Source organism: Streptosporangium sp. H16, from assembly GCF_051918855.1.
Lineage (GTDB): Bacteria > Actinomycetota > Actinomycetes > Streptosporangiales > Streptosporangiaceae > Streptosporangium.
In genome coordinates this window covers 564,373-618,394 of sequence record NZ_JBPXMD010000002.1, presented here as the reverse complement: position 1 = coordinate 618,394, position 54,022 = coordinate 564,373, and the positions used below count along the sequence as shown (strand labels likewise).

49 protein-coding genes are annotated in these 54,022 nt (G+C 71.0%); 24 read left to right on the top strand and 25 right to left on the bottom strand.

The genetic code is table 11. From position 1 onward, the window contains the following. Positions 1–274 precede the first annotated feature (274 nt). The 3 genes from ACTOQ2_RS05760 (at position 275) to ACTOQ2_RS05750 (ending at position 2,299) form a co-directional block, all read left to right on the top strand. Complete coding sequence (locus tag ACTOQ2_RS05760; protein WP_440098674.1) at positions 275–1,174, top strand: polysaccharide deacetylase family protein; 900 nt, start codon at positions 275–277, stop codon at positions 1,172–1,174. Positions 1,175–1,328: 154 nt separating this feature from the next. After that, positions 1,329–1,850: an RNA polymerase sigma factor gene (locus ACTOQ2_RS05755; RefSeq protein ID WP_440098673.1), complete on the top strand. Its 522-nt coding sequence runs from the start codon at positions 1,329–1,331 to the stop codon at positions 1,848–1,850. Continuing rightward, a complete protein-coding gene (locus ACTOQ2_RS05750; RefSeq protein ID WP_440098672.1) occupies positions 1,847–2,299 on the top strand; it encodes a hypothetical protein in 453 nt (150 codons plus the stop codon). Before ACTOQ2_RS05755 ends, ACTOQ2_RS05750 begins: the two co-directional genes overlap by 4 nt. Positions 2,300–2,373: 74 nt before the next feature. Here the strand turns inward: ACTOQ2_RS05750 and ACTOQ2_RS05745 are convergent, their stop codons facing one another. Next, positions 2,374–3,012, bottom strand: coding sequence for a superoxide dismutase family protein (locus ACTOQ2_RS05745; protein WP_440098671.1), 639 nt, complete (start codon positions 3,010–3,012; stop codon positions 2,374–2,376). Positions 3,013–3,132: 120 nt separating this feature from the next. On the opposite strand from ACTOQ2_RS05745, the gene ACTOQ2_RS05740 reads away from it, so the two are divergent. Then, complete coding sequence (locus ACTOQ2_RS05740) at positions 3,133–3,324, top strand: hypothetical protein (RefSeq protein ID WP_440098670.1); 192 nt, start codon at positions 3,133–3,135, stop codon at positions 3,322–3,324. Between the two features lie 111 nt (positions 3,325–3,435). Here ACTOQ2_RS05740 and typA read toward each other — a convergent pair whose 3' ends face one another. Then, positions 3,436–5,289, bottom strand: a complete 1,854-nt coding sequence (gene typA / locus ACTOQ2_RS05735) for a translational GTPase TypA (RefSeq protein ID WP_362693557.1) — start codon at positions 5,287–5,289, stop codon at positions 3,436–3,438. Between the two features lie 260 nt (positions 5,290–5,549). On the opposite strand from typA, the gene ACTOQ2_RS05730 reads away from it, so the two are divergent. The 3 genes from ACTOQ2_RS05730 (at position 5,550) to ACTOQ2_RS05720 (ending at position 9,733) form a co-directional block, all read left to right on the top strand. Then, positions 5,550–6,308: an alpha/beta hydrolase gene (locus ACTOQ2_RS05730; RefSeq protein WP_440098669.1), complete on the top strand. Its 759-nt coding sequence runs from the start codon at positions 5,550–5,552 to the stop codon at positions 6,306–6,308. A 75-nt stretch (positions 6,309–6,383) separates the two neighbouring features. Next, positions 6,384–8,426 carry a phosphate acetyltransferase gene (pta, locus tag ACTOQ2_RS05725; RefSeq protein WP_440068997.1) on the top strand — a complete coding sequence of 681 codons (2,043 nt, stop codon included), beginning with the start codon at positions 6,384–6,386 and terminating at the stop codon, positions 8,424–8,426. Continuing rightward, a complete protein-coding gene (locus tag ACTOQ2_RS05720; protein WP_440098668.1) occupies positions 8,423–9,733 on the top strand; it encodes an acetate/propionate family kinase in 1,311 nt (436 codons plus the stop codon). The genes pta and ACTOQ2_RS05720 overlap by 4 nt, the downstream gene beginning before the upstream one ends. Positions 9,734–9,950: 217 nt before the next feature. Here the strand turns inward: ACTOQ2_RS05720 and ACTOQ2_RS05715 are convergent, their stop codons facing one another. Beyond that, positions 9,951–11,384 carry an aldehyde dehydrogenase gene (locus tag ACTOQ2_RS05715; protein WP_440098667.1) on the bottom strand — a complete coding sequence of 478 codons (1,434 nt, stop codon included), beginning with the start codon at positions 11,382–11,384 and terminating at the stop codon, positions 9,951–9,953. A 515-nt stretch (positions 11,385–11,899) separates the two neighbouring features. On the opposite strand from ACTOQ2_RS05715, the gene ACTOQ2_RS05710 reads away from it, so the two are divergent. Next, positions 11,900–12,811 (top strand): coiled-coil domain-containing protein, encoded by a 912-nt coding sequence (locus ACTOQ2_RS05710; protein ID WP_440098666.1) that lies wholly within the window; start codon positions 11,900–11,902, stop codon positions 12,809–12,811. 94 nt (positions 12,812–12,905) lie between these two features. Here the strand turns inward: ACTOQ2_RS05710 and ACTOQ2_RS05705 are convergent, their stop codons facing one another. Together ACTOQ2_RS05705 and ACTOQ2_RS05700 are read right to left on the bottom strand one after the other, a co-directional pair. Continuing rightward, on the bottom strand, positions 12,906–13,316 hold the full coding sequence (locus ACTOQ2_RS05705; protein ID WP_440098665.1) for a type II toxin-antitoxin system VapC family toxin: 411 nt from the start codon (positions 13,314–13,316) through the stop codon (positions 12,906–12,908). Further along, positions 13,316–13,552, bottom strand: a complete 237-nt coding sequence (locus ACTOQ2_RS05700; protein WP_440098664.1) for a hypothetical protein — start codon at positions 13,550–13,552, stop codon at positions 13,316–13,318. The genes ACTOQ2_RS05705 and ACTOQ2_RS05700 overlap by 1 nt, the downstream gene beginning before the upstream one ends. A gap of 489 nt (positions 13,553–14,041) precedes the next feature. Here ACTOQ2_RS05700 and ACTOQ2_RS05695 point away from each other — a divergent pair, with 489 nt between their 5' ends. Continuing rightward, positions 14,042–14,272, top strand: coding sequence for a hypothetical protein (locus ACTOQ2_RS05695; RefSeq protein ID WP_440098662.1), 231 nt, complete (start codon positions 14,042–14,044; stop codon positions 14,270–14,272). Positions 14,273–14,642: 370 nt separating this feature from the next. On the opposite strand, the gene ACTOQ2_RS05690 is transcribed toward ACTOQ2_RS05695, so the two are convergent. After that, on the bottom strand, positions 14,643–16,115 hold the full coding sequence (locus ACTOQ2_RS05690) for a hypothetical protein (protein ID WP_440098661.1): 1,473 nt from the start codon (positions 16,113–16,115) through the stop codon (positions 14,643–14,645). A gap of 269 nt (positions 16,116–16,384) precedes the next feature. Continuing rightward, on the bottom strand, positions 16,385–18,016 hold the full coding sequence (locus ACTOQ2_RS05685; protein WP_440098660.1) for a hypothetical protein: 1,632 nt from the start codon (positions 18,014–18,016) through the stop codon (positions 16,385–16,387). Between the two features lie 90 nt (positions 18,017–18,106). Between ACTOQ2_RS05685 and ACTOQ2_RS05680 the strand changes: the two genes are divergently transcribed. Beyond that, complete coding sequence (locus ACTOQ2_RS05680; RefSeq protein WP_440098659.1) at positions 18,107–18,727, top strand: DinB family protein; 621 nt, start codon at positions 18,107–18,109, stop codon at positions 18,725–18,727. 88 nt (positions 18,728–18,815) lie between these two features. Continuing rightward, positions 18,816–19,556: a hypothetical protein gene (locus ACTOQ2_RS05675; protein WP_440098658.1), complete on the top strand. Its 741-nt coding sequence runs from the start codon at positions 18,816–18,818 to the stop codon at positions 19,554–19,556. A 187-nt stretch (positions 19,557–19,743) separates the two neighbouring features. Here ACTOQ2_RS05675 and ACTOQ2_RS05670 read toward each other — a convergent pair whose 3' ends face one another. Both ACTOQ2_RS05670 and ACTOQ2_RS05665 read right to left on the bottom strand, forming a co-directional pair. Beyond that, entirely contained in the window at positions 19,744–21,018 is a 1,275-nt protein-coding gene (locus tag ACTOQ2_RS05670) for a glycosyltransferase (RefSeq protein WP_440098657.1), read from the bottom strand. Further along, a complete protein-coding gene (locus ACTOQ2_RS05665; protein ID WP_440098682.1) occupies positions 21,015–23,231 on the bottom strand; it encodes a GH92 family glycosyl hydrolase in 2,217 nt (738 codons plus the stop codon). Before ACTOQ2_RS05665 ends, ACTOQ2_RS05670 begins: the two co-directional genes overlap by 4 nt. Positions 23,232–23,501: 270 nt before the next feature. On the opposite strand from ACTOQ2_RS05665, the gene ACTOQ2_RS05660 reads away from it, so the two are divergent. Continuing rightward, complete coding sequence (locus tag ACTOQ2_RS05660) at positions 23,502–24,455, top strand: RNA polymerase sigma factor (protein WP_440098656.1); 954 nt, start codon at positions 23,502–23,504, stop codon at positions 24,453–24,455. A 200-nt stretch (positions 24,456–24,655) separates the two neighbouring features. After that, entirely contained in the window at positions 24,656–25,495 is an 840-nt protein-coding gene (locus ACTOQ2_RS05655; protein ID WP_440098655.1) for a GNAT family N-acetyltransferase, read from the top strand. A gap of 157 nt (positions 25,496–25,652) precedes the next feature. On the opposite strand, the gene ACTOQ2_RS05650 is transcribed toward ACTOQ2_RS05655, so the two are convergent. The 3 genes from ACTOQ2_RS05650 to ACTOQ2_RS05640 form a co-directional block, all read right to left on the bottom strand. Continuing rightward, the gene (locus tag ACTOQ2_RS05650) at positions 25,653–26,654 is read right to left on the bottom strand and encodes a sigma-70 family RNA polymerase sigma factor (protein WP_440072324.1); all 1,002 of its coding nucleotides are present in this window, start codon (positions 26,652–26,654) and stop codon (positions 25,653–25,655) included. Positions 26,655–26,722: 68 nt separating this feature from the next. Further along, on the bottom strand, positions 26,723–27,772 hold the full coding sequence (locus ACTOQ2_RS05645; RefSeq protein WP_440098654.1) for a phosphotransferase: 1,050 nt from the start codon (positions 27,770–27,772) through the stop codon (positions 26,723–26,725). A gap of 311 nt (positions 27,773–28,083) precedes the next feature. After that, the gene (locus ACTOQ2_RS05640; protein WP_440098653.1) at positions 28,084–28,938 is read right to left on the bottom strand and encodes a helix-turn-helix domain-containing protein; all 855 of its coding nucleotides are present in this window, start codon (positions 28,936–28,938) and stop codon (positions 28,084–28,086) included. A 152-nt stretch (positions 28,939–29,090) separates the two neighbouring features. Here ACTOQ2_RS05640 and ACTOQ2_RS05635 point away from each other — a divergent pair, with 152 nt between their 5' ends. Then, positions 29,091–29,696: an NADPH-dependent FMN reductase gene (locus ACTOQ2_RS05635; RefSeq protein ID WP_440098652.1), complete on the top strand. Its 606-nt coding sequence runs from the start codon at positions 29,091–29,093 to the stop codon at positions 29,694–29,696. Between the two features lie 201 nt (positions 29,697–29,897). Here ACTOQ2_RS05635 and erm read toward each other — a convergent pair whose 3' ends face one another. The 3 genes from erm to ACTOQ2_RS05620 all read right to left on the bottom strand — a co-directional run bounded on the left by erm (position 29,898) and on the right by ACTOQ2_RS05620 (position 33,341). Next, positions 29,898–30,737 (bottom strand): ErmE/ErmH/ErmO/ErmR family 23S rRNA (adenine(2058)-N(6))-methyltransferase, encoded by an 840-nt coding sequence (gene erm, locus ACTOQ2_RS05630; protein WP_440098651.1) that lies wholly within the window; start codon positions 30,735–30,737, stop codon positions 29,898–29,900. A 394-nt stretch (positions 30,738–31,131) separates the two neighbouring features. Then, positions 31,132–31,818, bottom strand: a complete 687-nt coding sequence (locus ACTOQ2_RS05625; protein WP_440098650.1) for a GAP family protein — start codon at positions 31,816–31,818, stop codon at positions 31,132–31,134. Positions 31,819–32,015: 197 nt separating this feature from the next. Continuing rightward, entirely contained in the window at positions 32,016–33,341 is a 1,326-nt protein-coding gene (locus tag ACTOQ2_RS05620) for a GH1 family beta-glucosidase (protein WP_440098649.1), read from the bottom strand. Between the two features lie 70 nt (positions 33,342–33,411). On the opposite strand from ACTOQ2_RS05620, the gene ACTOQ2_RS05615 reads away from it, so the two are divergent. After that, positions 33,412–34,068 (top strand): TetR family transcriptional regulator, encoded by a 657-nt coding sequence (locus ACTOQ2_RS05615; protein WP_440098648.1) that lies wholly within the window; start codon positions 33,412–33,414, stop codon positions 34,066–34,068. 95 nt (positions 34,069–34,163) lie between these two features. On the opposite strand, the gene ACTOQ2_RS05610 is transcribed toward ACTOQ2_RS05615, so the two are convergent. Next, complete coding sequence (locus tag ACTOQ2_RS05610) at positions 34,164–35,102, bottom strand: aldo/keto reductase (protein ID WP_440098646.1); 939 nt, start codon at positions 35,100–35,102, stop codon at positions 34,164–34,166. Positions 35,103–35,203: 101 nt separating this feature from the next. Between ACTOQ2_RS05610 and ACTOQ2_RS05605 the strand changes: the two genes are divergently transcribed. Together ACTOQ2_RS05605 and ACTOQ2_RS05600 are read left to right on the top strand one after the other, a co-directional pair. Beyond that, the gene (locus ACTOQ2_RS05605; protein WP_440072335.1) at positions 35,204–35,566 is read left to right on the top strand and encodes a MerR family transcriptional regulator; all 363 of its coding nucleotides are present in this window, start codon (positions 35,204–35,206) and stop codon (positions 35,564–35,566) included. A gap of 141 nt (positions 35,567–35,707) precedes the next feature. After that, entirely contained in the window at positions 35,708–37,174 is a 1,467-nt protein-coding gene (locus ACTOQ2_RS05600) for a peptidoglycan D,D-transpeptidase FtsI family protein (RefSeq protein WP_440098645.1), read from the top strand. A gap of 58 nt (positions 37,175–37,232) precedes the next feature. Here the strand turns inward: ACTOQ2_RS05600 and ACTOQ2_RS05595 are convergent, their stop codons facing one another. Beyond that, a complete protein-coding gene (locus ACTOQ2_RS05595) occupies positions 37,233–39,110 on the bottom strand; it encodes an ABC transporter ATP-binding protein (RefSeq protein WP_440098644.1) in 1,878 nt (625 codons plus the stop codon). 175 nt (positions 39,111–39,285) lie between these two features. Here ACTOQ2_RS05595 and ACTOQ2_RS05590 point away from each other — a divergent pair, with 175 nt between their 5' ends. The 4 genes from ACTOQ2_RS05590 (at position 39,286) to ACTOQ2_RS05575 (ending at position 44,983) form a co-directional block, all read left to right on the top strand. After that, complete coding sequence (locus ACTOQ2_RS05590) at positions 39,286–41,793, top strand: tetratricopeptide repeat protein (protein ID WP_440098643.1); 2,508 nt, start codon at positions 39,286–39,288, stop codon at positions 41,791–41,793. A gap of 638 nt (positions 41,794–42,431) precedes the next feature. Further along, a complete protein-coding gene (locus ACTOQ2_RS05585) occupies positions 42,432–43,208 on the top strand; it encodes an AMP-binding protein (RefSeq protein ID WP_440098642.1) in 777 nt (258 codons plus the stop codon). Between the two features lie 116 nt (positions 43,209–43,324). Further along, a complete protein-coding gene (locus ACTOQ2_RS05580; RefSeq protein ID WP_440098640.1) occupies positions 43,325–44,107 on the top strand; it encodes an SDR family NAD(P)-dependent oxidoreductase in 783 nt (260 codons plus the stop codon). A gap of 159 nt (positions 44,108–44,266) precedes the next feature. Further along, positions 44,267–44,983 (top strand): hypothetical protein, encoded by a 717-nt coding sequence (locus tag ACTOQ2_RS05575; RefSeq protein ID WP_440098639.1) that lies wholly within the window; start codon positions 44,267–44,269, stop codon positions 44,981–44,983. A gap of 55 nt (positions 44,984–45,038) precedes the next feature. Here the strand turns inward: ACTOQ2_RS05575 and ACTOQ2_RS05570 are convergent, their stop codons facing one another. Then, positions 45,039–46,025 (bottom strand): ArsR family transcriptional regulator, encoded by a 987-nt coding sequence (locus ACTOQ2_RS05570; RefSeq protein WP_440098638.1) that lies wholly within the window; start codon positions 46,023–46,025, stop codon positions 45,039–45,041. A 66-nt stretch (positions 46,026–46,091) separates the two neighbouring features. On the opposite strand from ACTOQ2_RS05570, the gene ACTOQ2_RS05565 reads away from it, so the two are divergent. From ACTOQ2_RS05565 to ACTOQ2_RS05555, 3 genes are all read left to right on the top strand, one after another. After that, on the top strand, positions 46,092–47,303 hold the full coding sequence (locus tag ACTOQ2_RS05565; protein ID WP_440098637.1) for an MFS transporter: 1,212 nt from the start codon (positions 46,092–46,094) through the stop codon (positions 47,301–47,303). Between the two features lie 174 nt (positions 47,304–47,477). After that, complete coding sequence (locus ACTOQ2_RS05560) at positions 47,478–48,122, top strand: type II toxin-antitoxin system antitoxin SocA domain-containing protein (protein ID WP_440098636.1); 645 nt, start codon at positions 47,478–47,480, stop codon at positions 48,120–48,122. Next, on the top strand, positions 48,119–48,490 hold the full coding sequence (locus tag ACTOQ2_RS05555; RefSeq protein ID WP_440098635.1) for a type II toxin-antitoxin system PemK/MazF family toxin: 372 nt from the start codon (positions 48,119–48,121) through the stop codon (positions 48,488–48,490). Before ACTOQ2_RS05560 ends, ACTOQ2_RS05555 begins: the two co-directional genes overlap by 4 nt. Positions 48,491–48,743: 253 nt before the next feature. Here ACTOQ2_RS05555 and ACTOQ2_RS05550 read toward each other — a convergent pair whose 3' ends face one another. The 7 genes from ACTOQ2_RS05550 to pcaC all read right to left on the bottom strand — a co-directional run bounded on the left by ACTOQ2_RS05550 (position 48,744) and on the right by pcaC (position 53,999). Further along, on the bottom strand, positions 48,744–49,295 hold the full coding sequence (locus tag ACTOQ2_RS05550; protein WP_440098634.1) for a DUF1707 SHOCT-like domain-containing protein: 552 nt from the start codon (positions 49,293–49,295) through the stop codon (positions 48,744–48,746). 35 nt (positions 49,296–49,330) lie between these two features. After that, positions 49,331–50,134 (bottom strand): ABC transporter permease, encoded by an 804-nt coding sequence (locus ACTOQ2_RS05545; protein ID WP_440098633.1) that lies wholly within the window; start codon positions 50,132–50,134, stop codon positions 49,331–49,333. Beyond that, on the bottom strand, positions 50,131–51,108 hold the full coding sequence (locus ACTOQ2_RS05540) for an ATP-binding cassette domain-containing protein (protein WP_440098631.1): 978 nt from the start codon (positions 51,106–51,108) through the stop codon (positions 50,131–50,133). Before ACTOQ2_RS05540 ends, ACTOQ2_RS05545 begins: the two co-directional genes overlap by 4 nt. 148 nt (positions 51,109–51,256) lie before the next feature. Next, complete coding sequence (locus ACTOQ2_RS05535) at positions 51,257–51,805, bottom strand: EXLDI protein (protein ID WP_440098629.1); 549 nt, start codon at positions 51,803–51,805, stop codon at positions 51,257–51,259. A 177-nt stretch (positions 51,806–51,982) separates the two neighbouring features. Beyond that, positions 51,983–52,624 carry an MBL fold metallo-hydrolase gene (locus tag ACTOQ2_RS05530; RefSeq protein ID WP_440098628.1) on the bottom strand — a complete coding sequence of 214 codons (642 nt, stop codon included), beginning with the start codon at positions 52,622–52,624 and terminating at the stop codon, positions 51,983–51,985. A gap of 114 nt (positions 52,625–52,738) precedes the next feature. Further along, positions 52,739–53,545 carry an IclR family transcriptional regulator gene (locus ACTOQ2_RS05525; RefSeq protein ID WP_440098627.1) on the bottom strand — a complete coding sequence of 269 codons (807 nt, stop codon included), beginning with the start codon at positions 53,543–53,545 and terminating at the stop codon, positions 52,739–52,741. Next, positions 53,529–53,999 (bottom strand): 4-carboxymuconolactone decarboxylase, encoded by a 471-nt coding sequence (pcaC, locus tag ACTOQ2_RS05520; protein ID WP_440098626.1) that lies wholly within the window; start codon positions 53,997–53,999, stop codon positions 53,529–53,531. The genes ACTOQ2_RS05525 and pcaC overlap by 17 nt, the downstream gene beginning before the upstream one ends. Between the last annotated feature and the right edge of the window lie 23 nt (positions 54,000–54,022).

Sequence of the window (54,022 nt, the reverse complement as noted above, 5' to 3'; positions counted from 1 at the left end):
GAGGCGTCACAGCCCGGTATATCGCCTGGCATGGCCTATCGCAGCAGATGTACAAATCCGAGGTTAAACAACAAGCTTAGAGAGACACCACCGACTCCCCGTCTTCGAGGGGCGCCACTGATCGCCTGCCTGCCTTGGGAGCTTTAAGGCTTTAACTGGCCGCATCGGATGAGACATGGCCACCAGGGCGCGCATCTCGCCGGATGTGGCGTGAAGTGGCGCGTCGGTACGGGCAATCGGCCGTTGATGTCCCATCCTGGTGGAATACCCGGTCATGATCTTGCGGGGGGACCCGGCCGGGCCGCTCGCCGCCCCCGCGGCGCTTTCGGGGGGAAGCATGCGGGTGTGGCGGGTGTGGGTCGTGCCGGTGGCGTCGCTGTTCGCGATCTGGGGCTGCACCTCCCCGATCGCCCTGGTGGGATCGGTGGAACCGGCGACCGTGACGCCCGCCGTCCTCGCGCGGCCCGCCCCCGCCCCTGCCGTCTCCCCCGGGCTCGGACCCGGCGCGATACGGTCGCACTGGGCGCGGGACGACCTTCCCGTCTCCCCCCGGGCGCGCCGGATCGACTGCGAGCGGATCAGGTGCGTGGCGCTGACCTTCGACGACGGGCCGGGGGCCTACACCGAGCCGTTGCTCGACATCCTCGCCGGGTACGGGGCCAGGGCGACCTTCTTCGTCGTCGGGCGCATGGCCTTCGGGGACGGAGAGAGCACCCTTCGCAGGATGGTGGCCGAGGGGCACGAGCTGGGCAACCACACCTGGGACCACCCGCAGCTGCCCCTGCTGTCACAGTCCGCGATCAGGGAGGAACTGGGCCGTACCCAGTGGCTCGTCAAGCGGGCGACCGGGGTCACGATGATCCTCATGCGCCCGCCGTACGGGCTGACCGACTCCAGGGTCGCCGCCGAGAGCCGCCAGCTGGGGCTCGCCCAGATCCTGTGGAACGTCGACACGCTCGACTGGCGTGACCAGGACCCCTCGATCGTCGCCCGGCGCGCGACCGAGGCCGGGCCGGGTTCCATCGTGCTGATGCACGACATCCACCGTTCCACGGTCCAGGCCGTTCCCCGGCTGCTGGACGAGTTCGCCGCCAGGGGCTACCGGTTCGTGACGCTGTCCGAGCTGTACGGTGGGCGTCCCGCGCCGGGGAGGAAGTACTACGGCGGCCCTTGACGGACGCGCAGGGCCCGCTCCCGTTCCCGCGCCTGGCCGGAGGACCTGGCGGAGAACCCGGCTGAGGGGCCGGTGGGGCCCGCTCGGAGGACCGGCGGAAGAGGCGTGAACCTGCCGGGCCCGTTTCCCGACTGTCCTGGGCGAGGAGGACAGGGTGACTGACGAACTGCTGGTGGTCCGGTGTCGGCTCGGTGAGCGCGAGGCGTTCGCCGAGCTGGTGAGGACCTGGCACGATCCGGTGTGGAACTATGTGCGGCGCATGCTGGGGCCCTCGCGGGCCGACGACGTGACCCAGGAGGTCTGGGTGGCCGTGGTGCGCGGGCTGCCGCGCCTGAAGGAGCCGGGCAGGTTCGCGCCCTGGCTGTTCACGATCGCCAGGCGCGCGGTGGCCGACCGGCTCCGCGAGGAGTACGCCAGGCCCGAGGTCCCGGCGGAGGAGGAACGGGTGTCCGCCGACCCCGCCGACACCCTCGTGGACCGCGCCGGCCTGCTCGCGGGCCTGTCGGCGCTGCCGGTCAGGGAACGGGAGGTCCTCGTGCTGTTCTACCTGCAGGACCTCTCCCTGGAGGACTGCGCGCAGATCTGCGCCGTCCCCGCCGGCACGGTCAAGTCGCGTCTGTCCCGCGCGCGGCGCATGCTGCGCGACCAGCTCACGGAGAGGGGATACCAGGCATGAACCCCGATGACATGATCGACAGGCTGTCGGGCACGCTGTCGCTGCGCCGCCGGATCGGCAACGTCGTGGCACTGCTCGGCGGCCTGGGCGGGGCGCTGTTCACCGGCCTGCTGTGGGCCACCGAGCCCGCCCTGCCGGGCCGTACGCACCTGGCCTTCGGCGCGCTGGTCGCGCTCGGCCTGACCTGGGCCGGTTACGGGACCTGGGCGCTGACCCGGAGGACGCCGCTGTTCGCTCTCGACCGGGTGATCGCCGCCTGGCTGGCGGTGGCCGCGACGGGCCTGCTGACGGCGGGGACGGCCGCGGTCGCGGTCGCGAGGGGCACCTGGGCGGGTGCGGCGGGGGTGGTCGTCGCCGTGACGCTGGCCGTGCTCGCGGTGGCCGTCCTGCTCAGGGCCCGTGCCGACCGCGCCGCCCTGCTGCGGCGCAAGCGTGAACTCGGCGGCTGAGAGTGGTTGGGAGGCGGCTGGAGGCGGGACGAGGGGAGTCCCGCCCGGCCGCTCCCTGAGGGGACCGGAGCCCCCTACTTCCTGGTGATCACACCGCAGGCGACGCGCCCGCCGGAGTCTCCGGCCTTGAGGGTCTCCGCGTCCGGGCCGGTGCCGCCGGGGTGGCGGTAGCGGTCGGGGATGTTGGAGTGGTTGTCCGGCAGGGCGTGGACGACGATGGAACTGCCGTCGGCGTCGAAGAGCTGCCCCACCTGGAAGCGGTCGGTCACGACGGTCGTCTCGCCGGTGCCGTCGGCGGCGACGAGGAGGTTGGGCAGGTCGCCGGAGTGCCCGGTGTGCTTGACCGGCGGGATGGTGAAGTGCGCGCCCGCGCTGGCGAAGGGGCTGCGGGTGACCGGGTCGATCGCCCTGGGGTCGCAGACGCCCTTCATGTGGACGTGGAAGCCGTGGTAGCCGGGGCGCAGGCCGCGGACGGCGACCGCGAGCCTGGACTTGTCGTCGGGCTGCTGGTCGATGCGCAGGGAGCCGATGTTCCTTCCGGCCGTGTCCTTGATGACGGCCTCGGCCGACGCCTGGGGCGCCGGCGACGACGTCCCTGAAATCCCCGAAATCCCTGATATCTGCGATATCGCCTGGGCGGCCGGGACGGTGCCGGCTCCGGCCGTCACCGTCCCGAGCGAGACGGCCAGGGCGAGACAGGTTCTGTGAAGCATGAGAGATCCCCCCGTACGAGTCCTGGGCTCCCCGTGGTGACGGGGAGCGGCCAGTACAGGGTTCCTACCCCAGGTGGAGGCGGGTACCGGGGGCACCACGCCGTCCCACCGGGCAAAACCGTGCCGTGCGAGGCCGCCCGGCGCGAGGCCGGGCCTGGCGAAGAGACCGGGCCGGACGAAACCGTGCCGTACGAAACCGTGCCGTACGAAGGCGTGCCGGAAGAGGTCGTCTCGCGCGAGGCCGGACCGGACGAGCCGGACGAGCCGGACGAGCCGGACGAGCCGGACGAGCCGGACGAAGAGACCGTATGAAACGAGCCGGAAGCAGAGACCGTACGGAACGAGCCGGACGAAGAGGTCGTACGAAACGAGACCGTCCCGCCGGGTGTGCCCGGCGGGACGGGTGGAGCGGTGCTGCGGGCGTCAGTTGGTCCGCTTGGCGCGGGCGGTGGTCCGGGCGCGGGTCGAGGCGTCGAGGACGACCTTGCGGATGCGCACGTTCTCCGGCGTGATCTCCACGCACTCGTCCTCGCGGATGAACTCCAGCGCCTGCTCCAGCGAGAGCTGGCGCGGCGGGATCAGCGTCTCCGTCGTGTCGCTCGTCGAGGAGCGCATGTTGGTGAGCTTCTTCTCCTTGGTGATGTTCACGTCCATGTCGTCGGAGCGCGAGTTCTCACCAACGATCATGCCCTCGTAGACCTCGGTGGTCGGCTGGACGAACAGGACGCCGCGCTCCTGCAGGTTCAGCATGGCGAACGGGGTCACCGGGCCCGGCCGGTCGGCGACCAGCGAGCCGTTGTTGCGGGTGCGCAGCTCGCCGAACCACGGCTCGTAGTCCTCGAACACGTGGTTCACGATGCCGGTGCCGCGGGTCTCGGTCAGGAACTCGGTCCGGAAGCCGATCAGGCCGCGGGCCGGGACCACGAACTCCATGCGGATCCAGCCGGTGCCGTGGTTGGTCATGTGCTCCATGCGGCCCTTGCGGACGGCGAGCAGCTGGGTGATCGCCCCCAGGTACTCCTCGGGGCAGTCGATGGTCACCCGCTCGACCGGCTCGTGCACCTTGCCGTCGATGACCTTGGTGACGACCTGCGGCTTGCCGACGGTCAGCTCGTAGCCCTCGCGGCGCATCTGCTCGACCAGGATGGCCAGCGCCAGCTCGCCACGGCCCTGCACCTCCCACGCGTCGGGACGGTCGGTCGGCAGGACGCGCAGCGACACGTTGCCGACGAGCTCCTTGTCGAGCCGGTCCTTGACCATGCGGGCGGTGACCTTGGAGCCCTTGACCCTGCCGACCAGCGGCGAGGTGTTGGTGCCGACGGTCATGGAGATCGCGGGCTCGTCGACCGTGATGAGGGGCAGCGGGCGCGGGTCCTCGGGGTCGGCGAGGGTCTCGCCGATCATGATGTCCGGGATGCCGGCGATCGCGATGATGTCGCCGGGCCCCGCCTCCTCGGCGGGCTTGCGCTCCAGCGCGTCGGTCATCAGCAGCTCGGTGATCTTCACCCGCTGGATGCTGCCGTCGGTGCGGCACCAGGCGACCTGCTGGCCCTTCTTGATGGTGCCCTGGTGGACGCGGCAGAGCGCGATCCGGCCCAGGTAGGACGAGGCGTCCAGGTTGGTGACGTGCGCCTGCAGCGGGGCCGTCGGGTCGTACACCGGGGCCGGGATCGTGTTCTTGATGACCTCGAACAGCGGCTCCAGGTCCTCGGAGTCCGGCATCCCGGCGTCCTCGGGACGGTTGAGCGAGGCGCGTCCGGCCTTGGCCGAGGCGTAGACGATCGGGAAGTCGATCTGCTCCTCGGTGGCGTCCAGGTCGATGAAGAGCTCGTAGACCTCGTCCACGACCTCCTTGATCCGGGCGTCGGGGCGGTCGACCTTGTTGATGCACAGGATGACCGGCATCTTCGCGGCGAACGCCTTGCGCAGCACGAACCGGGTCTGCGGCAGCGGCCCCTCGGAGGCGTCGACCAGCAGCACGACCCCGTCGACCATGGACAGGCCCCGCTCGACCTCACCGCCGAAGTCGGCGTGGCCGGGGGTGTCGATGATGTTGAGCGTCATGCCGCCGTGCTTGACGGCGGTGTTCTTCGCGAGAATGGTGATCCCCTTCTCGCGTTCGAGGTCGTTGGAGTCCATGACACGGTCGTCCACGTCCTGGTTGACGCGGAAGGCGCCCGACTGCCAGAGCATGGCATCCACGAGAGTGGTCTTGCCGTGGTCGACGTGCGCGATGATCGCGATGTTCCGCAGGTCGTCGCGGCTGTTCAAAGGCATGATGGAGTCTCACTCTGTGATCGTGGAGGCTGGCCGCGGACTGTGCGGCCTTCCCATTTTAGTTGATCCGGACAATCGCTCTCACGCCTCCGGCAGATGAAGTGCGCCAATTCACCCTCCGGACACCTTCGCGACCCCCCTGCGGGGGCCCGTGGCGTGTACGGCGGACCGGGCCGCGCGGGGGCGGCGGGCGGGGTGCGGCCGGGTCCCCGGCACTCCCTAAGCTCGGATCCATGCCTCTCGCACCGTCGTTTCCCGTAATGCTGAAAACTCGGGACAACCTGCGGATAGACGCCGCCCACACCCCCTCGCGCGGCGCCGACGACCTCGGGATCGTCCTGGCCCACGGTTTCACCGGATCGCTCAGGGAACGCGCCACGCGCCGCATCGCCCACGTGCTCAGCGGGTTCGGCGGGGTGGTGGCGTTCGACTTCAGGGGACACGGCCGCTCGGGAGGCCGGTCGACCGTGGGAGACCTGGAGATCCTCGACGTGGACGCGGCGGTACGGCACGCGCGGACGATCGGCTACCGGAGGGTCGTGACCGTCGGGTTCTCCATGGGCGGGGCGGTGGCCGTGCGGCACGCGGGGGTGCTGGGCGGTCCGGACGCGGTGGTGTCGGTGAGCGCCCCCGCGCGCTGGTACTACCGGGGGACCAGGCCGATGCGCCAGGTGCACTGGGCGATCGAGAGGCCGATGGGGCGGCTGGCCGCGCGGCTGGGCAAGCGCACCCGGATCATGAAGGGCGTGTGGGACCCGCTGCCGCTGGCGCCGTACGAGGCGGCCGCGAAGATCTCGCCGGTGCCGCTCCTGGTCGTGCACGGCGACGCCGACCGGTTCTTCCCCCTCGAGCACGCGTACCAGATCTACGAGGCCGCGAACGAGCCGAAGGAACTGTGGATCGAGTCCGGCTTCGGCCACGCGGAGTCGGCGGCCACCCCGGATCTGGTCCGTCGCATCGGGAGATGGGCCGCGGCCCGTTCCGGTCCCCCGGAAGATGTCTATCCTCGGGAAGATTGACCGTATGCCTCGTGAAGATTGACCTGATGGCGATGCCGATGTGACGGCGACGGGCAGCGGCGAGGAAAGGGACACATGCGGAGCATCTACGTTGCGGGTCTTGGCCGGGGAGACGGCAGGCAGATCGTCGAGCTCGGCTTGATGGAGCTGCTGACCGGGCGGGCCGATCGTACGGGGGTCTTCCGGCCGATCACCGGCGGCGGCGAGGACCGGGTCCTGGAACTGCTCAAGGCCAGATACCGCCCCGCGGCCGCGGCGACCGGGGTGACCGCCGAGGACGCCGCGGAGATCTACGCCGAGCGGGGCGCCGAGGAGCTCATCGGCCGCCTGGTCGCCCGCTTCCACACGCTGGAGCGCGAGTGCGACGCCCTGCTGGTGCTCGGCAGTTCCTTCGACACCGACGACCTGCCGCGTGAGCTGGCCTTCAACGCCCGCCTGGCCGCCGAGTTCGGCGCCCCGGTGATCGTGGTGGTGGGCGCGCACGGCGACGACGCCGAGGAGATCGCGACGGAGATGCGCACCGGCCACCAGGTCTTCTCCGACCTGGGCTGCACGGTGCTCGCGGTGATCGCCAACCGGGTGCCCGAGGGCACGGTCATCGAGTGCGACCTGCCGGTGCCCTGCTACGCCGTGCCCGAGCACCCGTCGCTGTCGGCGCCGACCGTCGGGCAGGTCATGCGGGCGGTGGACGCCGAGCTGATCCAGGGCGAGGACGGCCTGCTGCGCGACGTGCTCGGGTTCGTGTTCGGCGGCGCCACGCTCCCGGTGTTCCTGGAGCACCTCGTCGACGGCGCGCTCGTGATCACACCGGGTGACCGCGCGGACCTGCTGCTGGTCTCGCTGGCCGTCGAGGCGGCCGGTACGGCGAGACCGGCCGGGGTCGTCCTCACGGTGGGGGAGAGGCCCAGCGAGGCCGTACGGGAGCTCACAGCCCGTCTGGCGCCCGGCGTGCCGGTGCTCGCGGCCGAGGCGGACAGCTTCACCGTGGCGACCACCCTGGCCGGGCTGGAGGGAAGGCTCACCGTCGACAACCCGCGCAAGATCGAGACGGCCCTCGGCCACTTCCAGGCGCACGTAGACGCGGCCGGTCTGGCCGACAGGATCGAGCTGACCCGCTCCGGGCGGGTCACCCCGATGATGTTCGAGCACACCCTGCTGGAGCGGGCGCGGGCCGACCGGCGGCACATCGTGCTGCCGGAGGGCGAGGAGGACCGTATCCTGCGGGCGGCCGACATCCTCCTGCGGCGCGGCATCGTCGACATCACCCTCCTCGGCAGGGAGGACGTGGTGCGGCGGCGGATCGGCGACCTCGGCCTCGACCTGTCGGGCGCGACCGTCGCCGACCCGCTCACCTCGCCGCTGCGGGAGTCGTTCGCCGAGGAGTACGCCAAGCTGAGGGCGCACAAGGGGATGACCTTCGAATCGGCCCTGGACGTGGTCTCCGACGTCAACTTCTTCGGCACGATGATGCTGCACCGGGGCCTGGTGCACGGCATGGTCTCCGGGGCCGCGCACACCACGGCCGCCACGATCCTGCCGGCCTTCCAGATCATCAAGACGGTTCCCGACACCTCGATCGTCTCCTCGGTGTTCTTCATGTGCCTGGCCGACCGGGTCCTCGTCTACGGAGACTGCGCGATCAACCCCGACCCCGACGCCGAGATGCTCGCCGACATCGCGATCTCCTCGGCCCGTACGGCGAAGCGGTTCGGCGTCGAACCGAGGATCGCGATGCTGTCCTACTCCACCGGCGAGTCGGGCACCGGCGCCGACGTCGACAAGGTCCGCGCCGCCACCGCCCTGGTCGCCGAGCGGGCGCCCGACCTGCTGGTCGAGGGACCCATCCAGTACGACGCGGCGGTGGACGCCAGGGTCGCGGCCGCCAAGCTGCCCGGGTCACAGGTCGCCGGCCGGGCGACCGTGCTGATCTTCCCCGACCTGAACACCGGCAACAACACCTACAAGGCCGTGCAGCGCTCGGCCGGTGCCGTCGCGGTCGGGCCGGTCCTGCAGGGGCTGCGCAGGCCGGTCAACGACCTGTCGCGCGGAGCCCTGGTCACCGACATCGTGAGTACCGTCGCCATCACCGCCGTACAGGCGCAGGAGGTCACCCCTTGAGCGAGCGAGGCGCGCGGACGGCCGGAGCCTCCGGACGGAGTGGCGACGAGAGCGGGGAGGGCGACTCGGGGCACCGCCCCGGCTCGGGCCGGGAGGGCTCGAACGGCCCGGACGATCCGAACGGCTCGATCGGCCCGAACCGGGACGGGGAGCCGGGCAGGGAGGGCCTTCCCGGACGGGTGCTCGTTCTCAACTCCGGGTCCTCCTCGCTGAAGTACCGGCTCCTGTCCGGCGCCGAGCGGCTGGCCTCGGGAACGGTGGAGCGCATCGGCGAGCCCGGCTCCCCGGTGCCCGACCACCGGGCGGCACTGGAGACCGTCGCGGCCCGGCTGGCCGCCGACGGCCTGGGGCTCGACTCCCCCGAGCTCACCGCGATCGGGCACCGGGTGGTGCACGGAGGCACCGCTTTCACCCGGCCCACGCTGATCACCGACGAGGTGGTCAGGGGGATCGAGGCGCTCGTCCCGCTCGCGCCCCTGCACAATCCCGCCAACCTGGCGGGCATCGAGGTCGCCCGGAGGCTCCGCCCCGACCTGCCGCAGGTCGCCGTCTTCGACACCGCCTTCCACGCCACGATCCCCCCGGCCGCCTCGACGTACGCGATCGACCGCGAGGTGGCCGCCCGGCTGGGGGTGCGGCGCTACGGCTTCCACGGCACCTCACACGCGTACGTCTCCCGCGAGGCCGCCCTCCTCGCGGGCGGGCCCGAGGCCAACGTGATCGTCCTGCACCTCGGCAACGGGGCCAGCGCCTCGGCGGTGTCCGCCGGGCGGTGCGTGGACACGTCCATGGGCATGACCCCGCTGGAGGGCCTCGTCATGGGGACCCGCAGCGGCGACCTGGACCCGGCGGTGGTCCTCTACCTGGCGCGTACGGGAGGCATGTCCCTCGACGAGATCGACGCGCTGCTCAACCGCCGCAGCGGCATGCTCGGTCTCTGCGGCGACAACGACATGCGCACGGTGACGGAACGGCTGGCCGGGGGCGACCCGGACGCCGAGCTGGCCATGTCGGTCTACTGCCACCGGCTCCGCAAGTACGTCGGCGCCTACTACGCCGTCCTCGGCACGGTCGACGTCATCGCCTTCACCGGCGGCGTCGGGGAGAACTCCGCCCTGGTCAGGGAGAGGACGCTGGCCGGTCTCGGGGCGCTCGGCATCACCGTGGACCCGGTACGCAACGCGCGGGGCGACACGCTGATCTCCGCCGACGGCGGGGCCGTGAGGATCGCGGTGATTCCGACGGACGAGGAGTTCGAGATCGCCCGGCAAACTCTTTCCGTCGTTTCCCGAACCAATCGCGGATAAAAGACGTCTACCACGACAGCGGATGAATGAGATCCGCCGGGAGAAGTCCACGGGACCCGAATCATCGCTCGGCGACCGCCGTGGGACATACTTCTTGTGGTCGGACGGTCGCCCAGCGTCGCGGGGGTGCGCTGGGCGGTCCGTCCGGCGGTGTGCCTGTACGGCTCGTCACGAGCCGTACAGGCACACCTGAAGCTCGACCCGCTCGCGGGGCGCCTCAGCCCAGGCGGGCGATCGACTTGTACTCCAGGTAGGACGACAGTCCCTCCGGGCCCAGCTCGCGGCCGAGGCCGCTGCCCTTGAAACCGCCGAAGGGCGAGCTGTTCTCGATCATGAAGAGGTTGACGCCGTAGGTGCCGGCGCGCACCTGGCGGGCGACGTCCATGCCGTGCTCGGTGTCGGCGGTCCACACCGTCCCGGCCAGGCCGTAGTCGCTGTCGTTGGCGATCCGGATCGCGTCCTTCTCGTCCTCGTACGGGATCACCGCCAGGACCGGCCCGAAGATCTCCTCACGGGCGATGCGCATCTCGTTGGTGGCTCCCGCGAAGACGGTCGGGGCCACGTACCAGCCGCGGTCGTGGGGGCGCTCCAGGCCGCCGACGACAGGCTTGGCGCCCTCGTCGATACCGATCCTGATGTAGCCCTCGACCCGCTCCTGCTGCCGCTTGGCGACCATCGGGCCGATGCCGGTCGCCGGGTCGGACGGGTCGCCGACCTGCATGCCCCGTACCATCGCCGAGACCGCGTCCACGACCTCGTCGTAGCGGTTGCGCGAGGCCAGGATGCGGGTCTGGGCGACGCAGGCCTGGCCGTTGTTCATCAGCGAGGCGATCGACAGGAAGCCCATCGCGGAGGGCAGGTCGCAGTCGTCCAGGATGATCGCCGCGGACTTGCCGCCCAGCTCCAGGGTGCACCGCTTGAGCTGCTCGCCGCAGATCGCCGCGATGCGCCGCCCGGCGGCGGTGGAACCGGTGAAGGCGACCTTGTCCACGTCCGGGTGGGAGATCAGGTACTCGCTCGTCTCGCGCCCGGCGGCGACGATGTTGACGACGCCGTCGGGGATGCCCGCCTCCTTGACCATCTCGGCCAGCAGGTAGGAGTCGAGCGGGGTCTCGGGCGCGGGCTTGACCACGACCGTGCACCCCGCGACGAGGGCGGGGGCCAGCTTGATCATGATGACGAACTGCGGGACGTTCCACGGGACCACGGCGGCGACCACGCCCACCGGCTCGCGGCGGACGGTCACGGTGCCGAAGGTGCCGGGGCGCTCCTCCTCGACGGGGAAGGTCTTGCCCAGTTCGGCGTAGTACTGGAGCATGCCGAGCGGCTGCGGGGCCTGCGCCAACTGGGAGAAGGTGATCGGAGAGCCCATCTCCAGGGTGATGAGCTCGGCCATCTCGCCCTGGCGGGCCGCGTAGAGCTCGGCGAGCCTGCCGACGACGGCCGCGCGCTCGGCCATCGTCATACGGGGCCACGGGCCGTGGTCGAACGCCTGGCGGGCGGCTGCCACCGCCCGGTCCATGTCGGCGGGGGTGCCGTCGGGAACCCGGCCGACGACCTCCTCGGTATGGGGGGAGACGACGTCGATGATGCCGGTCCCGGCGGGGGCCACCCAGTCGCCTCCGATGAAGAGCGTGTCGTGCTGGCGCATGATGTGTTGCCTCCTGGTGGGCGGGCCAGAGTCGCGATTCTCGGACGGTTTCATCCGCTTTCATTCGCGGGGAAGGGCGCCACGCGCCCCACCGCTGTTTGAGACCGAATCATGTTCTGTCGCTGATGACAAGGGTGGCCGGCGTCTTCGTGTCCCGATCCGAGACGTCTTCGCGCCTTGGACGGAGATACCCCCGTGTCGTGGGCTGAGACGTCTTCACGTCTTGAGGTGAGATGCCTTCGCGCCTTGGGCTGAGACGTCTTCGCGCCTTGAGCTGAGACGCCCTCGTGCCGTGAGCCCCAGATGTCTTCGGCCCGCGAGTGGAGTGGTGCGTTCTGTGCGAGGATTCTCCGGAGTGACAGGAGTGACATGTCTCGCAGTAGTTGGTTAAATCACCCTAAAGGGGTTGATAGTTCACCAATGGTGCGCGAGTTCCTTCGTTCCGGTGGCGAGCTTCAAGATCGTCTTCTATAGTTTCGCTCCGTCCATGAGGGGGCTCCGGAGGTGAGCGAAGCGTGAGGCCGACTCGCGCAGCCGCATTGGCTGCCGCACTCACCGTGCTACTCCTGTCGCCCGCCGTCGCCGGAGCCGCCCCCCTGCGGGCCGTCAAACCCAGTCCCGAGGCCGAGCTCAAGAAGCTGACCCAAGAGGCCGCCGCGATCAACAAGAGTTACCGCGGCCAGGTGCAGAGCCTGGAGGAGACCCGGGTCCAGGCCAGCAAGGCCACCTCCAACGCCAAGAGCCTCAGGCGCGCCCTGGCCAACGCCGAGACCGACGTCGTGCGCTTCGCCCAGACCGCCTACATGGGCGGCGCCCTCGACGACGGCAACCTGCTGAGCTTCCAGGGCGACGCCAACCTGGCCCTCGGCCAGGCCGCGACCATGTCCTACCTGGCCAGCCGTCGCGCCACCCAGCTCAACCGGGTCAAGGACCTCATCAAGAAGGCCAAGGCCGCGGAGAGGTCCGCCGACACGAAGATCGTCAAACTCAAGAAGGACATCGCCGACCTCAAGCGGCAGCGGGTCAGGATCGAGAAGCTCCTGGCCAAGTACGGCTTCCAGACCCCCTCGGGCAGCGGCGGCCTGACCCCCCGCACGATCACCATGCGCAACCTCGTGCTGCAGAACTTCCCCATGCCGTACGGCTACGGCTGCCTGCGCCCCGGCGACCCCGGCGACCACGGCAGCGGCCGGGCCTGCGACTTCATGCTGAGCTCCGGCGGCAGCGTCCCCGCGGAGGACGCCCTGGACCGCGGCAACCGTCTCGCCCAGTGGGCCATCGACAACGGCAACCGCCTCGGGGTCATGTACATCATCTGGCAGCAGAAGTACTACGACGTCCGCACCGGCGCCGGATGGAAGATGATGTCCAACCGAGGCGGCAACACCGCCAACCACATCGACCACGTCCACATCTCGATGTTCTGACGTGATCGGTCTCACCGACACCGTCGAGCCGTCGGTGAGACCGCGAATGTGGCCCCATGGTCGGTGAGGTGCGCGTCATGAATCCTGCGCTGGCTTACGGCAGCAGTGTGAAGTGCCCGCCTCGCACGTTCCGCACCGCTCCGAAGTGACGGTGGTCGATGGTGGCGATCTCTTGGACGCCCAGTCTTTCCGCGACTGCGATCACGGCGGCGTCCACCGCCCCCAGAGGGAAATTCGCGTATTTCACGACCAGGACTTTCACCCTGGCGATGTCAACGGTGGTCAGTGGCTCCATGACCAACTCGCCGTCCACGATGGACTGAAGGAAGTCGGCCTCCGCGGCCGGCCCTACTCGTGACTCCAGCAGCCAGCAGACTTCCGCCAGCACCGGTCCAGGCAGGACCAGCGGGCCCGGATGGGTTTCTAGGAGATCAAGGCAGCGGTCGTGATCCTGGTCTTTCCGGTTCATCGCCGCGTACAGGGGGCCGGTGTCACAGATGAGCACTAGCCGGTCCGGAACCTGTCACGAAGGATCTCCTCCGAGCGTTGAGCGCTGTCCGGCTCGTCGGTGATGATTCCGGCGAACGACAATCGACGCCGTTGACCCTGTGCTTCGGCGACGGGGGCGGGTTCGTTCTCGACGAGTTGCAGAGCGACGGCACGCAAAGCGCGGACCTGGCCCAGCGTCAAGCGGTCAACCAGGCGGTGCAGGTCGTCGTACTCCTCGGGTGCCGCACTCATACCGGCGAGTTTACGCCGACATAGAGATCATCAGTGGTCGGAGGGGCTTTTCGAGACCGTTGCCTCGTGGCTGCTGGGCTTGTGACCGGGCCGTTGGAGGAAAGTGGCTGAATCGCTCCGGAAAAGTCGGGGCGGTTCGATTCGGCTCGTGGCCGAGGGACTGGTAGCCGTAAGGGCTTCCCCCGCACTCGCCCTTCAGAATGCGCAGCAGGGCGTACAGGAAGGGCTCGGCACCGAACTCCTCGATTTCGCGTGGCCGTGGATCGGAGAGGCCGTCTTCCGGCGCTGGACGCTGCCGACACGAGGAATCTTACTGACGCGGATGTCGGCAACAGGGCTGGACGGACCTCCGGCAGTCGTGCCAGCGCGTGGAGGAACACCTCCCGGTCGAGCCGGAACGGGCCGAACGGCGGTGGAGGGTCATCGCCGTAGACGCCGTCGGGTAGCTCGCCCGACGTGTGGCGAAGCCGCCGATTGCCGCTGAAGGCCATGTACATCCACACGTCGGCGGCCAGCGGCACCGCCGCCTCCGTGCCGGACGGCCATGTCTCCCCGGTCTGCGGGTACCGCGGAACCAAGGCGATGTCCGCGACCGCTCCCGGCGGCCCGTACGACAGGGCGAAGCCCGGCGCGTACACACCGCGGGCCTCTGCCTCCTCCACGCCGATCTCCTCCCACCGCTGCCACGACGGTCCGAAGGGTTCCGGGTTCACCGCGTAGGTCCCACGCTCCATGAGTACGAGAAGCAGTTCGTAGCCGTGCTTCTGATGGGCGTGGGCGGGGAGCGCGACCTGCGACACGGGTAAGGTCAGCGAGGCGTCACAGCCCGCACACGTGAACACGATCATGCGCCTCCCGGGTCCCGGTGATTGGATCATCTTGACTCAGAGTCGATCTTGAGGGAATCGCTCGACGCCGATTCGGCGACAGGCCACGCCGCATCTCACGAGGAATGAGGAATGCCGTACGGCAGCCGATACGGCGACACCGCCTTACACGATCATTCTCCACCGACCCGGATCCACCGTCTGAGCAGGGCGAGATGTCGTTGACGAGGCGTCTGCCCTTCTTGCGGAACAAAAGGTGCGAGCTAGAAGTCGCGCCACTCGTCGAACAGGTCGGCAGCCTCGGGATCCGGGATGCCGGCGCGTCGCGCCAGGTCGAAGAAGGCGTCCCCGGCCTCTTCCCGCCGAAGCGTGTCGATGATCTCGTGGCGTTCTTCGATCCTGTTGAGTTTCTCGACGAGGGTCCGCAGGATCGGCCGGGCCGCAGTCGCCGTGGCCGGATCGTCGGCGGGCAGATGGTCGATGGCGCGGAAGGCGGACGCGTAGGCCCTGCACGCGGCGGCGCCCGCTCGTTCGTCGTCATCGACCCAGTCACGCAGCGGGTTGTCGACATTGGCCGCCAGCCAGGCGTCGGACTTGGCGCCCTGGACGGCCACGTGCACGGGCGTGCCCTTGTAGCGGGCTTTGAGAAGTTTGACCTGGCTGCGCCGGATCCCGTCGATGCCCAGACGACGCAGGGACGCGGCGGCGGATGGCAGGAAGGGTGCGTCGATGCCGTAGGCGTCGGTGAGCCGCAGGGTGTGCAGCCGCGGGAAGCCACTCAGGTCGGAGGCGTCCAGCAGCCGGCCGTACGGCCGGTTCCACCGCAGGTGCAGCGACTCCAGGCCGGTGAGGGCTTCCAGCGCGGCCAGTGACAGGTCACCCGCCGTCTGAAGGTCGAGATCGCGAATTCCATGCAGGCCGCTCGGGACGGTGCCGACCGACGAGGTCACGGTCAGCCGGATCCACCGGCCGTCCTCGGCCGCCTCGACGACCTCGGGCGGTTCACCTGTCAGGTGCAGGGCCATCAGCCCGGGTGGCAGGCGCAGGTGTCGTAGCCCGGTGCCGGAAATCGTCAGCGTGGTGAGGCGCGTCGTGCTCAGATCGACGGTGCTCGGTGGGTCGCCCCAGGTGAGCTGGTCGATGAGAGGGCGGTTGGTGAGAGCCTCGACGAGGCCGCGATCGGGGCCGGAGAATCCCAGGGCGGTCAGGCAGGGCAGCGGGTCCAGGGCCGACCAGCGAACCTGGGAGAGGTGGGCCGGAAGGTCGAGGTTCCACATCGTGGCGTACAGGGTCTGCGGTCCGTCGCCGAGATCGACCACGACCGGGTCGGGGGTGGGGCTGTCGTAGGCGGCCTTGGCGTCCGCGGGCATCTGCAGGTCCCATCGCCGCTGACAGACGATGGACAACGATAGGTTCTCCCAGACGCCGTAGGCATTGGTCTCCTGGGGAACGCCGGGCAGGACCGGCATCCGCCCGAGCCAGCGGAGATCTGGTGGCGGGGGAACGGAGCGGTCGACCCTGAGGGCGTCTGGTCTTCCCGGCCACTTCCGCCAGTTGTGGTGGGCGAGGACGAGAGGGCCGGCCGAGGTGAGGTCGTCCAGCGTGGGCATCACCTCGGAGTACCGGTCGAGCATGCACACCGTCACCCAGCCGTCGGCGCTGATCCCGCCCACCTGGCACGCACCGTAGCCGCCCAGCGGAAGGGGCATGGCCGCGACGTCTCCGACCTTCATCATGGCCGGGAAGGTAGCAACCGCCTATGACAAGATCACATTTCATCGGTCGGGCTGCTCGCTTCCGCCGCCAGGCTCCTCGTGGAGGTGAGGCCGTGAAGAAAGGAGCTGATGAGGTGGGTACTTCCGGCGAGGGTGGGATGAGAATCGGGGAGATGAGTACGCGAGCTGGGGAACGTCCACGTTCTACGTGCTGCTCGGGGGGTTGATCACGGACCGGCGTGTCCGAACGTCCGGACGGTACGTCAGCTGCCGACGTCGTCGCCCGACCGTTACGCGCGGGAGGGGCGGGGGTGTGCGGCAGCGGCGTCGAGCAGTTCCGGGAGCGTGCCCTCGAACGCCGGTAGCAGTTCCAGCAGTGCCGGCCAGAACCCCGCCGGCGCCGACCGCGCGGCCGTGTCGAACAGCTGAGCGCAGTGATCGAGGAATTCGTCGCCGTGCTTGCCCTCGGACGAGGGCGCGGAGGTGGGCAGCGTGGAGGCGTACTGGAGGATTTGCCTGGCGGGGCGGCTCCTCGCCAGCAGTTCTTCGTCGGTGAGGACTCGCGCGGCGCGGATTCGTTGGAGGAGTCCCCAGGAGTTGTGGATGTGGTGCAGTGCGGTCACGGCGGTGCGCGCGGCCGCCGGGCTCTGGCCGGCGAGTATGGGGAGCAGGTCGGCGGGTAGCGCCTGGGCGAGTGTCTCGGGGAAGCCCTCACGGGCGGCCAGGGCGCACAGGAGATGCGGCGGCAACGCCGAATCGTGGTGAGCGTCGACGAGTTCGCGCCAGGGGGGCGAACCGTTCTCATCGAGTACGGATGTCAGCAACGCTTCGCTCTCGATCGGGTCGGCGCATGCCCGAAGCGCGCCGACCAGGTCCGATGCCGCCACCGGAGGCGATGAGCCGGCCGCGAGCAGCCGGCGCAGCGTCACGTCGTATGCGGCTGAACGCTCGTTGGCCCGGTCCAGCAGGGGATTCAGCCCGTGTGCCCACGCCCGTGTCGCAGGCGTGCACGCCTGCGTGTTGTAGGCCCAGCGGGCGAAGAGCGTGCGAGGGGGTATTCCGGCCGAGACGAACCGGTCCAGGACCATGGAGGTGAGGTGCCCCCGGGTTCGCCGCGGGTGGAGGTCGCGTCTTTCCATGTGGGCCAGCAGCGGGTCGGGGAGGTCTGCGATCACATCGGCCAGCACCGCGTCGGGCGCATGAGCCAGGATTCGCAGATCTGCCTGCTCCGACGGCAGCGGGCCCGGCGTCCTCCCGACCCGGCGGAGCAGGTTCGAGAACGTCCCCGGGTGGGACGGCAACGCCGCGGCGGCTGCCGGCCAGGTGGACCGGTCGGTGCCGAGCCGATGTCGCAGCAGCCCTCCCACGCACTCCCAGAAGGTCCGTGCCGCCTGGTGATGATTGTGGTCATAGCCGTCGACGGCCCGGACCAGCAGGTCCAGACGCGGCGTGGTGAGGATCATTTCCTCCACCGTCCCATCCGAGAGCACATGACGCAGGAACGAGGGGCGCGTCTCACCGATGCGGGTCAGGGCGGCCTGCCACGTCCACCGCGGAACGGGTTGCCGCCGGGCCACGAGCCGACCGGCGACGAGGGAATCCCATGGTGTGAGCAGGGCGCCGGCCAGCGCGTCGGGGCAGTCGGGCCGCGCGATCAGGGCACGGCGCTGCACGCGGCCAAAGGGCTCCCGCCGATGCTCGGCGGCCAGCACCGTCCAGTCCGGTCGCCTCATCGTGGAGAGGACGACATCACCGTCGAGCACCGTGGCGGCGGACCGTAACCGCTCGCTGAGCCCGTCGGCCGGCGCGGTCACGGCCGGTGGTCCGATCACGTCGAGTCCCGCGGCCCGTAGCTCCGCCTGCGCGACACTCCGCACATCCGGGGAGAGCAGCCGCAGCATCCGGGGGCCGATGTTCGCCATGTTCTGATTCTTTCGCAATTCAGGTCAGAAAGTGACCTCTATCCGGCCTAACGTGGGTCCTGACCGACGGAACAACGGAAGGCGAAGACCGTGAGCGAGACCACGAGCGTTGACGAGCTGACCACCCGCGACATCACCGACGCGCCCGTCGCCACCGAGACGCCCGCCGATACCGGCGCGCCCGCCGCCGGCGTGCCCGCTGTCACCGGTGAGCGCGCCGACCTGCTGGCGATGCTGGCCAAGCACCGGCACTTCCTGCGCTTCACCACCCGTGACCTCACCGACGAGCAGGCCGGGCTGCGGACCACCGCCAGCGAGCTGTGCCTGGGCGGGCTGATCAAGCACGTCACGGCGGTCGAGCGGAGCTGGGTGGACTTCATCCTTGAAGGCCCGTCGGCGATGGGCGACTTCGCCGCCATGACCGAGGCCGACTGGGCCCGCAGGGCCGACGAGTTCCGGCTGCTGCCCGGCGAGACACTGGCCGGTGTGCTGGCCGACTACGCCGAGGTGGCTCGCCGGACCGACGAGCTGGTCGTCACCCTGCCCGGGCTGGACGCCGCCCAGCCGCTGCCGGAGGCCCCGTGGTTCGAGCCCGGCGCGTGGTGGTCGGCCCGCAGGGTGCTGATGCACATCATCGCCGAAACCGCCCAGCACGCCGGCCACGCCGACATCATCCGCGAATCCCTTGACGGCGCCAGAAGCATGGGCTGACACCTCGGATCGAACGTCTTGGGAAGGCGGGGGCGAGCCGGCTGAACCACCTGGGGGAAAAGTGCGTTTATGGGGCATGAGACTACGAATGACCCTGCTTGTCGCACTGTTGTCGCTGGCCGCGGCCTGTGGAGGAGCGGAAGCGGATATGTCGGCGACCCCGGCCGATGACGGGCCGGCGAAGCCGGTCGCCCTGTGGGGGGCCGAAGGCGGGTTCGTGACCGCGACCACGAACGTGCTGCGTCCGCCGAGGGTGGTGCTGTACGGCGACGGGCTGGTGATCGTTGACGCGCGCAGGCAGGTGAAGATCACCGAGGCCGAGGTGGGCGAGACGGTCGCGTCGATGGAGAGGTACCTGACCGGGCAGTCGCCGACCGCGACGCCCAGGCCGGACGCGCCGATGGTGACGGACCTGCCCGCCACCGTTCTGGGGGTACGGGGGAAGGACGGCAAGATGCTGGAGGTGCGGGCCCCGGCCCTGGAGCAGCTGTCGGCCTTCTACCCGAAGGAGCTCCTGGACGCGAAGAAGCTGATGGACGGCCTGGCGACCCGGGCCGCCGCCTCAGGCACCGACTACGTCGCCACCCGCGTACGGATGGTCGCCGAGGGGGCCGCGTCGGCGGAGGGCACGCCGGCGCCGTGGCCCGCGGGGGTCCCGGAGCCTTCGGGCACGGTGGACCCGGTCTGGCGCAAGGACGTCGAGGGGGCGACGGTGGGCGCGATCACCAAGGCGGTGCCCGCCGGGCCGGAGCACGACCGGTCACTCTTCAAGACCGGTTCGGGATCGCTCTTCGTGCTCTCCTGGCGGTACCTGCTGCCTGACGAGTAGTGAGGGCCGATGACGGGGGCTCACGGCCACACGGCCACACGGCCACATCGTCACGTCGTCCGTGACGGGCGGGCCCCGGTCCGCCCGTCACCCCCGCCCGGCAGGAACCGCCCTCCGGCAGGGACCGCACCGGCGAGACGCCCGAGGCGCGGCCGGGGGACCACGGGCCGCCGGGGCCGTGCCGAGGTCAGCGGGCCCCGGCGGCGAGCACCTCCTGGGGGAACAGGTCGTCGAACACCGCGGTCCGGTCGAAGGCCATCGCGCGGGTGCGGGCGCGGAGTTCCAGGTCCCGCCGCTCGGCGTCGGGCATGTCCAGGACCACCCGGTCCACGGCCGCGGCCAGGCCGCCGATGTCCCTGGGCTCGACGATGACGGCGGTGTCGCCGACCGCCTCCAGGGTCCCGCCCGTCATGGTGGTGACGATCGGTCCACCGCCGGCGAGCATCTTCTCGGCCAGGGCGATGCCGAACGTCTCCACGAAGTCGGGCTCGGGCCTGGTCGGCAGCACGTAGGCCGCGCAGCCGCGCATGAGCATCGGCTTCTCGTGGTCGTCGACATCGGTGAGGATCACCACCCGGTCGTCCTCCTTGGCCATCGCCCGCACCTCCTCCAGCGCGGGCCCGGTGCCGGCGACGACCAGTTTCACGCGTGACCGGCAGCGCATCCGGCCGAAGGCGGTCAGCAGGTCGTCGATGCCCTTGGCCGGGGTGATCCGGGACAGGAACAGGATGTACCCGTCACGCTCCAGCCCGCGTTCCGCGAGGGCGGCGTCCACGTGCGCCGGGTCCAGGTCGAGAAAGGCGGCGGAGTCGATCGGCGGGTAGCTGACGGTCACGCGGCGCCGGCACTGCTCGGCGAACGTGGTGCCGCAGTGGGCGTCCACCTGCTCGGCCGAGGAGACGATCTCCTCCCGGGTGTACTCGGAGACCGCGACGACCTCGTCGTTGGCCAGGAACGTGGTGAACAGCACGGTCGCCGCGCCGAACCGGCCTTCCCGCAGGCACGACCGGATCACGTTGGTCACGTCGGAGCCGACCGCCTTCGCGACGGTGTGCACGTCGGGTGCGAACCCGGCCGCGCGCGCGGCCGCGACCGCGTCCACGACCACCGAGGCGTGCGGGACGGTGTACATGGACAGGCAGGTCGTGGGCACCGGTTCGGCGAGCAGCTCCACGAGGCGGCCGGTGAGGCCTGCCTGGTGGCGCCCGTCCGGCACCCGGTAGTCCCCGACCGCCTCCGGACGCTCCACGGTGATCCCGGCGCTGTACGGCAGCAGCCGGTCGAGCGGCTTGAGGGGCAGCCCGGCCGCCCGCAGCGTCGGAATCGTCCAGGTCAACAGCCGTACGTCGTCGAAACCACGGGTCAGCGCCACCTCGGCGAGGTTGCGGGCCTCGCCGGAGTGGCCGCAGATGACCGGGTCTGCTCTGACAACGATGACGAGACGGCGGCGAGGGTTGGTCATCGTGCTTCCTTCGGTTCGGCGGGAGGATCGGAAAGGGACGGCGGGCGGGCCTCCCGCCCCCACCCCGACGGCTCCGGACCCAGCCGCAGGTGCAGCACGCCGCCCCGGTGTACGGTGGCGGCGCTCAGGTGCGTCGCGTGCAGAGGCTTGCCGTCGAGGGTCGCCGACTGGACGTACTGCGCCGGCAGGTCGCGATCGACGCCGTCGACACCGATCGGCGTCTCGCGGTGCCCGCTGGTCTCGACGACGAACTCGCCGCCACCGGTCCGGAGCACGGACCTGGCGAACGCGGGCGCGTTGACCAGGAACAGGTTCTGACCGGCGATCGGGAACAGCCCCAGCGAGGCCCAGACGTACCAGGAGCTCAGGCCGCCGGAGTCGTCGTTGCCGGGCAGCCCGCCGGGCCCGGTGCCGAACTGCCAGGTCAGCGCCGCGTGGACCACCCGGGCCGTACGGTCGGGCCGCCCCGCGTAGTGGTAGGCCCAGGGCGCTTCCATGTCGGGCTCGTTGTTCAACCCCTCGAACCGGTTCAGGGCGTATCCGGCCGCCATCTCCGCGGCCTGGGGGCGCAGGCCGGGCTGCGTCACCGGTGCGGCACCGAAGCCGAAGAACCTGTCCAGCATGCCGACGAAGGCCCGGTCGCCGCCGGCCAGGGCGATCCGCGCGGCCATGTCGTGCAGCAGCCGGAACGAGTAGTTCCACTTGCCGCCCTCGTAGAACTCCGAGTCGCGCAGCAGTCCCGTGCCCGGGTCGAAGGCGTTGGACCACTGGCGGCCCCGGTCCTCGAGGTCGTCGGCCAGGCGCCGGTCGTTCATCGCCCGGGCGACCTGTGCCGTGCAGTGGTAGCCGTAGGCGAGGTCGAGGGTGTGGGTGATCGGGTGCACCACCCCGTGCTCGAAGAAGTCCTCGCCGTACAGGCGGCGAAGGTCGTCGACCATGTGCACGAGCGCCCAGTTCCAGTCCAGGCCCGCCCGGCCGAGAGCGTGGGCGTCCGCCAGTGCGGTGTGCGCGAGCGCGCTGGCCTGGCGGTAGAACCGGTCGGCGCCGCGGGCCATCCGGTAGCCGACGGGGAAGTTGCCCTCCTCCTCGCAGACCCGGATCAGCGACTCCAGCAGGTCCGCGGCCCGGTCGGGGACGATGGCCGCGAGCAGCGGCAACTGCGTCTTGTAGATGTCCCACATGGTGCACACGTCGAACGCGAACGGTCCGGGGGTCGGCCAGAACGGGCTCTCGTCGTCGGCGAAGCACGGCTTGATCAGCGAGTGGTAGAGCGCCGTCGCGAACACGGTGCGCCGGGCCGGCGTGCCACCCTCGACCTGGACGCGGCCGAGGTGGTCGCCCCAGCGCACCCGGGTCCGGGAGCGTACCGCGTCGAACGCCGGCCGCGCGTGCCCGCACTCGCTCTCCAGGTTCTGCCGCGCCTGGTCGCATCCGCGCAGCGAGAACCCGAGCCGCACCTCGATCGTCTGCCCCGCCTCGGTCGGGCCCATGAAGAGCATGCCGAAAGGGCGCAGCGTGGTGTGCCGGATGCTGTCGAAGTCCAGGCGGGTACCGCCGTCGATGAGCCGGCGGTCGTACCAGAGCATCTGCCGCCAGCCCGGGCTGTCGACGTCCAGGTACACCGACAGCGGGACGCCCTCCATCACCACCGTGCCCTGGGCCCGGCCGTGGCCCATGCTCTCCACCTGCGCCCGCAACGGCACGGTGCGGCCGTGCTCGATGGCCAGGCCGCCGCAGGACAGGTCGATCACCACGCGGGCGCTGCCGTGCTCGGGAAACGTGTATCGGTGAACGGCGACCTTGGTGCCCACGGTGAGCTCGCAGCGGACCCCGGTGTCCAGGGTGGCCGCGTAGTAGCCCGCCTCCGCCACCTCGTCGCGCAGCGGCCAGGCCTCCCCCAGCGCGTCCAGCGGCTGCACCATCGGGGTGACCCGGACGTAGTTGTAGTACTTGCGGATCGCACCGGTGCCGGACTGCTGGAAATGGCTGAACCCGGACGCCTGCAGCCGCCCGAACATCTCCTCGGGTACGCCCTCGGTGTTCTTCGTGTACCTTCCGTAGCCGGTCGGGTACGCGCCGGAGTAGGCGCAGGCCGACACCATGCCCAGCGGCGACGTGGCTCCCGGGTGGGTGTTGCCCACCTGGGGTTTCGGACGCCACCAAGTGGCGGCCAGACCGTGTGCCCGAGGCAGGTCGGTGGCCGCTACGCCGATGAAGGGGTCAACGTTGTCGAGGATGGCGGAAATCTACCCAGCGTGATGTCCTCTTAGGTTTCGGCGAGGTGAAATCCTGTGTCCTGAGGTGCGAAAAGCCCCGACGGGATGATCCATACCGGCTTCGATCTCTCGCCGCCGTCGTACGAGGAGGGTGTTCCGGCGCCCGCTTCGCGGGAACGAGGACGGGTTCGCGGTGTGGCCCCCGCGCCGGACGCGCAGACGGCGCCCTTTACCGCTGGTGAGGAGGCCGTGGGTAGCCTCGCGGGTATGGGAGACGGGACGCCGGCAGAGGTTGATCTGGTCCGCGAGGCGCAGGCCGGTGACGTCGGCTCTCTCGGGCTGCTGCTGGCCCGGTACCAGGCGGACATGCGCGCGGTGGCGCTGGGCGTCCTGGGCCGTGTCCCCGAGGCCGAGGACGCTGTCCAGGAGGCCGTCCTGGTCGCGTTGCGCCGAATCGGGGATGTCCGGGATCCGCGTGCGGTGGCGCCCTGGCTACGGGCGATCGTCCGCAATGTCTGCCGGATGCACCTTCGGAGCAGGAAGGCGGTGCCGGTCGACGATCTCGAGTCGCTGGTGTTGCCGCGTGGCGAGCCCGATCCCGGGGAGCTCCTGGACCGGTACGCCACGCGGGACTGGGTCTGGAGCGCGATAGAGGGGCTGTCCCCGAACCTGCGGCTGGTGACGATGCTGCGCTACTTCACCGACGTGACGGCCTACGAGCACATCGCGGAACTGTGCGCGGTGCCGGTCGGCACGGTGCGCAGCCGGCTCAACCAGGCGCGCGCCAAACTGTCCGAGGCCCTGCTGGCGACCGCGAGCCTGGCGCACGACGACGTGGCGGTGCTGACCGAGGCGCGCCGCCGGGACGCCGAGGAGACGCTGCGGGCCGCGGGCCGCGGCTCGTTCGCCGAGGCCGTGGCGGCGCACTGGTCCCCGGAGGTGGAGATCACCTGGCCCCGGGGCCGGCGTACGAAGGGCTTCGACTACCTCGTACGGGCGATGAACCGCGATCTTGACCACGGCGTGCGCCATCGCCTGGCCAACGTCGTGGCCGGCCGTGAGGTGGTCATCTGGGAGACCGACCTGATAAATCCGCCCGACGACCCCTTCCACTGCCCGCCGGCGGCCGTGTGGGTGCAGTTCCTGGAGGAGGGCCGGGTACGGCGGTTCCGGCTGTTCCATCTCCCGCGCGACGCCGGCGTCCCGGGCGCGTCGCGCTGATCCGCCAGGGCGGGGCACGGCGGCGCGCGGCCGTTTTCCTCGGCCTCACCTGATTTCAGCTGATCTCGCCGACGGATCGAACTTCCGGGGTGGCCGATGCATCTTGCAGGCGTGAGGCCCCGGGACGCGAGACGCGGCCATGGGGGATATCGAGGGATCGGATGCATCCGATGCATCCGATGCATCCGAGGGGAAACAGCATGTCGCAGGATCGGTTGACCGCTCTCGCCGAAGGCGTCGAGGCGGAGTTCATGTACCAGTACGAATCGTTCGCACCGCCGTCCGCCGCGTCCCTGCTCGGGATCACCACCACGCGGATCGGCGGTGGTGTCGCCCTGTCGATGCGACACGACGTGACGGGCTACTGGAGCAAGGCGCTCGGGTTCGGCTTCGAGGAGCCGATCACTCGCGACCTCGTCGACCGCGTGGTGGACTTCTACCGCGCGGAGGACAGCAAGGGGGCGGTCATCCAGATCGCTCCGGACGTGCTGCCGCCGGACTGGGACGACATCCGCGCCGGCCACGGCATCATTCCGGGCTCGTCCTGGGTGAAGCTGGCGTGCCCGATCGACGCCTTCCTGCCGGGCCGGACCGAGATGCGCGTCGGGCCGGTCGGCCCCGACACCGCCGCGGAGTGGGCTTCGGTCGTCCTGCGGGGGTTCGGCATGCCCGAGGAGGGACTCGCCGAGATGCTGGCGGCGAGCGTCGAGCATCCGGCCTTTCGGCCGTTCGCGGTCTGGGACGGCGACGAGATGGTCGCCGGAGCCAATCTCTTCGTCCACGGGGAGACCGGCTCCCTGAACGCCGCCTCGACGCTGCCCGGCCACCGCAACCGCGGCGCGCAGTCGGCCCTGCTGGCGGCCCGCGCCAAGGAGGCCGCGAACGCGGGCTGCCGCCGGCTCGTCGCCGAGGCCGGGTTGCCGGCGGAGGGCTCGGCAAATCCGTCGCTGAACAACATGCTCGCGGCCGGGCTGCGGACGCTGTACAACCGGCGGAACTGGATCTGGCGGCCGGACACCGGTCCGGCCGGCGGATCGTGACCCGGCCGCCGGCCCGGGACTGCGCCGCAGGTGGTACGGATCGTGACCCGGCCGCCGGCCCGGGACCGCGCCGCAGGTGGTGTCGATCGCCGCCCCGTCTCGGCGCGGGCCCAGCCGGAGGCGGCGAGGGCCCGCGCCGAGACGGGCCGGGGCCGGATCAGCCCGCGATCTCGGCGGGGAGGCCGAACGCGGGGAAGATCTCCGGCGTCAGGAACGAGACGACCTCGGCGATCCTCGTGCCCCGCGGCGCGAGCAGGTCGAGCCCGGCCGCGACGTAGACCTTCCCGTCCTCGTCCCACGCGTAGGTGCCGAACGCGAGCTGCCCGTTCGCGTACGCCGGCAGGAAGCGCCACCGGCAGGTCAGCGGCCCCTCGACGAGGAAGGCCCTGATCTCCTCGTGCCCCTCGTACCATTCCGGCAGCGGCGGCATCGCGTACCTGGCATCGTCGGTCAGCATCGCCACGATGGCCTCGACGTCTCCGGCCTCCCACGCGGCCGCGTACCGGTCCGCCAGCTTCCGGAGCCCCTCCTCGTCCGGGGAGCGCCGGCCGGTGCCGGGAAGCCGGGCACCGAGGGCACTGCGGGCGCGCTGCAGCGCGCTGTTGACCGACGCGACCGTGGTCTCCAGCAGGTCCGCGACCTCGCGCGCCGGGAATCCGAGGACCTCGCGCAGGACCAGGACGGCTCGCTGGCGAGCCGACAGGTGCTGGAGCGCGGCGACGAAGGCCAGTTCCATCCCCTCACGCGCCACGTAGCGGGCCTCGGGGCCCGGCCTCTCGTCGGGGTACGGCTCGATCCACGAGGTCTCGGCGAGCGGCGCGGCACCCGGCCTGAAATCGGTGGGCAGCTCCCGGCGACCCCGGCTTTCGATCAGCGTCAGGCACCTGTTGGTCGCGATCTTGTACAGCCACGACCGGATCGAGCCGCGGTCCTCGAACCTCTCCAGGCTCCGCCAGGCGCGCACCAGCGTCTCCTGCAGGGCGTCCTCGGCATCGTGCACCGATCCGAGCATCCGGTAACAGTGCGCGTGCAGCTCGCCGCGGAACGGATCGACCAGGCGCCCGAAGGCGTCGGGGTCGCCCTTCCTCGCGGCGTCCAGCAGCCGCGCTCCGGCCGCTCCGGCCGCGCCGGCCTTGGATCCCCACCCGGTCTCGCTCATCTCGCGGAACCCTACCGGCATCCCGCGGAACCCCACCGGCGAGCCCCGGCGGGCGGGATCGGGCACCTTCAGGCTCCCAGCGCGATCCACGAGTCCGCCGCCAGGGACGCGAAGGAGTTCAGCGGTGCCTTCGCGAACTCGCCCGCCCGGGCATGGCCCTGGGCGCGGATCGACCGCTCCCACACCAGGGTACGGGCGATCTTGCCCACCTGGCAGGCCAGCTCCAGCTCCTCGACGAGTTCCGCGTGCGGGGCGAGGTCGCGGAACACGTCGAGGTAGGCGTCCCTGGCGCGCAGGATCGCCGGGTCGTCGGGGGCGAGCCCCAGCCGGAGGCGGAGGAATCCCAGGGCGACCAGCATGCTGGCGAACGGGTGGGCCACGACGCTGTCGCCCCAGTCGTAGAACCGCACCCGGCGGGCCGGGGCCGTCCCGGTCACCAGGATGTTCCAGGGATGCAGGTCGTTGTGGTCCAGGCTCGGCGGTACGGACGCGGCGGCGAGCCGCTCACTCCACGAGACGAAGGTGGCGCGCATGGCGGTCACGCGCCGGTGGGCCTCCCTGTCGGACGTGTCGCCGTACCGCTCCACGTACTCTCCGACGGCGTGCGCCGCCTCGTCGAAGCGCCGCGGCATGACGGCGGCGCGCATGTCGGTGACGCCGAGCGGAAGCAGGTCCTCGACGTGCGGCATGAGGTCGCGCTGGAGCCTGCCGTACTCCGGGAGGACCGTCACCAGGGCGTCGGCCAGGGCGGCGCCGTCCACACGCTCCCCGAGCGGCGTCCCGCCGTCGGGCAGCAGGAGCCAGCCGCGCTCGACGTCGACGGCGATCGGGGGCGGGATCCGCTCCGGCGCGACCCGCAGCAGGAGCCGGTAGAGCGCCACCTCGAACGCGGTGTCCGGCCCGGGGGCCTTCAGCCACACCGGGCCGCGGGTGGTGGGCGCCCTGAGCACCGTCCCCCACGGCCGCAGGTGCGGCTGGGTGACCTTGCCGGTCCGCTCCGTCCCCGCCGCGGCGAGCCGCTCGTCCAGCCATGACACCGCGCCCTGCCGCCAGGCCGCCGACGACCAGAGCGCGGTTCCGTGCCCGGGGTCCGTCTGCCGGCTCTCCGCGCGTGCCATGCCTGCCTCCTGTGGGTCGACGGGTTCCGTCACCGCGTACAACCCGCGGAGGTCCGAAAAATCATCGCCCCTGGCCGGGCACGCCGGGCCGGGAGGGGACACGCGCTAGTCGAAGAACTGCCAGATGTTGAACCTTCGCACGTAGAGGGGGGTGGAGTCGCGGCCGAGCACCCGGATCCGCCTGATGCGGGTCTGCTGGTTCATCGTGACCTTCACACACGTCAGGCACGCCTCGCTGATGTGGCCCCTGCCCCGGGCGCCGTGGCCCGAAAGGCTCGCGGGGCCGTGGCCGGCGGGTGGCGCGCCCCGTGTCAGCCGGAGACCGCGCGCAGGGCGCCCGGGTGGCGGCCGGTGAGGCGGTCGAGCGCGGCGGAGGTGGCGCTGTCGGCGGGGAGATGGACGATGAGGCGCTGGTCGTCGTCGGCGGGCAGCTCGAGGGTTTCGTACGCCAGGCGCAGCTCACCCGCGTCGGGATGGACCAGCCGCGTGACGCCGCTGGACTTCGGGAGGCCGGGCAGGGTGTCCACCCGCCCGGCGAAAGCCGCCCCGGCGGTGACGGCCAGCTCGTCGGCCAGCGTGGCGATGTGCCAGTCCGCCCGGAACGGCCCCTGCTTGAGGGCGGCGACCTGCTCGTCGGCGACATGGTCCCAGTCGGGGTAGGCGGTCCGCGCCCGGCCGTCGGTGAACACGAAGCGGGCGAGGTTCGGCGGGTTGCCGTCCAGCAGGCCGATCGGTCCCGCCAGCCGTTCGTAGCCCGCCGTCCAGGCGAGGATCTCGCTCAGCCGGTTGAGCAGCAGGGCGGGGGCGGGCTCCAGCCGGTCGAGCAGTGCCCGCACGGTGGGACGGACCTCGCGGGCCGGCATCGTGGCGCCCATGCAGGTGAAGCCGCCGTCGGCCGACTTGGAGAGCCGGTGCAGGTGGACGCGTTCGCTCGTGGTCAGCCGCAGCGCGCTCGCCAGCGCGGACAGCACGGGTGTGGACGGGCGGCGGTCGCGTCCCTGTTCGAGGCGGGTCAGGTACTCGACGCTGACTCCGGCGAGGGTGGCCAGCTCGGCCCTGCGCAGGCCCGGTGTGCGGCGGCGGGGGCCGGTGGGCAGCCCCACCTCGGCGGGGGTGACGGCTTCGCGGCGGATGCGCAGGAACATGCCCAGCTCGTTGTCGCTCACGTTTCGAACGTAACAGCCGTGGCCGCCGGGGTCGTGGCCCTGCCACTACCAGTCTCGGCCCGGTCTTCCTGGTCTCCGCCCCGCCCGGCAGGTTGGGGAACGTGACCTTCACGGTCACCTCGGACCTCGAACCCCCGACAGGGAGTACAACCATGCCCAGTGAGACCCTCAACCTCGCAGTGATCATCGGCAGCGTCAGGGAGGGCAGGTTCGGCCCGGTGGTCGCGAACTGGTTCACCGAGCGGGCCGAGCGCGACGGCCGGTTCACGGTGGATCTCATCGACCTGGCGGACACGCCGCTGCCGCTCGAACTGCCGCCCCTGCCGCCGGCGCTCCAACCCGACATGGCCCGTCCGGCGGAGATGGCGGACCTCACCCGGCGGATCGGGGCGGCCGACGCGATCGTCGTGGTGACGCCGGAGTACAACCGGAGCTTCCCGGCCTCGCTGAAGGCCGCCATCGACTGGCACCACACCGAGTGGGAGGCGAAGGCGATCGGCTTCGTCGGCTACAGCGGGGGGAGCGGCGGCCTCCTGGCGGTGGAGCAGCTGCGCCAGGTCTTCGGCGAGTTGCACGCCCACACGGTCCGCGACTACGTCACCTTCCCCCGGTACTACGAGCTGTTCGGCCCCGACGGGGCCCTCAAGGACCCCGAGGGCCCCGAGCGCGCCGCGAAGGCACTGCTCGACCAGCTCCTCTGGTGGGGCTCGGTCCTGCACGACGCCCGCCGCGACCGCCCGCGCGCCGTCGCGGGGTAGGCCCCGGAACGGCGCGGCCAAGATCCGCCGGGCGGCCATGGGGGCCTGAGGCTCCATGAGCCCTGAGTGGGCGGACGAGGATCGGTGGACGGGAGATGTCGTTTCCGGGGGTTCCCGTTCGTCGTGAAGGTGGGAGCCCGGGTCCGGCCGATGGGGCGGGCCGGACCCGGGCGGTCCCGGGTATTCGACCGGGCGGGTGCCTCAGTGGAGCAGCTCGAAGAGCGTCAGCCACCGGTCGGGGTGGACGAACGCCACCACGGCGTCACGGTCCACCCGCGCCTGCGCGAACGCGGCGTCCACCCGCCGGGCCGCGTACCGCATCCGCAGCGAGGCGTGCAGCGAACCGCCCAGCCCGGTGAAACCGTGCTCGACGAACTCCCGCCAGGCCGCGTCCCGGCCGCCGGCCAGCAGCGGGACGGGGCGCGACACGATCCGCAGGATCGCCGAGTCGACGGCGGGCACCGGCCGGAAGCTTTCGCGGCCGACACGCCCGGCCAGCTCCCAGGAATGGCCGGGCCACGTCAGCACGGTCAGCTTGCTCCAGCGGCCGAAGTCGCCGGAACGCTTGCGCGCGTACTCCAGCTGGGTGAGCAGGGTCGCCGAGGTGAGCGCGGGCGCGCGCAGGCACCAGTCGACGATCCTGGAAGTGATCGAGTAGGGGATGTTCCCGGCGACCGCGAACGGCTCGCGCGGGACCCGCGCGGTCAGGAAGTCACCCCTGACCACCTCGATCCGGTCGTCGTCGCGGGTGCGGGCGGCGAGCCTGCCCGCGTACAGCGGGTCGATCTCGTACGCCACGACCCTGGCGCAGTCTCTCGCGAGGGCGAGGGTGAGAGCGCCCTCTCCCGCGCCCGGCTCCAGGAGCAGGCCGTGCGATCCGACCGCCCCCGCCATCCGCCGTACGGCGTCCGGATCGACGAGGAAGTTCTGCGAGAGGGTGCGTCTGGCCCGGTCGCGGTCACCGCGGCCACCGAGGTCACCGCCGTTCCTGACCTTTCTCTGGGTGTGTGAATGGTTTCCGTGCGCGAAGGAGTGCGCCACAGCTTTTCGCCCTTTCGGGTCCGAGGTGAGGAAAGGTCTCGGAGGCCCTGGGCGCGCATCGGGGACGCGTGGACAACGGAGGAGGGGTGACGCGTCCCTAGCGGGCCAGAGCCCGGCTGTCACGGGGACGGATCACGTAGCCGGCCAGGTGGCAGGCGAAGTACATACACATAGCGCTAGACGGTACGGCCCGTCTCGTTACCTCGCAACGGGTTTTCCATCGGCTCCCCTCGGGCGGGGTGGCCGGTGGGACCGGCTCGGGGAGAGAGCGTGCCCGGCCCCGGCCGTCGCGCCGGCCCGGGGCCGGGAAGGCCGGCCCGGGCGGGAGAGGCCGACTGGGGCCGGGGATGCAGGGGAGGCCGGGGAGGCCGGGGCGGGCCGGAGGACGCGGGGATCAGCCCCCGAACAGGCGCGACGCCGCGTCGCGGGCGACGAGGAAACCGACGATGCCCAGGGTCCAGCCGAGCGCGGAGGCCGAGTGCCTGCGCATCCAGGCGCGCAGCCGTTCCAGCTTCGGGTCGAGCCAGTTCCCGGCGACGGTCTTGACGCCGAGCAGCACGAGCGGCGGCAGGATCATCACGAGCACGTAGCCCGCGAGCAGCGGCACCCATTGGGCGGCGGGCAGGTTCGCGCCGGTCATGAAACCGATCGCGCCGAGATAGGGAAGCATCGTCGCGACCTCCAGCAGGGCGGCGGTCAGCCCCAGGAGGATCATCGCCCCCGGCCCGCCGAGGCGGGGCTCCCAGCGGCTCGGCCCCTCCTTCTCCTTCTCCTTGCGCCGCTTGGAGTCGAAACGGAAGCTGAGCAGGAACAACCCCACGCCGATCACCAGCTGGACCCAGTAGGCGGTGCGGCTGTACAGCGCCTCCTCGAAGGCGGTGAGGGCCGCGGCCAGCCCGAGCATCAGCGCGACGCCGACGCCGAAGTAGAAGGTGGCGACCGTGGCGAGGTAGACCAGCAGGCGGCCGGCCGGTGACCGGTCCGAGGCGAGCAGCAGGTAGGCGGGAACGCCGAGGGTCCCGAAGCTCGTGCTGTCGACGAGCGCCAGCGCTCCCAGGGTCAGTACCAGTTCGATGGTCAACTTCGCTCTCCGTCGGTGACGCCGGGGGCGCGACGGCCCCGCGTGCCCCGCGTATCCGCGGGCGCCTTCGGCCATGACCATGGGAGCGGGTACGGGGGGTGATCGGTCGGGTTCCGGTTCTCCTCACCTCCGATCATGCGACGCCGGAACCCGGGTGACCTCCTGCGTGACACCGAGGCCGCGGTACATCTTTCGGACTACGGCCGGGAGGGCGCGCCGGGCAGGCCCCGCGAGATGCGGTCGCGCAGCCAGTGGTAGGAGGCCTTCGGGGTGCGCGTCCCGGTGGGGAAGTCGACGTGCACGAGCCCGAAGCGCTGGCTGAAGCCCTCGGCCCACTCGAAGTTGTCCAGCAGGGACCAGACGTAGTAACCGCGCACGTCCACCCCCTCGGCCCGCGCCCGCTCGACGGCCCCGATGTGGCCGTCGAGGAAGGTGATCCTGTCCTGGTCGTCGACCGTGCCGCCGGGGCCGGGCTCGTCGGGCTGGGAGCAGCCGTTCTCGGTGACGTAGACCGGCGGGAGGGCGTCACCGTACCGGGCCCTGAGGCCGGAGAGCAGCTCGCGCAGGCCGTCGGGGACGACGGGCCAGCCGAAGGCGGTGGTGGGGTAGCCGGTGACGCCCGCGTCCTCGAAGGGGAGGCCCTCGCCGGTGGGCGCGGCGATCCGGGTGGGGTTGTAGTAGTTGACGCCGAGGCCGTCAAGGGGGGTGCCGATCAGGTCGAGGTCGCCGTCGCGGACGCAGTCGAGGCTCACCCCGTACGCGGACAGGTCGGGGTAGGCGCCGAGGAGCACGGGGTCGTTGAACAGGCGGTTGTGCAGGACGTCGTAGGCGTCGGCGGCGGCCAGGTCGGCGGGGTCGGAGGAGGCGGGCCGGACCGGGGTGCAGTTGTTGGTGATCAGGACCTTCTCCGCGCCGCGCGCCCTGAGCTCCCGTACGGCCAGGCCGTGCCCGAGCAGCTGGTGGTGGGCGGCCGGGAGCGCGTCCAGGACCAGGGTCCTGCCGGGGGCGTGGGTGCCCAGGGCGTAGCCGAAGACCATGTGGATGAAGGGCTCGTTCAGGGTGATCCACAGGGGGATCCGGTCGGCGAGCCTGTCGGCCACGGCCGCGGCGTACTCGGCGAAACGGTACGCGGTGTCGCGGTTCAGCCAGCCGCCCTCGTCCTCCAGGGGCTGGGGCAGGTCCCAGTGGAAGAGCGTGGCGGCGGGGACGATGTCCTTCTCGCGGAGCGCGTCGGTCAGCCGGTCGTAGAAGTCGAGGCCCGCCCGGTTGATCGCGCCCTTCCCCTCGGGCTGGACGCGCGGCCAGGCGATGGAGAAGCGGTAGGAGTTCACCCCGAGGCCGGACATCAGCGCGACGTCCTCCGGCCAGCGGTGGTAGTGGTCGCAGGCCACGTCGCCGGTGTCGCCGCCGCGGACGCGGCCGGGCTCGCGGGTGAAGGTGTCCCAGATCGAGATGCCCCGCCCGTCTTCGGCGACGGCGCCTTCGATCTGGTAGGACGCGGTCGCCGTACCCCAGAGGAACATCCCGGCCTCCAATTAGCGTGAGTCTGGCTCATGTTAATCCCCCGGGCTTGTCGTAGGGGATGATGGGGAGATGACGAACGTCTCCGGGGGAACGCTTCGCCGCCGGCCCGCTCAGCGGCGCAGCCTGGAACGGGTGGAGCGCATGCTGGACGAGTGCGCGCGGTTACTGGACGAGGTCGGCTACGAGGCACTGACCACCAAGGAGGTCGCGCGCCGCGCAGAGGTTCCAATCGGCACTTTCTACCAGTTCTTTCCCGACAAGCAGGGGCTCGTACGCGCGCTGGCACTACGCAATCTGGAGGCGTTCCTCGGCAGGGTCACGGCCAGGCTCTCCGAGGTGCAGCTGTCCGAGTGGACGGAGATGGTCGATCTCGCGATCGACGAGTTCGTCGCGATGAAACGGTCCACCGCGGGGTTCGCGGTCGTCGACTTCGGGGGAGTGCTCGCCTCGCCCGGCGGTCCCATCCTCATGGGGACCCGCCGCATGCTCGACGCCGCCCTGGAGAACAACGCCATCGTGGCCGACCGGCTCCGCACGATCACCGTCGAGCTGCTCGGCGCCCCGCTCGGCCCCGAGCTGGACCGGGTGCTCTTCGTCGCGGTCGAGGCCGCCGACGCGGTGCTCAAACTCGCCTTCCGCTCTCTGCCCGACGGCGACCCCGAGCTGATCGCCGAGTGCAAGCACCTGGTCCGCCGCTACCTGTCGGCGCACCTGCCGCAGGAGTGACGGCGCCGGCCCCCGGCCCCGCCGCCGGTGCTCACCGTCGGCGGGGCCGGCCGGGGGCACCTGCCGTCGTCGGCGGACGCGGCAGGTGGACGCCGTCAGCGGGCGGCGTCCAGGCGGGCGCGGTGCTCGCCGTCGAGCTTGAGGTCCAGCGCGCCCAGCGCCTCCTCCAGCTGCGCCATGGAGCTCACACCGACGATCGGGACCGTCGTCACGTCACCGCTGATCAGCCAGGCCAGCACCACCTGGTTGACGGTCGCGCCCAGCTCGCCCGCGATCTCCCGCAGCACGGCCAGCCCGCGCTCGGTGCCCGGGTGATCGTAGATGTCCTGGATCGGCCGGTCCTCGCGCGTGTAGGCGCCGAACATCAGCGTGTTGTACGCCCACAGGGTCAGGCCGGACTCCGAGCGCAGGTAGTCGAGCATGTCGTCCTGCGCCAGGACGTGACCCGCCTCCTGTAGCCGTACCCCGGGCCGGGGCCGCAGGTAGGTGTGGCGGAGCTGGACGTTGGCGTAGAGCGGCCAGCCGTTCGCCCGGGAGGTGGCGCGGGCGCGCTCCAGGCGCCAGGCCGGGACGTTGCTCGCGCCGATCTCGCGGACCTTGCCCGCCTGGGCCAGCTCGGCGAAGGCGCCCAGGGTCTCCTCCAGGGGAACGGAGCGGTCCTCGATGTGCGCCCAGTACACGTCGACGTGGTCGGTGCCCAGCCGTCGCAGGCTGCCCTCGGCGGCGGCGGCGATCGCCGTGGCCGACAGGCCCTCGGCGGAGTCCAGCGTCCGGTCACCGGGGACGGTCGGGCGCGCGCCGCACTTGGTGCTCAGCACCATCCGGTCGCGGTTGTTCCGGGCGGCCAGCCAGCGGCCGATGGCCAGCTCGCTCTCGTCGCCGGTGGCGCCCTCGTTCCAGAACGGGTAGTTGTTCGCGGTGTCCAGCAGGGCGCCTCCGGCGTCGGCGAACCGGTCGAGGATCGCGAAGCCGGCCCGGTCGTCGAGGACGGTGCCGAAGGGGATGGTGCCCAGGGCGAGGGGGATGTGTGTCATGAACGCCACCCTGAATGCTGGAGTGGACTCCAGGGCAAGTGGGTCGCCGGGAAACATCGGAACTTGACCTTGAGTGGGCTCCAGATGAAATGCTGCCCGATGTGAGTGTGTACACACCAGGACAAGTGGTGGAGGAGACCGGCTTCAGCCTCGACACGCTTCGTTACTACGAGCGGATCGGGTTGCTCGAGCCGATCGGCCGCAACGCGGCCGGGCAGCGCCGGTTCACCCAGGAGGACGTCGGCTGGCTCGGCATGATCCGCTGTCTGCGCGACACCGGCATGCCGATCGCGGAGATGCTCCGCTTCGCCGAGATGACCAGGGCGGGCGACCACACGGTCCGCGACCGCATCGCGCTGCTCGAAGCCCACGACCGGCGGGTGCAGGAGCAGGTCGAGAACCTGCGCGAGAAGCAGGTGGCGATCCGCAACAAGATCTCGTATTACCACTCGGTGGTCGACTAGAGGCCGCGCGGTTCGCGCCGGCCACAAGCCCTGGGGCTTATGGCCGTTCGGAAGCCGTACGGCGGCTTTGCCCCTGGTCGAGGTGCCCTTTTCGGTCCGGCTGTTAAACCGGTATCGAGGTCGGGTGTCCGGGGAGGGGCCATGGTCGCACCGCGCGCGCGCCGGATCAACATTCCGCTGCGCCACGTCGCGCTGATGTGCGGGGGGATGCTGTTCGCCCTTCTCGCCAACGTGACCTACCTCCAGGCGCTGGACTCCGAGCGGCTCAACGAGGACCCGCGCAACAAGCGGACGATGATCGCGCGCTTCGAGAGTCCCCGGGGCAGGATCCTGCTCCGCGACGGCACGGTCGTCGCGACCAGCCGCAAGGCCAGGAACGCCACGTACCGGTACCGCAGGGTCTATCCCGGCGGGCCGCTCTACGCGGCGATCACCGGGCACTTCTCGCTCCACGGCACCGGTGGCGTCGAGCAGGCCGAGGAGGCCCTGCTGTCCGGGAGCGACCCCCGGGTGAAGATGCGCGGGCTGGTCGACGGCACCCGCGGCGGCGCCACGCTCAGGCTCACCGTCGACCGCGGCGCCCAGCGGGCCGCCTACGACGGGCTGCGCGCCACCGGGAAGCCCGGCGCCGTCGTCGCGATCGATCCTCGCACCGGCGCGATCCTGGCCATGGTCTCCCTGCCCTCGTACGACCCGAACCTCTACACGAGCTTCGACGCGGCCAAGCTCGACCGGGTGGACAAGCGGCTGCAGGGCGACCCCGAGGACCCGCTGCTGAACCGGGCGATCCAGCGGAACTACCCCCCGGGGTCCACCTTCAAAATCATCACCGGCGCGGCGGCGCTCGGCTCGGGGCGCTACGACCCCGGCACCCGCGTCAGCGCCCCGAAGTCCTTCCGCCTCCCCGGCACCGGCACCTACCTGCGCAACGCCGGCGGCGCCGCCTGCGGCGGCGGCGCCCTTCCGCTGTTCCAGGCGTTCAGGCTCTCGTGCGACACCCCCTTCGCGAAGATGGGGGTCGACCTCGGCCAGGACGCGCTGCGCGAGCAGGCCGAGGCCTTCGGGTTCGACACCGACGACCTGCAGGTGCCCATGCCGGTGGCCAGGAGCGTCTATCCCTCCGCCCTGGACGACGCGCAGACCGCGATGTCGGCGCTGGGCCGGTTCGACGTCCGGGCCACCCCGCTCATGATCGCGATGATCGCGGCGGCGGTGGCCAACGACGGCTCGCTGATGCGTCCCCACCTGGTGGACGAGGTCCGCCTCGCCGACGGCACGGTGATCGACGTGACCGAACCCTCGGCGTACCGCCGCGCGCTCGGCGCCGAGGAGGCCGAACGGCTCACGGAGATGATGGTCGCCGTCACCGGGAAGGGAGGGACCGGCGTCGCCGCGGCCGTCCGGGGGGTGAAGGTCGCGGGGAAGACCGGCACGGCGGAGAACGCCGTCTCGGGTGAGGACCACGCGATCTTCACCGGTTTCGCCCCGGCCGTCTCTCCCCGGATCGCCGTCGGGGTCCTGGTCGAGGGCGGCGGGCAGGGCGGGCGGGTGGCGGCCCCCATCGCCAGGGCCGTCATCGAGGCGTTCCTGGGCGGCCAGACCGAGTAGGGCCCGGACCGGAGGTGACGGAGGCCGTCGAGGCCGTCCCCGAGGCCGTCCCGGAAGGTCAGGCCGAGTAGGCCCTGGCCTGGAGGCCGTAGAGGTCGGCGTAGAGGCCGTCGAGAGTCATGAGCTCGTCGTGGGTGCCGTGCTCGACGACCTTGCCGTGGTCGAGGACGTAGATCCGGTCGGCGTAGCGGACGCTCGCCAGCCGGTGGGTGATCAGCAGCACGGTGCGCCCGTCGGCGTGCTGCCGGATGCGTTCGAACAGGGCGTGTTCGGCGCGGGCGTCCAGGGCCGCGGTGGGCTCGTCGCAGATCAGCAGCGGGGCGTCCCTGTGGAAGCCGCGGGCCACCGCGATCCGCTGCCACTGGCCGCCGGACAGCTCCTGGCCGTCCTTGAAACGCCGGTCGAGCAGGGTGCTGTAGCCGTGCGGCAGCTCGGCCACCACCTGGTCGGCGCCCGCGACCTCGGCCGCCGCGACGAGCGCGGGCTCCCCCTTGTCGGTGCCCATGCTGATGTTGTAGCGGGCGGTCAGCGGCCAGCGCGTGTGGTCCTGGGCGATGACCGCGATGCGGTCGCGCAGCTCGTCGGGATCGACGTCCGCCAGGTCCGTGTCGTCCCAGCGGACCCGGCCGCCGTCCGGTTCGTACAGCCCGGACAGGATCTTGGCCAGTGTGGTCTTGCCCGAGCCGTTCTCCCCGACGAGGGCGATCACCTCGCCCCTGCCGATGGTCACCGTGAGCCCCTGGAGCGCCGGGCCGGCGGAGCCCGGATAGGTGAAGACGACGTCCTCGGCGGTGATCCGCTCGAAGCTCTCCGGTGCCCTCGCCGGGCGCCCGGCGGGCAGCTTGCTCTCGGCCTCGGCGCAGAAGTCGAGGAAGTCGGTGAAGTACAGGCCCTCCTCGTAGAGGCGGTTCGTGGCGTACATCAGGTTGGCCAGATAGGTCTGGCCGGAACGGATCGCCAGTACGGCGGTGCCCGCGACCGCCAGGGGGACCGCCCCCACCGCCAGCAGCACGCCCAGGGCGACGTAGACGACGGCCGTGCCGACGCCGCCCAGCGCCTCGCCGACGACCCGCGCGAGGACCTGCCGCCGGGCCAGGCCGAGCATGACGGCCTGCTCGGCCGTCGCCACCGCGTCGTACATCCGCATCAGGAAGCCGTGCATGGTGAACGAGCGCACCTCCGCGGCCGGATCGCGGTCCGCGAGCAGCTCCGCGATGATCCATTTACGGCGCCTGGCCGGGATCAGGGCGTACATCGTCGTGTAGCGCATGCGCGCCGAGCGGACCGCCGCCCACGCGTCGGGCAGCACCGCCAGCACCAGCAGCGGCAGCAGGACCGGGTGGAGCACCCCCAGTACGCCCGCCGCGGCGACGATGCCGATGACCGCGGTCAGCGTGTCGATGGCCGTGCCCACCACCTCGTCCGCGACGGTGACCCCGCGTGACCTGGCCCGCTGGAGCGCGTCGTGGAAGTCGGGGTCGTCGAAGGCCGCGAGGCCGACCCGGCTGGTCAGCCCGTACAGGCGTTCCTCGGCGATCCGGCCTACCTGGGGCTCCAGCCGTGACTGGGCCCAGCCCGCGCCCGCCTGCGTGAGGGTGCGCAGGGTCGCGGCCACCCCCACCAGGATCAGGCTGGGCAGGGCGGCCCGCACCCGGTCGGGGGTCGGTCCCGCCTCGAACAGTGCCGACAGCACCCCGGTCGTGGCGAGCAGCCCGAACGCGGTGAACACCCCGCTCAGCAGGCTCAGGGCGATCGCGATGACGGTGTCGCGGGGACTGGCCAGCCACGCCAGCCTGACGGCCTGCGACACCAGCGCAGGAAGCCTGCGGGCGATGGTCAGGAAGCCGACCTTCGTCATCTTGTCGGTGTGCGCGTACCAGCCGGAGACGTTGATCTCGCCGATCTCGGGGACCGGGCCGACGGGGGAGTCTGTCATGGGAGCAGTGTGAGTCGCCGCACCGGCGATGACCATCGGATGGCCATCGGATGGCCGTGTGCGGCCACGGCGGGGCAGGATAATCCATAGGTCGGAAAAGGTCTAAGACTGGGCATGGTTCGGTAATTGATGTCACACTTTCTGTGACGGTTCTATCCGCGACCTCTAAGAGCCGATGACCCAGGACACCGCACACTCCTCCTTCACCGGAGGCAACCTTCCCCTCGAACCCAACGGCTTCGTGGGGCGTGAAGCCGACGTGGAAGAGCTCACCGACCTGCTGGGCGTCGCCAGGGTGGTAACGCTCTGTGGGGCGGGCGGCATCGGCAAGAGCAGGCTGGCGGTCCGGGTCGCGGGCCAGGTGGCGGGGGAGTTCCCCGGCGGGGTCTGGCTGGTCGAGCTGGCCGACGCGGTGCGCGGTGACCAGATCGAGCCCCGGGTGGCCGCCGTGCTCGGGGTCAAGGCCGAGCCGTCCCGCGCGCTGGCCGACACCCTGATCGACGCGCTCGGCGACCGGCGGCTGCTGCTGGTCATGGACAACTGCGAGTCGCTCATCGAGGAGTCCGCGAGGTTCTGCCGCGCCGTGCTCACCGTCTGTCCCGAGGTACGCGTGCTCACGACCAGCCGCGAGCCGCTCCGGGTGGCGGGGGAGACCGTGTGGCGGGTGCCGCCGCTCACCCTGCCCAGGAGCGACGGCCACGACCTCGGCAGCAGCGAGGCGGTGCGGCTCTTCCTCGGCACCAGCGAGGCGGTGCGCCTCTTCGTCGACCGCGCCACCGCCGCCTCGCGGGCCTTCTCCGTCACCGAGCAGAACGCGGCCGACATCGCCGGGCTCTGCGAGGCGCTCGACGGGATGCCGCTCGCCATCGAGCTCGCCGCCGCCCTGTGCAGGGTGCTGACCGTGGAGCAGATCAACGCCAGGATCAGGGACAGGTTCCGGCTGCTGTCGGCGGGCGACAGGACGGCCCCGGCCAGGCAGCAGACGCTCAGGGCGACCGTCGACTGGAGCTACCAGCAGCTCAACGAGCCCGAGCGGATCCTCCTGCGCCGGCTCGCGGTCTTCACCGGCGGGTGGACGCTCGACATGGCCGAGCAGGTCTGCGCGGGCAACGCGCTGTGGGCCGAGGACGTCCTGGGGGTGCTCTGCGACCTGGTCGACAAGTCGCTGGTCCTGGCCGACGCCGAGGTGGCGGGCGAGACGCGCTACCGCATGCTGGAGACGATCCGCGAGTACGCCACCGAGCAGCTCGACGCCTCGGGCGAGGAGCCCGAGTTCCGGCGGCTGCACCGCGACCACATGATCGAGATCGCCGCCCGGATCCACCGGACGATCGTCCGGCGCCCCCGCCCGGCCTGGACCGAGATCTGCCCGATGCTCGTCATGCTCGACGAGCTCCAGACCAACGTGTGGGCCGCGGTGCGCTGGTCGGTCGAGTCGGCGGGCGACCCCGAGAGCGCGCTGCGCCTCCTCGTCCTGCTGCGCTGGCCGATCATCGCCGGGGGGAGGTTCACCCCGGCCGACAAGTGGCTCGACCGCCTGCTCGACGCCGCCCCCGAGGACCTGACGCCGTCCGTGCGCGGCGACGCGCTCGCGCTGCGCGGGCAGGTGGCCTTCGGGCAGGGCGACCCCGACACCGCGCAGATCGCCTGCGCCGCCGCGGTCGGCCTGTGCCGCGAGGCCGGCCTGTACGGACCGCTCAGCGGTGCGCTCGCCATCCTCGCCTGGGTGGCCATCTACCAGCGGCGCCCCGAGAGGGCCAGGTCCCTGCTGGACGACGCGCTGGAGGCCGTACGCACGGTCGACGACCCCTGGCACGAGACGGTCATCCGGTCCATGGAGGGCACGTTCGCGCTGTCCGAGGGCAGGGCGAAGGAGTCGCAGCGGTCCTTCGAGGCCGCGCTCGCCATCGCCCACGAGCTCGACAACCACTGGGCCGCGCCGGTCGCCCTCATCGGCCTGGCCCAGGTCGCCTGGCTCCGCGGCGACCTGGTGGAGGCCCGCGCCCACTACGAGCGCGCCCTCGACATGCTCCAGGACATCACCGCCCACTGGCAGGCCATCACCTGCCTGTCGGGGCTGGGCCGGATCGCGCTGGCCCAGGGAGACCTCCCCACCGCGCGGGGCAGGCTGATCGAGAGCCTGCGGCTCTGCATCGGGACCGGCCAGCGGCTCGGCGTGGCCCGCCGCATCGAGACGCTCGCGCAGCTCGCGCTCGCCGAGGAGGACGACCGCCGGGCGGTGCGCCTGGCCGGGGCCTCCGCCGCGATCAGGAGCGCGATGGGCGGCGCCGTGCTGCCGCCCGGGTTCGGGGCGCGGATGGAGGAGCTGCTCCAGCCCGCCCGGGTGCGCCTCGGCGACGCGCTGGTCGCGCAGCTGTGGGCGCACGGCCAGGAGATGTCCCAGGAGCAGGCGGTCCGCTACGCGCTGCAGTTCGACGAGCCCCACGAGACGCCCCTGCTGCTCGGCAAGCATCCGGTCGTCGCCCCCATGACCACGCTCACCTGCCGGGAATGGGAGATCGCCGAGCTGATCGCCAGGGGGATGAGCAACAAGGCCATCGCCGACGAGCTGGTGATCAGTCCCGCCACCGCGGCCCGGCACGTCGCCAACATCCTGGCCAAGCTCGGGTTCTCCTCCCGGACGCAGGTCGCCACCTGGGTCATCGAGCAGAACCGCTCCTGACCGGCGCGACCGGCTCGCCCGTTCACAGGCCTCATCCGGCGGCCGTGAGTTTTACATACTCCGGACTACACATTCGCGGGGGTTTCGCGGGGGTGAAGATACATCCCGGGATACGCAGTCCGGAGCATGTGTCGTGCCCGCCGCACACCGTACGTTTTCCTGGTGTTCGACCGATGACGTCCAGCCTTCCGCACCGTGCCGGCCACCGTTCCGGCCCGGGACGGCAGGTCCACACCATCCCGGGCGTCTCGGTCGAGCACGCTACGGACGTCGCGTGTCCCCGTTGATGGCCGGGGTCTCCTCGGAGGGGTGGGGGCCCTGGCCATGGGTCACGTGACAGCGGGCTCGAGTCGCGCAGGGCTCGGGCCCGCCCATAGCTTTTCCAGGCTCTTGTCCTGGTTTCTCCTTCCCGCCGCGGCGTCGGGGCCCGCGGAGCGTGCTCCGTCCGAGGGGAAACCGGGCGTTACCCGAGCGGGAACCAGGTGCCGTCCAGGGAGAAACGGGGCGCCATCCGAGGGGAAATCGGGCGCCACCCGAGGGGTATCGGGGTGCCGTCCTGGAGGAGGAGGCCGAATACACAGTCATCTACATACATCTGCGGATGCCCGCGTGGATCGAGCGGCCCTACCGTCGGCGGAATGAGACCCACCTCTCCGTCCACCAGCTGCACCCTCACCGAAGCGGTGTTCGGCTACGCGCACGGTCGAGGTGACCGGCCCGCCCTGATCGACCTCGGCGCCGGAGTGGTGTACGGCTACCGCCGGCTGGCCGCGGAGGTGACGCGGGGAGCGTCGGGCCTGGTGAGGCGGGGTGCCCGGCGGCGCCAGGTGGCCGGGATCCACGTCGACAGCGCGGTGGCCCAGACGCTGGCGGTGCACACGGTCATCGCGGCGGGCGGGGTGGCGGCGCCGATCACCTCCGGATGCGAGGAGATGGCCGACCTGCTCGCCGAGTGGGACGCGCGGCTGCTCATCACCACCACGCGCCTGGCGGACGCGTCGTTGCGGGCCGTGGAGGACTCGCGGGTCCGGCAGGTGATCGCGTTCGGCCAGGCCCGTGACACCGTCGACTTCGCCGACCTGCTGCTTTTGGAGCCCGTCCCGTTGCCCTTCCTCGACCCGGCGGTACAGCCCGCCCTCCTGGTCGACGACGGGGGCGTGCTCACCCACCACGACCTGATCGTGCGGATGAACGTCCTCGACGAGGGCGCAGAGCTGGGGAAGTCCGACGTCCTGCTGGTGACCTGGCCCCTGCGGTGCAGCCTGGCCATGACGACCCTGATCGGGCTGGCGCTGATGCGCGGCTCCCTCGTCGTCGTGGCCCCCGGCCTCTCGCCCGACGAGCTGTCGGCGACCATCCACGACTTCGGCGTGACCGTCGTGGCGCTGTCCGACGGGGCCGTCCAGCGCGTCTGAGGCGATCAGAAGGCGGCTGACCGGGTCCTGACCTGGCTTGATGTGTGTTCGACGGCGTGTGCGCCCGTCCCCTGGGTAGTTAACGACCAGCATGTTCTGCAAAGGGGATCATTCTCATGGCGCGCATTCTGATCACCGGCTCCACTGACGGCCTCGGGCTCATGGCCGCCCGGCTGCTGGTTCACGACGGCCACGACGTCACGCTGCACGCCCGCAACGACACCCGCGCCGACGACGCGCGCGACGCGCTGCCGGAGGCGGAGGCCGTCGTCGTCGGAGACCTGATCACCATCGAGGGGATGCGGTCCGTGGCGGCTCAGGCCAACGAGCTGGGCCGCTACGACGCGATCATCCACAACGCCGCCGTCGGATACCGGGAACCGAGCAGGATCGAGACCGCCGACGGCCTGTCCCACGTGTTCGCGGTCAACGTGCTCGCCCCGTACCTGCTCACGGCGCTCATCACCCCACCCGACCGGCTGGTCTACGTCAGCTCCGGCATGCATCGCGGCGGGGACCCCAAACTGGACGACCTCCAGTGGAGCACCCGCAACTGGGACGGTTCGCGGGCGTACGCCGACAGCAAGCTGCTGGACGTCGTCCTGGCGTTCGCGGTCGCCCGCCGATGGCCGGACGTGCTGTCCAACGCGCTCGAACCCGGCTGGGTCGCGACGAAGATGGGGGGTCCGGGCGCGCCCGACGACCTCTCCCTGGGCCCCGTGACGCAGGTGTGGCTGGCCACGAGCCAGGACCCCGAGGCCACCGTGACCGGTAGCTACTTCCACCACCAGGAGACGCGCTTCGCCCACCCCGCCGCGCGGTCGCCCGAGGTGCAGGACGGCCTCCTCGACGCGTGTGCCAAGCTGACCGGCGTCCCGCTCCCGTCGCACGCGACGTGAACGCGTCGTCGCGGACGGGACCTCCGGCGCCCCGGTGCTCCGGCCCGCCCGCATCCGTCTCCACGACGGCCGTCCACACTCTCCTCGGCCGTTTCTCGCCCGGCTCCACGCCCTGGCGGCCTCCGGAAGGTTGAACCGGACGAGGCCCGCGGACGTCTCATGATCATGAGATTGACCGTCCTCACTCTTCTCGTCGCGTTGACCGCCTGCGGCGCGCCCGAGACCGTGGATCGGAGCACGGGCGCACCGGCGGCCCCGGCTCCGGCGTTGACCGAGACCGAGGCGAGGGCCGGATCCAGGTGTGCTCCGGCCCCCTCCAGGAGGTTGGACGTCAAACTGCTTCGGCAGATCGCCTTCGACTACGACCCCCTCAACTCCCCGGAGGAACTCGCGGCGAAGACGCCGCTGGTCGTCGCGGGAACCGTCAAGGACTTCGTACCGGGACCGATCGTCGAGGAGGGAATTCCCGGCGACCGTACGCACTATGTGCTGATGCCGGTGCGGGTGACCGAGCGATTCAAGGGGCGATCCGCCGGTCTGGTCCATGTGAAGTTCTTCCAGGGCGGGATATGGAGGAAGCAGACTCCGGTTCACTCGGTGGCCGATTTCCGCAGGGGGGTGCCCGAGGGCACCAGGATCCTGCTGTTCGTCTACCCGGACACCCGGAAGGAGTGGCCTGTGGTCGAGGACCGGGCAGCTCTCCCGGCCGGGACGCCGATCTACACGACCCATCCGCAGGGAGCGCTCCTCGGCAGCGGCCTGCGGGTGATCGGCGGCATGGAGGAGATCAACCCGGCCTCCCGCTGGGCCGATCCCTGTGGCCTGGACGGCATCGCCACGCGGCTACGCGCCGCCGGGTATCGCGGTACCTCCTGAACCGGTCTCGGCGCTCCGGCTTCGCGTCGCCGGGGGTCCGTTTCCGGATGGTTCCTCAAGGCAGGAGTCCCGAGGGGCTGACCAGGGAGTCGCCCAGCGCGGTGCGGTGGTACAGGACGCCTCGGCCGGTGCGGCTCCCGGTGACCAGGCCCGCCCTGCGCAGGGCGGCGATGTGGCCGCCCACGGTGCCCAGGCTCAGCTCCAGCAGGGTCACGAGCTGGGTGGTGGTCGCCGGGGTCGCCAGCTCCAGCAGGAGGCGGCTCCTGGTTCTGCCGATCAGCCCGGCCAGGCCGTCCGGCGCCTCGGGCGTGATGCCGGTGCCCCGGGCCGGATAGCTGATCGCGTACGGCCAGTCGGTCTCCAGGTAGAAGCCGATCCCGGTGGGGAACACGGTCGGCACGAAGAGCAGCCCGCGCCCGTCGAGCCGGCAGGTCTCGTCCGCGTCCCTGGAGAGCACCTCGATGACACCGTCGGGACGCCAGCGGACCCGGGGGGTGAGGTCGTCCAGTGCCGCCGCCCAGCCGTAGGTGGCCAGGCGGCCCGCCCGCTGGACCACGTCCCGCTCCAGGATCGCGTGGAAGCGCGGCCACGCGGGGGACACGATCTCCTCCCAGATCGCGGTCAGCGCCTCGGCGAACAGCCGCACGACGTCCGGTGAGAACAGCACGTCCCTGACGGGTCCCGGCAGGCGCGGCATTCCCTCCAGGTTTCTGGCGATCTCAGCGTGCGCCCGCGCCACCGGGGTGGCGCGCACCACCGCGAGTTCCGCCTCGACCGGGGTGTTCACCCCGGTCGGCGGCGGCGCGGGGAAGTCGGCGTTGTAGTGCCGTTCGCGGAACAGCGCCACCATGGGCCCCAGCCCGGGGTACGCGAGCAGCAGTCTCTCGTACGGCTCCCGCATCCTGCCGGCCCACGATCGCCACTCCCCGGCCTCCCTCCTGCCGGAGAGGATCCAGAGCGCGTGCTTGGTCACGATGAGCGGGGAGATGGCGAACCTGCTGGCCATGATGTCCTGCGGGGTGACCTCGATGCGGATGATCACGGAACGACCTTTCGGATATATCCGAAAGGTTAGCCAGCCGTCCGGGCACCTCCCACCATCGTGTCCATGACCACACAAGAGCGCGGCGCGACCTACACGGAGGTCTTCGCGAACCGGGAGTTCCGTGTCCTGTTCGGAAGCTTCACCCTCCTGGTGGCCGGAGACCAGGTCAAGATGCTGGCCCTGTCGGCGCTGGTCTACGCGCGGACCGGCTCGCCGGGGCTGTCGGCGGCGGCGTACCTGGTGGGGTTCCTGCCCTACATCGTCGGCGGGACGTTCCTGCTCTCGCTGGCCGACCGGATCCGCCCGCGTGCGCTGATGGTCGCAGGTGAGCTGGTGCGGGTGGTGACCTGCCTGCTTCTGGCCTTCACGGGTCTGCCCGTCTGGGCGATGCTTCTCCTGGTCCTGGCCACCGGGTTGTTCTCGCCCGTCTTCGGGGCGGCCCGCAGCGCCCTCCTGCCCGACCTGCTGCCGGGTGACGCGTTCGTCCTGGCCAGGTCCGTGCTGAACGTGACGGCCGCCGGGGCCCAGATCGGCGGCCTGGCGGCGGGCGGCGCCATCCTCGCCTTCGCGGGACCCACGGGGGCGCTGGCCGTCACCGCCGTGTTGTCCGCCCTGGCGGCCGTGGTGCTGCGTTACGGCCTGCCCGACTTCCCCGCCAGGAACGCGGAGAATGCGACCCCGAAGGGGGACGGCCCCGTACGGGAGACGCTGCGGGTCAACCGGGCCCTGCTGGCGGACCCCCGGGTGCGCGGCCTGCTGCTCGCGCAGTGGCTGCCGATCTCGCTCGTGGTGGGTGCCGAGGCGATGATGGTCCCCTACCTGGGAAACGCCGCCGGGTTCGCGCTCGCCGCCGCCTCAGTCGGCCTGGCGGCCGGCAACTTCGTCGTCGGCCGGTTCGTCTCGCCCGTCGGCCGGGAACGGCTGGCGTTTCCCTTCGCGGTGGTGTCCGGCGTTCCCCTGCTCGCCTTCGCCGCCCGGCCGGGACTCGCGGGAGCCGCGCTGATCGTGCTGCTCGCCACGGCGGCGTCGACCGCCTGCCAGCTGGGGTTGCAGCGGTGGTTCGTGGACGCGGTCCCCGAAGCCGTCAGGGGGCAGGCCTTCGGTCTGGCCTCGGCGGGAATGATGACCGGCCAGGCACTGGGCGGCGCCCTGGTCGGCGTCGCCGCCGAGCTGACCTCCCCGCACATGGCCATCGTCCTCACGGGAGCCGCGACCGTCGTCTCCGCCCTCGCCCTGCACCGGTCCCTGAGAGCCGGCGGACAGCGACCCGCGTGACGACGTCCCACGGCGGGGGCACGGTTTCGTAATCAGCTGACTTCGACGCATCTCAGTGTGATGATGATTCAACGCAGAGTCGCGACCCGCCCCGGGGTGGTCCGGCGCCGATCAGAGATGACAAAAGCTGACAGGAGTACCGTGACATCAAGGCACAGCAGGGGAGGAGCGGTGATGAGCAGACGTCTCGAATCCCCCAACCCTCTCGCCGGTGCCGTCCTCGCGGTGTTGAAAGCGGCCCGCGAGCTGGATTTCGAGGTCACCAGGACGAAGCTGCCGAAGCTCCTCTACCTGGCCGACCTGGAGGCCGTGGAGTCCGGGCGCACCCCGTTCACCGGCGCCGCCTGGCGATGGGATGAGCACGGTCCCTATGATCATGCGCTCACGCGTACCGAGGACTGGGTGGTGGAGAGCGAGCTGGTGGAACGCTGCGACGACCGCGACGCGGGTTACGGCTCGCATCCGCTCACCTTGACCGTCGATATCGAGGATCCGCTGGATGCGGCCGACATGGAGTGCGTCCGGGACGTGGTCCGTTCGCACGGAGGCAGGAGCGCCGCCGATCTCAAGCGTCTCTCCCACGAAACCCCTCCCGCCGTCGAAGCGCAGGCAGGTGGCGAACGAGGAGTACTGCTCGATCTCAACCGCGCGCGGCGGCACAGACAGGTGGAAATGCTGCTTGAGCTCTTCCAGTCCCGGCGCGGAGCGCGACCTCCGCAGCGGGACGATCCGGGGGTCGGCGATGTGCTTGAGGTGGAGTTCCGGGAGACAAGAGACGGCCTTCGTCGGGCCAACGCGAATACGCTGGATGATCAGTGAAGGGTTCCATCCGTAAGGGTGGCGTCTACCTCGTGCCCGACCGGTCGCTCTCGATGCCTCCCAACGACCAGCGCAACCTCCATCCGAAACGACCAGTGATCGTTCTCAGTGGTGACGCGAAGAACGAGCAGGCGGACCGGCCCCTGGTGTACGTCGTCCCCACGTCGACGTCGACCACGCTCAAGACCGAATACTGCGTCAAGCTCGCCCAGGGAGTCGGCAACCTGCCGAGCAAGTGCTGGGTGCGTACGGTCTGCGCCCAGCCGTTCCTCAAGGAGGAACTCGGCGACTACCTGGGACGATTACCCGCGCAGTCCCTGTCTCTGATCGAGGAGAACCTGTTCGCCTACCTGGGGCTCGTTGACTGAGCGGGTCGATGGTTCCATCGTTGGGCCGTGGCACGGCCGAGGGGGCAACAGCGGGATCACCGCCTCGTTCACTCACTCGGGTCGGCACCTCGCAGGTTTCACTCACCCTCGGCTCCTCACGCGTCGCTATTGTTCTTCGTGAGCTTCTCGGTCCCACTCGTGACGTCTTCGGCGGGCATATCTGCTCGCCGCACTCCGGGAACCCGCGAGTCACCCTACGATCTTGGCGCCCTCCGTCCGGCGAGAGGTGGTCTCAGCGGCGGGCACCGAGCCGGTCGCGCGAGGTGCGGACGCGCAGGCGGCCGTATTCGAGCTCTCCGGTGATCCGGACGTGCAGCGCGCCCGGACGCGCACGGCCGGGCAGCGCGCAGGTCACGCTGCCCCACCCGGTGCGTACCCCGTCGACGTTCGCGGTCGCGCCGGGCGGCAGGATGATCGTGGCGGAGCCGTAGGGGAGCCGGAGCTCGATGTCGATCTCCGGATACCGGACGAGGGCCTGGGACAGGTCGAGCTTCACCCCGCCGTACTCGGACTCGACGCGCAGCAGGCGCGGGACCTGCCAGTCGCCCGACCGCTTGATGCGTCCGCCCGTGGACGTCAGCCGGAGGACGTCGTCCGGGCCGTCCGGGGCGTCGGGCAGGTCGGCGATCAGCGGCAGCAGGTCGCCGTGGGACCTCGCCGTGAGCGCGCGTTCGAGCCGTTCCTCCATCTCGCCGGGGCCGAGGCGACCGTCGGCGAACGCCTGCTGGAGCTGTTGCACGACCCTGTCGCGTTCTCCGTCGGAGACGCGTATCCGTGGTTCCATCCGCTCCGTCACCTGCCCTGTCTCGTCGAGCCGGATCACTGGCTGACCGCCCTCTTGTACAGCCGGATGGAGAGGGGCACGAAGACGACCAGGAGCAGTACCGACCACAGTAGCGTCGCCGGCACCGCGTGCTGGAGCGGCCAGGCGGCGGGCACCGGCATGGCCGCGTTGGTGTTGCCGAAGAGCTCGCGGGCGGCCTGGACGACGGTGGAGACGGGGTTCCACTCGGCGACGACCCGCAGCGGCCCGGGCAGGCGGGTGCTGTCGACGAAGGCGTTGGACAGGAAGACCAGCGGCATCGACACGATGGTGGCGATGTTGTTGAAGACCTCGGGCTTGCGCAGGGCCAGCGCGACCGTCGCGGTCACCCACGAGAACGCGTACGAGAACAGCAGGAGCAGCAGGAAGCCCAGCACGGCCCGATGCGGCTCCGAGTGGATGCGCCAGCCGACGGCGAGCCCGACGAGGGCCATCGCGACGATGCTGCTCACGTTCATGAGGACGTCGCTGGAGGTCTGGCCGGTCAGCACCGCCGACGGGGACATGGGCAGCGTGCGGAACCGGTCGAAGATGCCCTTCTGCAGGTCCAGGGTGAGCGTGTAGCCGGTGATCTGCGCGCTCGTCACGATCGTCTGGACGAAGATCCCGGGAATCATGTACTCCTGGTACGACATGCCCGGCAGGCTCATCATGCTGCCGAAGACGTACGCGAACAGCAGCACGAACACGATCGGGAGGATGATCACGCCGCCCAGCAGGTCGGGCGCTCGCTTGATCTTGAGGACGTTGCGCTTGGTGATCGTGATGCCGTCGGAGACCGCCAGCTGGAGGGCGTTCATCGGGTGTGCTCCTTCGTCTTCGTCGTGGTCGGTCCGGCGGTCGGGTGTCCGGTAAGGGTGAGGAACACCTCGTCCAGCGTCGGCCGCCGCAGTCCGGCGTCGCGTACGGCGACGCGTTCGGCGGCCAGGTGGCCCAGGGCCGTGGTGAGCGAGGCCGTGCCGTCGCCGACCGGGATCGTGAGCCGGAGCGTGGCGTCGTCGGTCCGCGTGTTCCCCACGGCCAGGGGAGCGAGCACGCGCCGCGCGGTGTGCAGATCGGCCGTGCTGGTCATGGTCAGCTCGACGCGGTCACCGCCGACCTGGTCCTTGAGCTCGTCGGCGGTGCCGAGTGCGATCATCCGGCCGTGGTCGACCACCGCGATCGTCCTGGCCAGCCGGTCGGCCTCCTCCAGGTACTGCGTGGTGAGCAGCACGGTGGTGCCGTCGGCGACGAGTTCGGAGATGACGTCCCACAGGCTCGTGCGGGCTCGGGGGTCGAGGCCGGTGGTGGGCTCGTCGAGGAACAGCACCGGCGGGGCGGCGACGAGCGCTCCGGCGAGGTCGAGGCGGCGTCGCATGCCGCCGGAGTAGCCCTGCACGGGGCGGTCGGCCGCCTCGCTCAGGTCGAAGCGTTCCAGCAGCTCGCGGGCCCGTTGCCTGCTGCGTTTGACGCCCAGGTGGTAGAGGCGGCCGACCATCTCCAGGTTCTCGGCACCGGTTAGGTGGTCGTCGACGGCGGCGTACTGGCCGGAGGCGCCGATGTGGGCGCGCAGCCGGTACGCGTCGGCGACAACGTCGAACCCGGCGACCGTGGCGCGGCCGGCGTCCGGTTTCAACAGGGTGGTCAGGATCCGTACGGCCGTGGTCTTTCCCGCACCGTTGGGGCCGAGCAGGCCGAACACGGTGCCCTCGGGGACGGACAGGTCCATCCCGTCCAGGGCGACGACGTCACCGTACTTCTTGACCAGCCCTTCGGCCGTTATCGCGGGGGGCATGCGGGTTTCTCCTTCGTTCGTTCGTGCCGGGGGACAGCGGGATGAGGGCGTGACGGGGTAGCAGGATGAGTGGGATGAGCGGGATGAGGGCGTGAGGGGGTAGCGGGCGGTCGCCTGTCGACCGTCCGGTTGCGTTCGTCGGATGGAGTTAGATGTCGAGGTCCTCCACGGCGGGACGCTCGGCCATGTCGGCGATCAGGTCGTAGAACTCGTCCGGGATCCTGCCGCGCAGCTCCTGGAAGGTGTTCACGACCTCAAGCGTGGACTCGCCCTGGACGAAGCCCCAGCTGGAGTCGGCCAGGCCGAGATAGCTCCGCCACGCGCCGCGCGAGAGGAGACCCTCCAGCCAGTTGTCGGCTCCCGAGGTCAGGCTGTCCGTCCAGTCGGGCGAGCGGTCCACATGCAGGACGTATTTGTCCTTGCGCGAGCGGTACACCCGGAACATCTCCACCCGGCTGCCCGTCGTGCGTCCCCACTCGCCGAGCAGCACCCCGGAGAAGCGCTGCTTGCGGCCCGTGCCACCCTGGCCGACCTGCACGATGATCTCGTCGTAGCCCTCCTGGCGGCCGTCCTCCATCTCGACGTAGCGCCGCAGCGCCACACTGATCGCCGTCGACAGCTTGCCCCCGGAGAGCTCCTGCGCCCGCTGGAACAGGGGCAGGTCATCGTCCGAGACGTAGATCGTTTTATTGGGCATCGTTCCATCCTCATCCCGTATACGTATAAGCCTACGTATAGAACAGGGTGGGCGGCAAGGCCCTTCCTGTTTTTCGCGTTATGTCGTGATTTAGCAATGATGCGTGCCGCCGGGCGGCACGCCGGCGAGGTCTCGGCCGCCGGGTCCGGCCGCCGGGTCCGGGGGTCGGTCCGGGGGTCAGAGCTCGACGCTCTCGCCGGGCCTGAGCCGCCGGATGTCGGCCCCGAGTCTTTCGGCCTCGCCGGCGAGCACGCCCTCCAGCACCTTGACGCCCCACTCGTTGATCAAACCGTCGTGGATCGCGTACGCGCGCCGGGGCGCCATCGTCCGCAGGTAGGCGATCATGTCGGGAACCGTCATCCAGGGAGCCTGGCCGGGCACCAGCAGTGTCGGCACGTCGACGACGGTCAGCGCGTCGCCCGGGTGGAGGACCTCCCCGTCGACGACGAACCCCACGTTGTCCACCGGCGGCACGTCGGGGTGGCTGAAGTGGTGCTTCTCCCCGACGACGGTCACCTCGAAGCCCGCGATCGGCAGCACGTCCCCCTCCCGCACGACCCGTACGCGGTCGCCGAGCCCGGTCAGGTGCCGGGCCACGCCGGGGCAGGTGTAGACGACGAGACGCGGGTCCCCGGCGGCGGCCGCGCGCAGACGCTCGGGTTCGAAGTGGTCGAAGTGCTCGTGCGTGACGAGTACGGCCTCGGCGCCGGTGACGGCATCGGCCTCCGGGGTCATCGCACCGGGATCGATGGCGAGGCTCCGCCCGTTCTTCTCCAGCCGCACACACGCATGTCCGAATTTAGTGAGTCTTATCGTCATGCGTCACATGCTGCTCGCCCGGCCGCGTCGCCCTGATCGGATCCGCCACGGGCGAACGGTCGGTGGGCGCCCTCACCGGAGTGGCGCCGACGGCCGTACGCGCGGGGGCCGGGGTCAGCGGGGGGACAGGGCGCTGCCCCTGACACCCGAGGCGTGCAGGTCGGCCTCCACCCGCGCGGCGGTGGCGAGCAGCGGCGGGAGCAGGTGACGGCGGGCGGACTCCGAGGTCGTACGGCTCGCGTGGGAGGAGATGTTGATCGCGGCGGTCACCCGTCCCGAGCGTTCCCTGACGGGGACGGCGATCGAGCGCAGGCCCTCCTCCAGCTCCTGGTCGACCATGGCCCAGCCCTGGGCGCGCACCCTGTCGAGCTCGGCTCCGAGGGCGGCGGGAGAGGTGATCGTGTTGGAGGTGAACCTGTGGAGCTCGACCCGTCCGAGGTAGGCGTCGAGGTCGTCGGGCGGCAGCCAGGCCAGCAGCACCCTGCCCATCGAGGTGCAGTGCGCCGGGAAACGGGTACCGATGTTGATGGTCACCCGCATGATCCTGCTGGTCGCCACCCGGGCTACGTAGACGACGTCCTCGCCGTCGAGCACCGCCACCGACGCCGACTCGTGCACCTCGGCGACGAGGCGTTCGAGGTGCGGCTCGGCCACCTCGGGCAGCGAGAGGCTGGACAGGTAGGCGTACCCGAGGTCCAGGACGCGGGGAGAGAGGGCGAACAGCCGCCCGTCGGTCCTGACGTAGCCGAGGTCGACGAGCGTCAGCAGGAACCGCCGGGCCGCGGCCCGGGTCAGGCCGGTCGCGCGGGCCACCTCGCTGAGCGTCAGCTCGGGGCTCGTCGCGCTGAACGCCTTGATCACCGAGAGTCCGCGTGCCAGCGACTGCACGTGGTCAGAGCCACGGTCAACCGGTTCGACCATCCCCGCCCTCCTCGTTCCGGTCGAACTCTAGCGCCGCCCGTGCCACCGAGAACGCCCGGTTGGCGGCGGGCACACCCGCGTAGATCGCGGTCTGCAGCAGCACTTCCTTGATCTCCTCCTCGGTCAGGCCGACGCGGAGCGCCGCCCGCACGTGCATGGCCAGCTCGTGCTCGTGCCCGAGCGCGGCGAGCATGGCCAGCGTGATGCAACTGCGGGTGCGCCGGTCCAGGCCGGGACGGGTCCAGATCTCACCCCACGCGTACGTGGTGATGAACTCCTGGAAGTCCGCGGTGAACGGGGTGGTGCCCGCGACGGCGCGGTCCACGTGCTCGTCGCCGAGTACGGCCCGGCGCGTCGCGTCCCCGGCCGCCCACCCGTTCGTGCCGTTTGTCTCCGCGGTCTCCCCGCTGATCTGCGCGTTCGTGCCGTTCGTTCCCGCGGTCTCCCCGCTCATCCGTCCGCTCTCCCGTTCGTTCG

Coding starts and splice junctions, on each gene's coding strand:
- ACTOQ2_RS05760 (WP_440098674.1), top strand. CDS start 275: ATGATCTTGCGGGGGGACCCGGCCGGGCCGCTCGCCGCCCCCGCGGCG.
- ACTOQ2_RS05750 (WP_440098672.1), top strand. CDS start 1,847: ATGAACCCCGATGACATGATCGACAGGCTGTCGGGCACGCTGTCGCTG.
- ACTOQ2_RS05745 (WP_440098671.1), bottom strand. CDS start 3,012: ATGCTTCACAGAACCTGTCTCGCCCTGGCCGTCTCGCTCGGGACGGTG.
- typA (WP_362693557.1), bottom strand. CDS start 5,289: ATGCCTTTGAACAGCCGCGACGACCTGCGGAACATCGCGATCATCGCG.
- ACTOQ2_RS05730 (WP_440098669.1), top strand. CDS start 5,550: ATGCTGAAAACTCGGGACAACCTGCGGATAGACGCCGCCCACACCCCC.
- pta (WP_440068997.1), top strand. CDS start 6,384: ATGCGGAGCATCTACGTTGCGGGTCTTGGCCGGGGAGACGGCAGGCAG.
- ACTOQ2_RS05715 (WP_440098667.1), bottom strand. CDS start 11,384: ATGCGCCAGCACGACACGCTCTTCATCGGAGGCGACTGGGTGGCCCCC.
- ACTOQ2_RS05700 (WP_440098664.1), bottom strand. CDS start 13,552: ATGAGTGCGGCACCCGAGGAGTACGACGACCTGCACCGCCTGGTTGAC.
- ACTOQ2_RS05695 (WP_440098662.1), top strand. CDS start 14,042: ATGTACATCCACACGTCGGCGGCCAGCGGCACCGCCGCCTCCGTGCCG.
- ACTOQ2_RS05690 (WP_440098661.1), bottom strand. CDS start 16,115: ATGATGAAGGTCGGAGACGTCGCGGCCATGCCCCTTCCGCTGGGCGGC.
- ACTOQ2_RS05685 (WP_440098660.1), bottom strand. CDS start 18,016: ATGGCGAACATCGGCCCCCGGATGCTGCGGCTGCTCTCCCCGGATGTG.
- ACTOQ2_RS05675 (WP_440098658.1), top strand. CDS start 18,816: ATGACCCTGCTTGTCGCACTGTTGTCGCTGGCCGCGGCCTGTGGAGGA.
- ACTOQ2_RS05670 (WP_440098657.1), bottom strand. CDS start 21,018: ATGACCAACCCTCGCCGCCGTCTCGTCATCGTTGTCAGAGCAGACCCG.
- ACTOQ2_RS05660 (WP_440098656.1), top strand. CDS start 23,502: ATGGGAGACGGGACGCCGGCAGAGGTTGATCTGGTCCGCGAGGCGCAG.
- ACTOQ2_RS05655 (WP_440098655.1), top strand. CDS start 24,656: ATGTCGCAGGATCGGTTGACCGCTCTCGCCGAAGGCGTCGAGGCGGAG.
- ACTOQ2_RS05650 (WP_440072324.1), bottom strand. CDS start 26,654: ATGAGCGAGACCGGGTGGGGATCCAAGGCCGGCGCGGCCGGAGCGGCC.
- ACTOQ2_RS05645 (WP_440098654.1), bottom strand. CDS start 27,772: ATGGCACGCGCGGAGAGCCGGCAGACGGACCCCGGGCACGGAACCGCG.
- ACTOQ2_RS05635 (WP_440098652.1), top strand. CDS start 29,091: ATGCCCAGTGAGACCCTCAACCTCGCAGTGATCATCGGCAGCGTCAGG.
- ACTOQ2_RS05620 (WP_440098649.1), bottom strand. CDS start 33,341: ATGTTCCTCTGGGGTACGGCGACCGCGTCCTACCAGATCGAAGGCGCC.
- ACTOQ2_RS05615 (WP_440098648.1), top strand. CDS start 33,412: ATGACGAACGTCTCCGGGGGAACGCTTCGCCGCCGGCCCGCTCAGCGG.
- ACTOQ2_RS05610 (WP_440098646.1), bottom strand. CDS start 35,102: ATGACACACATCCCCCTCGCCCTGGGCACCATCCCCTTCGGCACCGTC.
- ACTOQ2_RS05600 (WP_440098645.1), top strand. CDS start 35,708: ATGGTCGCACCGCGCGCGCGCCGGATCAACATTCCGCTGCGCCACGTC.
- ACTOQ2_RS05595 (WP_440098644.1), bottom strand. CDS start 39,110: ATGACAGACTCCCCCGTCGGCCCGGTCCCCGAGATCGGCGAGATCAAC.
- ACTOQ2_RS05590 (WP_440098643.1), top strand. CDS start 39,286: ATGACCCAGGACACCGCACACTCCTCCTTCACCGGAGGCAACCTTCCC.
- ACTOQ2_RS05585 (WP_440098642.1), top strand. CDS start 42,432: ATGAGACCCACCTCTCCGTCCACCAGCTGCACCCTCACCGAAGCGGTG.
- ACTOQ2_RS05580 (WP_440098640.1), top strand. CDS start 43,325: ATGGCGCGCATTCTGATCACCGGCTCCACTGACGGCCTCGGGCTCATG.
- ACTOQ2_RS05575 (WP_440098639.1), top strand. CDS start 44,267: ATGATCATGAGATTGACCGTCCTCACTCTTCTCGTCGCGTTGACCGCC.
- ACTOQ2_RS05565 (WP_440098637.1), top strand. CDS start 46,092: ATGACCACACAAGAGCGCGGCGCGACCTACACGGAGGTCTTCGCGAAC.
- ACTOQ2_RS05560 (WP_440098636.1), top strand. CDS start 47,478: ATGAGCAGACGTCTCGAATCCCCCAACCCTCTCGCCGGTGCCGTCCTC.
- ACTOQ2_RS05550 (WP_440098634.1), bottom strand. CDS start 49,295: ATGGAACCACGGATACGCGTCTCCGACGGAGAACGCGACAGGGTCGTG.
- ACTOQ2_RS05545 (WP_440098633.1), bottom strand. CDS start 50,134: ATGAACGCCCTCCAGCTGGCGGTCTCCGACGGCATCACGATCACCAAG.
- ACTOQ2_RS05540 (WP_440098631.1), bottom strand. CDS start 51,108: ATGCCCCCCGCGATAACGGCCGAAGGGCTGGTCAAGAAGTACGGTGAC.
- ACTOQ2_RS05535 (WP_440098629.1), bottom strand. CDS start 51,805: ATGCCCAATAAAACGATCTACGTCTCGGACGATGACCTGCCCCTGTTC.
- ACTOQ2_RS05530 (WP_440098628.1), bottom strand. CDS start 52,624: ATGACGATAAGACTCACTAAATTCGGACATGCGTGTGTGCGGCTGGAG.
- ACTOQ2_RS05525 (WP_440098627.1), bottom strand. CDS start 53,545: ATGGTCGAACCGGTTGACCGTGGCTCTGACCACGTGCAGTCGCTGGCA.
- pcaC (WP_440098626.1), bottom strand. CDS start 53,999: ATGAGCGGGGAGACCGCGGGAACGAACGGCACGAACGCGCAGATCAGC.